The following is a 47,687-nucleotide window of genomic DNA, read 5'->3' as shown; positions in this document are numbered from 1 at the left end:
TGATCGAGGCGGCAGGCGCCGAACTGCGTTATCTGCCGCCCTACAGCCCTGACTTCAACCCGATCGAGATGGCCTTCTCAAAGCTCAAGGCTCTCTTGCGCAAGGCAGCCGAGCGAACCGTCGGCGGTCTCTGGAGCGCCATCGGCCGCATCATCGATCTCTTCGATCACGCCGAATGCCTGAATTACTTCACCGCCGCAGGGTATGATGCAATCTGATCGGAAAACGCTCTAACGCGAGCGTCGAAACTCGGAACCACTGCCGTCATCCTGGCCGCACCGAAGCGGAGCGCCCGAATCCATCATAGCGAACCGACAGCGCGCTACGATGGATCCCGGAGCTGCGCGGCTTCGCCGCTTGTCCAGGATGACGCAGGGCTTCCCGTCACTGCCCCCAGCGCTGCCGCCAGGCGTTCGCCGCCAGCGCCCCGACGCTGTCGATCAGCAGGGTCGGCACGCCGGTGCGGCGGCCGAGTTCGGAAACCGCACTTGAAATCGCACCGAGTTCCAGCGGCCGGCCGGCTTCCATATCCTGCAGCATCGAGGTTTTCACGCCGATCATGGTCGGCGGGATGGCGAGCCGGGCTTCAAGGTCGGGCAGATCATTGACGCCGAGCACTGACGCGACGGCGACGCATTCGGCCATGATCGACTTCGCGATCGCCCGCACCGCAGGATCGTCTACGATGCCGTCGACCGTCGCCCCGGTCAGGGCCGACAGCGGATTGAAGCAGGCGTTGCCGAGCAGCTTGTTCCAGACCTCGCGGCGAATGTCGCCGGGCGCTTCGGCGTCGACGCCGCCGGCCTTGAGATAATGCACGACGGCCGTCAGCCGCGCGCTGGACGCAGTTTTCGGCTCGCCAAGGATCAGCCGCTTGCGGCCGTTCCAGGCGATGACGTTGGGCGCGGGCCGGTTGGCGCCGATATAGACCACGCAGCCCAGAACCTGCCCGGCGGGAACGGCGGCGTCGATGACGCCCTCGCCATCGACCGACGCAAGCCGCCGGTCGCCGAAGCGCGCGTCGAGCCCATCGAGATACCACCATGGAATGCCGTTCAGCATCGGCACGACGATGGTCCGCGGGCCGATCAGCGGCCGCACGAGATCGAGCCCGCCGGCCCAGTCATGCGCCTTGTAGCCGACGAGCACGAGATCCTGCACGCCGGCCGAAGTCGCGTCCGAGGTTGCCTCGACAGCGAGCGTCTTGCTGCCCTGCGGCGATTGCAGTGTCAGGCCCTCGCTTGCGAGCAAAGCGGCGGTGGCCGGGCGCGCGACGATCAGGGGGCGCTGTCCCGCTTGCGTCATCTGCCAGGCGACGACGCCGCCGATAGCTCCTGCCCCAACGATGGCAACCCGCATCACTTGCAACCTCTCCGCCTGCTGGCCCGATCGACCGCCCTGCAAAGCGGCGGCCACGATGACCCAAGGCGTTTTGCAGATGGCGGCCCGCGGCGCAACGCATGCCGAACGCAATGAATTTCCACTGTCCGATCCCGGACAGCCGGCGGATCGCTCAACCGCGAAACGCGCCGCCACCATCGACGTCGAGGACGGTGCCGCTGACATAGCCGCAGGCCGGCGAGGCCAGGAAAGCGGCGGCGCTGGCGATCTCGTCGGGCTCGATCAGCCGGTCGAGCGGCAGGTTCTTCAGCATCTCCTCCCAGCGCTCCTCGTCGCCCAGCGAGGTGGCCGCGCGCTTCTTGCTGAGCGAGATGATGCGGTCGGTACGGGTCTGCGCCGGGTTGACGCCGAAGACGCGCACGCCCCAGTCGACCGATTTGCCGCCGACCGCCGAGGTGAAAGCCATCAGCGCCGCATTGCCGGTGCCGCCGCAGACATAGTCGTAGCGCGGGCTGCGGCCGGCGCCGCCGATGATGTTGACGATGATGCCGGCTTTTCGCTCCTTCATCCGTGCGAGATAGAGCTTGGTCAGGTGGATATAGCCCATCACCTTGAGCGCCCAGGCCTGCTCCCAGGTCTCCATGGAGAGGTCGAGCAGCCCGCCTCCGGGAATAGCGCCGGCATTGTTCACGAGGATGTCGATGTCGGGGAAGGCGTCGGCGACGCGCTCGCGCTCCGCCCCTTGCGAGAGATCGGCAGCGCAGGTCGCGACGCGGTTGGCCTGACCCAGCGCACTGGCCGTGGCGGCCAGCCGCGCGGCGTCACGCGCCACCAGCACGACCGAGCAGCCCTCGGCCAGGAAGATGCGGGCGCAGGCCTCGCCGATGCCCTTGGAGCCGCCGGTGATCAGCACGCGGCGGCCGGTGAGTTTCAGGTCCATGTCAGCGGGTTCCTTGCTTGGTGAATTTGAGCGCCGTCATTCCGGGCGGAGCGAAGCGGAGACCCGGAATCCATCGTAGGGCACCGTCAGTGTCTTACGATGGATTCCGGATCGGCGCGGCTTCGCCGCTGGTCCGGAATGACGGCGCGGATGGGTGATATGGCGATCAAGCCCGCAGCGGCTCGGCCGCCATGTACCAGTCGCAGATCTCGCTGCCGGTGACGAAGACGACCTCGCTGGAGGCCTGCAGCATCTCGACCATCTGGACGAGTTCGTGGAAACGGTGCGGCACCGAGATCAGATGCGGATGCATGCCTATCGCCAGCACGCGCGGGTTCTCATGCGCCTCCTCCTCGAACAGCCTGAGCGTATGGGCGAGACGTTTGGCCATTTCGCCGGTGGCATGGCGCTCGACGGCGTAGATGATCGAGTCGTTGATTTCGAGGTTATAGGGCATCGCGACCATCGGCCCGTGCCGCGTCGCCATCCAGCTCGGCAGATCGTCGACACACCAGTCGCAGACATAGTCGATGCCGTTCTTGCGCAGCAGATCGGGCGTATCGACAGTCTCGCGCAGGCCAGGCGAAAGCCAGCCGCGTGGATGGTGGCCGGTGAAGCGCTGGATGCGTTCGAGGGCGCCCAGGATCAGGGCCTCCTCGCCGCCCTCGGCATGGTTCATCGCCTTCTGGTGGATGCCGTGGCCGATGAACTCCCAGCCCGCCTCCAGCATCGCCTCGGCCGCGGCCGGATAGGCCTCGATCACGCCGGCGTTGAAGCTGGTCGAGGCCGGCAGGCGGCGCTCGTGGAAAAGCTTGAGGATGCGCGGCAGGCCGGCGCGCATGCCGTAATCGGCCCAGGAGAAATTCGGCACGTCAGGCACGGTCTCGCGGCCATGCGGCGGCGTGATGATGGTGCGCGGCATCGGCTGGTCGAACTGCCAGTGTTCGACGTTGACGACGAGGTGGACGAAGATGCGCTTGCCTTTCAGCGGCGGCAGCTGCGGCCTCTGCGAGGCGAGGCGGTAGGGGATGCGCGGATTGGCCATGCGGTCCTCGTCCTCAGTGATGGCTGCCGCGCATCTGCGCCATGATCAGCGCCTTGAAGCGCGTGAAGTCGGAGGTCGTCAGATCGTCCAGCGAGCGCGGGCGCGGCAGGGTGATGGGGATATCGCGGGTGATGCGGCCCGGCCGCGCGGTCATCACGCAGACCCGGTCGGCGAGCAGGATCGCCTCGTCGATGTCGTGGGTCACGAACAGCACGGTGGTCTTCAGCCGCTGCCAGACCTCGAGCAGCAATTGCTGCATCGAAAGCCGCGTCTGCGCATCGAGCGCCCCGAAGGGCTCGTCCATCAGGAGCGCGCGCGGCTCCATCACCAGCACGCGGGCGATGCCGACGCGCTGGCGCATACCGCCCGAAAGCTGCACCGGCAGGGCATCGTGGAAATTCTCCAGACCGACGATCTTGAGGATCTCGCGCGCCTTGGCCTCATAGAGCGCCTTGGGCTCGCCCTGCACCTTCGGCCCGAAGACGACGTTCTCCCAGACGCTGAGCCAGGGCAGAAGCGCCGCCTCCTGAAAAACCACGCCGCGATCGGGACCGGGCCTGCTGATCGTCTTGCCGTCGAAGGTCAGCACGCCGTCGCTCAGCGGCTCGAAACCCGCAAGCAGGTTGAGCAGGGTCGACTTGCCGCATCCCGACGGGCCGAGCAGGGCGACGAACTCTCCCTCACCAATGCTGAAATCGACCTTGTCGAGCGCCAGAACCCCGGCCGGGCCGCCATAGCTCTTCGAGACCGCGTTGAAGGAGATCGTGCCCATCGTCGCGCTCAACCGTTGAAGTTCTGGAGGCGGCGCCATTTCAGCACCCAGAGTTCGAGCCGGACGATCAGCCAGTCTGAGAGGAAGCCGACGAGGCCGATCGAGACCATGTCGGCGATGACGATGTCCATGCGTCCCACGTAATAGGCGTCCCACAGGACGTAACCGAGGCCGGATTTCACCGCGACCATCTCGGAGACGATCACCGCCGTCCAGCCGATGCCGAGTCCGATGCGAAGCCCTGTGAAGATCGAAGGCAGCGCCGCCGGCAGGACGATGCGGCGCAGAATGTCGAACCGTCCCGCGCCCATCATCTGCGCCGCGCGAATCCAGTTCTTCTCGACGTCGCGGGCGCCCTGCGTGGTGTTGATCACGATCGGATAGAAAGCCCCGATGGTGATCAGGAAAATCGCGCCGAAATCGGCGATGCCGAAGATCGCGATCGAGATCGGCAGCCAGGCGGTGATCGGCACCGGCCTGAGCCACTGGATCGTCGGATCGACCACGGCCTGAGCCAGCTTCGACCAGCCGATCAGGATGCCCAGCGGCACGCCGACGACGATGGCGAGCGCAAAGCCCTTGGCGACGCGCTGCGCGGAGAACAGAACGCTTTCGGCCCAGGTGCCGATATAGGGCGAGAGGCTGAAGCCGGTCGGCGTGCCAAAGGCCCAGATCTTCCACGCCGCCCAGACCCGATCCGGCGTCGGCAGCGCCCCACCCGCGATCGAGCCGTTCCTCCCGGCGAGCTGCCAGAGGATGACGAGGGCGAGCGGCAGCAGGATCGCGGCGGCGTAGCTGCGCAGGCGCGCGGAGACGTAGCGCGCGGTGCCGCCGGCTGCGGGCCGTGCGATGGCGGTCGATGCCGGAGCGCTGGTCGTGACAGTCATAATCTCCGATCCAGATCAATCGCTGCCCGAAAGGCAAGCCGCAACCTAACCCCCTCTCCCCTTGCGGGAGAGGGCTGGGGTGAGGGGTCGGGCTGCGCTGCCCGCGCATCCACCGTCGCCAACGCAAAGGCTGGAAGGCGTAGCGCGACCCCTCATCCGTCTCGTCTTCGCCGAGCCACCTTCTCCCGCAAGGGGAGAAGGGAGGAACTAGCTCTTCGCTGCCGTCTCCAGGAAGCTCGCGTCCCAATAGGCTTCGATCTCGCCGGAGACATCCTTGGGAATGACGCCGAGCTCGTTGAAAGCCTTTGCCTGCGCCTTGATCTGGGCCGGCGTGATCACCGGGCCGAGCTTGATGACCTTGGCGATCTCCAGCGAGACATCGGCCTCCAGCCCCGTCAGCTTGGCGATCGCGGTGCCGAAGGCCGCAGGGGAGGCTTCGAGCTCCTTCATCTTCTTGACATAGGCCGTGACGACGCGCTGCACCGCCTCGCGCTTGCCCGTGGCGGCCGCCTTCGAGGCGGCGAGCATGCCGAGTTCCGCCCCGACCGATTTCGAGGTCGAGTAGTCGAGGTTCTTGGCGAAGTAACCATAGCCTTTCATCACGGGAATCGACTCGAAGGGCTCCCAGGTGACGATCGCGTCGACCTCGCCCTTTTCCAGCGCCTGATTGAAGTTGGCGCCGCCGCCCTGGATGTTGATGGCGCTGAAGGCGTTGTAGGGGATGCCTTTCTCGATCAGCGTCGCGGCATACTGGAACCAGACCGCCGAGCCCGGCGCGATCGCGATCTTCTTGCCCTTGATATCGTCCCAGCTCTCGAACTTCGTGCCCTTGCGGGCGATGACGTATTTCGGCGAGGCGCCCACGCCCATGATGCCGACCATGCCGGTCGAGCCGTTGGCGAGCGCGATCGCAAGATCGGCGGGGCCGACCGAAGCCACGTCGAGCGAACCGGCGAGCAGCGCGGTCCTGGCATCGGCGTAACGGGCGAACTCGACCAGCTTGATCTCGACGCCCTGCTTCTTGAGGTCCTCCTCGATCAGCGTGATCGGCGCGAGATGACCGACCTTCTGGTAGCCGACGGTGAGCTGCACCGGCGGGCTGAGTGGAGCCTGCGCAAAAGCGGGCGCGGCCGCGGCGATGGTGAGGGCGGCGAGGCCCGACGAAACGAGGCCGCCGCAGAATGTCCGACGCTTCATATTCACTCCTCCATGATGGCGGGTGAAACCCGCATGCAAAAGATCGACCTATTCCCCGGTAAAGGCGGGTTCCCGCTTCTCCCTGAAGGCTCTCTGGCCCTCCTTGTAGTCGGTGCTCGAAAAGCAGGCCGCGACTGCCGCGTCCGCGGCTAGCGTGCTGCGCGTCGCCTCGGGCTGCGCCAGCGCGATCAGCGCCTGCTTGACCGCGCGCAGCGTCAGCGGCGCGTTGGTCGCGATGCGGCGGAGATAATCCGCCGTCTCGTTTTCGAAACTGTCCTCGCTCCAGAGCGCGTTGACGACGCCCATGCGCAACGCCTCCTCGCCAGCGAGGATGCGGGCGCTCAGCAGCAGGTCGGCCGTAGCGCTCAGGCCAAGCCGCGCCACCAGCGCCTCGACGCCCGAAAAGGCATAGCCCAGCCCCAGCCGCGCAGCCGGCACGCGGAACCGCGAATCGGCGCGCGCCAGTCGCAGATCGCAGGACATCGCCAGACCGAAGCCGCCGCCGAAGCAGATGCCCCGGATCACGGCGACGCTCGGCTTGGACGCCGTCGCCAGCGCTTTGCAGCCATCGAGATAGGCGTCGTCATAGATACGCGTCGCAGCATCGCCGTCGCGGATGTCGCCGAATTGCGAGATGTCCGCACCTGCGCAGAAGGCGCGCGATCCCTCGCCCGTGACCACGATGGCGCGGATTTGCGGGTCGGCCTCGGCGCGGGCGACATGGCCCGGCAGGCTCGCCCACATCCCGTAGGTCATGGCGTTCATCTTCCCGGGCTGGTCGACGACCAGCCTGGCGATGCCGTCTTCCGTTTCGTATCGAACGCTTGCCGTTGGAGAGCTTGCCATCATCCGCCTCAGATCACGTTTTGCGCCCGCAGGCGCGCGATGTCGGCGGCAGAATAGCCGGTTTCCTCCAGGATGGCGTCGGAATGCTCGCCCTTGTCCGGCAGGGCGGTGGTCAGCGCCGCCGGCGTCCGCGACAGCGTCACGGGCTGGCCGACCAGGCTGATCTCGCCGCGCCGGCGGTGCTCGACTTGCTGCGCGACGCCGAGATGGCGGACCTGCGGATCGGCGAAAACCTCGTCCATGCGGTAGATCGGCCCGGCGGGCACGCCTTCGGCGTCGAGCCGCGCGAGCCAATCGGCCGAATTCGCCGAGGCGAAGATCTGGGCGAGCAGTCCCATCAGGGCCGGACGATTGCGCAGGCGGTCGGCATTGGTCGCGTAGTCGGCATGATCGGCGAGATCGGCGCGGCCGATCGCCGTGCACAGCTTGCGCCACTGGCCCTCGCCGCCGACGCCGATATTGATGTAGCCGTCGACTGTGGCCACGACGCCCATCGGCGTCGAATAGGGGTGGTCGTTGCCAGCCTGCCCGGGGTTGACGCCATCGACCAGAAAGCGCGCCGCCTGAAAATCGCAGAGCGCGATCTGCGCCTCCAGCAGCGAGGTGTGGACCCACTGCCCTTCGCCGGAGCGCTCGCGCTCGGCCAGCGCCACCATGATACCGGTCGCGGCATAGAGACCAGCGGTGGAATCGGCGACCGCGACGCCGGCCCGCACCGGCCCCTGGCCGGGCAGGCCGGTGACCCACATCAAGCCGCCCATGCCCTGCGCGATCTGGTCGAAACCGGCGCGGTCGCGATAGGGACCGTCCTGGCCGAAGCCCGAGATCGAAGCCAAGATGATGCGCGGATTGACCTCGCGCAAATCATCATAGGCGATGCCGAGCCGTTCCTTCACATCGGGACGGTAGTTCTCGACCACGACGTCGGCGGTCTCGACCATGCGCATGAACACGGCCAGCCCCTGCGGCGTCTTCAGGTTAAGCGTCAGCGAACGCTTGTTGCGATGCAGGTTCTGCATATCGTAGCCGTCACGCGCGCCCGACATGCCCTCATTGGGATCGACGCCATCGGGCGGCTCGATCTTGATGACGTCGGCGCCGAAATCGGCGAGCACGCGGCAACAGGTCGGCCCGGCGCGAACCCGCGTCAGATCGAGGACGCGCAGATGCGAGAGCGCGCTCATCGGGCGGCCTCCATGATCGCGGGCAGGCCGGCCGGCGCGCGGCCATGCCAGTCGGTGATCGCCTGAAGTTCGACTGCCAGCGCCAGCAGATCGAGGTCGCTGCCGGGCGGGCCGACGAGTTGCGCCGCGACTGGCATGCCGTTGCCGTCGAAGCCACAGGGCAGCGCGACGGTCGGCAGGCGCAGCCCGTTGACGAAACGCGTATAGGCCGAGAGGCGATAGAGCGTGCGCCCGGAAAACGACGGCGAGCCGGGCTCACAGGCCGCGACCTCGGGCGTCGTGCCCGGCATCACCGGCAGCAGGATCGCATCGTGACGATCAAAGAGTTCGGGCAAAAGCGTGTCGGCGACATCGGCCAGCTCTAGCCGCGCCTCGTCGGCGCGCTCCCTGCCGATCGTCAGCCCCTTGCGAAGGCGCGCCTCCAGCATGGCGTCGAGCCCGCCGCGCTCAAGCCGCCAGCCATGCTCGGCCGAGGTTTCGGCCTGGAGCAGGTCGAGCACAGCCGCGTCGCAGGCGGCCAGCAGCGGCGCGAGCGGCTCCGGTGCGACGTCGAGACCACGCCTGGTCAGCGCCTGCGCCAGTGACGTGCAGGCGCTGGCGATGTCGTTCTCCGCCGGCGCCGCGAGATCGCCGGCGAATGCGATGCGCCGAACGGACATGTTGCGCCCAGCCGGCATGAAGACGGCGGCGATGCGTTCCAGCGTCCGTGCGTCGCGTGCGAGGAAGCCGAGCACGTCGAGAGACGGGGCGAGCGCCATCGCGCCGTCGCTCGGCACGACGCCCGGCGTCGGCTTCCAGGCGGTGACGCCGCAGCAATGGGCGGGAATGCGCAGGGAGCCGGCGGTGTCCGACCCAATCGCGAAATCGACGAGGCCAGCGGCGACCGCTACAGCAGAGCCCGATGACGAGCCTCCGCAAATGCGCAGCGGGTTCCACGGATTGAGCGGGCGCTGGCGGCCGGGATTGCCGCCCGAGGGCTCGCAGGCCAGCGCGGTCATCTCGGCAAAGCCAAGGCAGCACGCGCCCGCTCCATCAAGCCGCGACAGGATGGTGGCGGTACGCGTCGGCGCGTTCGCGGGCGTGTCGGCCAGGCCGCAGCCCGGCGCAAGGCCTTGGCGATCGAGCATGTCCTTGGCGAGGTAGGTCAGGCCCGAAAGCGCGGCTTTGCGGGCCTCAGGCTCACGCGCGACTTTCCCGAGAGCGACGATGCAGCGCAGGGCCCGGCCCTGCCGCGCCAGCACGGCCGTCGTATCACCTCCATCGCGAGCAAGATCGGCAAGCATTGGCAGGGAGCATCCTCCTGCCGACGAGACTGACTCAGTCCTGCCTTTTGCGGAATGAGAAATGCAGCAAGGCTGATTTCTCCAGAATGGAAATCAGAGCTGGATGCTGGCGCGATTTTGCAACGCCGCCAGCAACCGCGCCGTCGGCGGATCGATGTCGTCCAGCGCCGGGACGCAGATATCGATGTCGCGGCGGGCCCAGTCCTCGTCGAGCCTGATCAGCCGCAGTCCAAGCGCCTCGGCCAAAGGCCGCAGCGCCGCCTCCGGCAGAATGCCGATGCCGAGCCCCTGCCCGACCATCTGGCACATCACCTCGAAGGAACGGACCTGCACGCGCAGGCGCAGCACGGCAGCCTGCTCGCGCGCTTTCTCGACCAGCAGCCGATGCACAGCCGTGCCGATATCGAGCGCGACGAATTCCTCGTCGAGAATCTCGTGGAAGCGCACCGTCTCGCGCGCAAACAGGCGATGCTCGGGGAAGACCGCGAGCGCCAGCCGGTCCTGTGCGTAGGGCACCGTGACGAGGCCGGGCGTCGCGATGCCGCGCACGATCACGCCGAGATCGGCCTGGCCGCGCGTCAGCGCCTCCATCGTCTCGGAGCTCGGCCGCTCCTCGAGATCGACCTTGATCCGCGGATTGTCGCGCATGAAGGCGGCAAGATCCTGCGCCAGCCGCTGCACCAGCGCCGAACTCGACGCGAAGACGCGGACGCGGCCCCGCACACCCGAGGCATGCTCGCCCATGTTCGAGACGAGCTGATCGGCAAGCCGCAACACCGACTGGGCATAGCGCAGCGTGGTGATGCCGGCATGGGTCGGCTCGACGCCATGGGGCAGGCGCGTCATCAGGCTCGCCCCGACCTCGTCCTCGAGCAGGCGCAGCCGCCGGCTCGCAGCCGAGATCGCGATGTTCATCCGCTGCGCCGCCTTGCTGAGGCTGCGCAGCTCGCACAGCGCGACGAAAAGCCGGAGCGACTGGAGATCGTGATGGAGCAAGGTCCGTGGAGCCTTAAACCGGGACGGAGACGGATGATCGCGCGGCTTGCAGCTCAGCCCGGCACCCGCCCCTTAACCGCATTGGCGAGCGCGCCATAGGTGATGCGTCCCTCGGCATCGGCGGGCAAGCGCCTGGCGAGCCCGGCCTTGAGCTTTTCGACATCCTCGGGGGTCAACGTGTCAATCGCGTCCTTGAGTGTCGACGCCAACGTCAGCGTCGACCACAAATCCTCGAAATCGGCGAAAGTCCGCCGCACGGCGATCGTGCGGGTCTCGACGGCCTCCAGCCCGGCCTGCGTCCACAACGCCTGCAGGGCACCGAGCGGCGACGCGTCGGCTCGTGGCGGGCGCATCGGCGGAATGCCATAGGCCTGCAATTCGGCGATCATCGGCTCGAGCGGAAAGCCGCCGCCCATGATGTCCCAGGCATAGGCGCTGACCACGCCGCCGGGGCGCACGACGCGGACCATCTCGGCGACGCCGACCTCGGGCTCCGGCACGAAGAAGATCACCAGCGCCATCACGGCTGCATCGAAGCGATCGTCGGCGAAGGGCAGCGCCATTGCGTCGCCTTCGTTGAAAACGGCGAGCCTCGCCGCCGGGCGGTCGCGCGCAAAGGCGATCTGGCCGGGCGAGGGATCGACGCCCTCGACCTCGGCGGGCGCGCAACGATCGACCAGGAGCTGCGTGAACGCGCCGTTGCCGCAGCCGACATCGACCCAGCGCAGGCCCGGCGCCGGCGCGAGCCAGTCTATGAACTCTTGTCCGGCGAGCTGGCTCCAGACGCCCATCATCCGTTCATAGGACGCGCCGTTGCTGAAGCGGATCGGTGCCTGCGCCATCGCCGTGATCTCCGTCGCGCCCGGGCAGCGCGTGCGGCATCCTGCGGAACCCGGCCGGCTTCTGCAACGTTCCTGCCTGCATCGCAGGTAAACTCTGGAGGAGGCCGGTCATGCCGCGCGGCGACAAATCCGCCTATACCGACAAGCAGAAGCGCAAGGCGCAGCACATCGCCGAAGGCTATGAGGCGCAAGGCCGCTCCGATGACGAAGCCGAGGCGATCGCCTGGGCGACCGTCAACAAGGAGAGCGGCGGCGGCAATCTCTCAGGCTCGGGCCGAGGCGTGCCCGACACCAAGGTCTCGTCGAAACGCGGTGGCGCTATTGGCGGCAAGGCCTCGGCCGCGCGCCCGGCGTCGGAGCGTTCGGCATCGGCAAAGAAGGCAGCGGCGACGCGCCGGAAGAACGCGTCCTGAGAGGATACTTCCCGCCATCCTGGGCTTCGCGCGGCGAAGTCCCGGGATCCATCATGGGGCATTGCGGAGCTTTGCGACGGATCCCGGATCCGCGCCGCTAGGCAGCTTGTCCAGGATGACGACGCGGGTGGGACGTCCGGCTCACCCGCCGATGTTGAAGGCCGCCAGCGCCGCCATGTTGACGATGTCGCTGTCCTTGGCGCCGAGCGGCACGATCTGGACCGGCTTGTCGAGGCCGACGATCAGCGGGCCGATCACGGTCGAGCCGCCAAGCTCCTGCAGCATCTTGGTCGAGATCGAGGCCGAGTGGAACGCCGGCATGACCAGCACATTGGCCGGGCCGGTGAGGCGGCAGAACGGATACTGGCTCATCAGGTCGCGGTTGAGCGCGACATCGGCCGCCATCTCGCCGTCATACTCGAAATCGACGCGCTGGCCGTCGAGCAGCTTGACCGCCTCCCGCACCTTCTCCGAACGCTCGCCGGCCGGATGGCCGAAGGTCGAGAAGGCCAGCATCGCGACCTTGGGTTCGTAGCCGAGCCGGCGCGCGACGCCGGCGGCCTCGATCGCGATCTCGGAGAGCTGCTGCGCGGTCGGCATCTCGGTGATCGCGGTGTCGGCGACGAGCACGGTGCGCTCGCGCGAGAGCACGATCGAGACGCCGATCAGGCGGTGGCCCGGGCGGTCGTCGATGACGCGGCGAACCTCCTCCAGCGCGATCGAATAGTTGCGGGTGACGCCGGTGACGAGCGCGTCGGCGTCGCCGAGCGCGACCATGGCCGCGGCGAAATGGTTGCGGTCCTGGTTGATCAGCCGCTGGCAGTCGCGGAACAGGTAGCCGTGGCGCTGCAGGCGCTCGTAGAGATATTGGGCATACGCCGAATTGCGGTGCGACAGCCGCGCATTGGCGACGATGATGCCCTTGGCGGCGAGATCGACGCCGAGACCGGCGGCGGTCTCATTGATCCGCTCCTCGCGCCCGACCAGGATGGCGTGGCCGAGGCCCTGGTTGACGAAGGAGGCGGCGGCGCGGATGACCTGCTCCTCCTCACCCTCGGCGAAGACGACGCGCTTGGGGTAGCGCCGGACGCGCTCGAAGATGCGATTCAGCGTGCCCGCGATGGGGTCGCGCCGCGCCGAAAGCTGCGCCTTGTAGGCCGCGGTGTCGACGATCGGCTTGCCGGCGACGCCGGTCTCCATCGCAGCCTTGGCGACCGCCATCGGCACGACATGGATCAGCCGCGGATCGAACGGCACCGGGATGATGTACTCCTTGCCGTAGCGCGGGCGCGAGCCCTGATAGGCGGCGGCCACCTCATCGGGCACGTCCTCGCGGGCAAGCGACGCCAGCGCCTCGGCAGCCGCGATCTTCATCTCCATGTTGATCGTCTTGGCGCGGACATCGAGCGCACCGCGGAAGATGAAGGGGAAGCCCAGGACGTTGTTGACCTGGTTGGGATAGTCGGAGCGGCCCGTCGCCATGATGGCGTCGTCGCGAACGGCGGCGACCTCCTCCGGCGTGATCTCCGGATCGGGATTGGCCATGGCGAAGATGATCGGGTTTGCCGCCATGGAGGCGACCATCTCGGGCGTCACGGCGCCCTTCTGCGACAGGCCGAAGAAGGCGTCGCAGCCATCCATCGCCTGGGCCAGCGTGCGCCGGTCGGTCACGGCGGCATGGCCGGACTTCCACTGGTTCATGCCCTCGGTGCGCCCCTGATAGATCACGCCCTTGGTGTCGCAGAGGATGACGTTGTCGGGCTTGAAGCCCATCGCCTTGAGCAGCTCGGTGCAGGCGATCGCGGCCGCGCCCGCGCCGTTGATGACGAGCTTGGTCGACTTGATGTCGCGGCCGGTAAGGTCGAGCGCGTTGATCAGGCCGGCAGCCGCGATGATCGCAGTGCCGTGCTGGTCGTCATGGAAGACGGGGATGTCCATCAATTCGCGCAGGCGCTGCTCGATGATGAAGCATTCCGGCGCCTTGATGTCCTCGAGGTTGATGCCGCCGAAGGACGGCCCCAGATAGCGCACCGCGTCGATGAACTTGTCGGCGTCCTCGGTGTCGATTTCGAGATCGATCGAATCGACGTCGGCGAAGCGCTTGAACAGGACCGACTTGCCCTCCATCACCGGCTTGGAGGCAAGCGCGCCGAGATTGCCGAGGCCTAGAATCGCGGTGCCGTTGGTGATCACCGCGACGAGATTCGAGCGCGTGGTGTAGTCATAGGCCTTGGACGGATCGGCTGCGATCGCCAGCACCGGCACGGCGACGCCGGGCGAATAGGCCAGCGACAGATCGCGCTGCGTCGCCATCGGCTTGGTCGGGACGATCTCCAGCTTGCCCGGCCGCCCCTGTGAATGGAACAGAAGCGCTTCCTGATCGGTGAAAGTGGGGCGAGCGTGTTTGATCGGCGGACGGTCGTTCATGAACGTATTCTTTTTTGTGAGCGTTTCCTTGGGGAGGCGGACCATAGGCAAGCGCTTGGCCGCCCACAAGGCGCGGGCGGCGATCAGGGCTCATGACTGCAAGGCGAAAATCGCGCGGCGCGGCCGGCGCGCAAACGATCAGAGGCGGCCGCGCACGCTGCGGACGAAATCCCCGACATAGCGATCGAGCGCGACGGTCTGCTCCCCGACGCGGCGCGCGGCCTCGACAACGCGCACCGCGGCCTCGCCGGTGACGCGAGCCTCCTTGCCGACAGTGCCTACGCTGGCGGTAACCGCGCTCGTGCTGCCGGCTACCGCCTGAGCGTCGCTGGCGATGCTGGAGGCGATGTCGGCCTGGCGGCTGACGACATCGGCGAGAATGCCCGAGGTCTGCTCGATCGTCGTCATCGTGCCCTCGATATGCGCGACGGCGTCCGACGCGGTAGCGGCGGCGCCGCGAATGTCCTGCAGCGTCGCGGCGATGTCGCGCGTCGCCTTCTGGGTCTGTTCGGCGAGGTTCTTGACCTCGCCGGCGACGACCGCGAAGCCGCGCCCGGCGACGCCGGCGCGCGCCGCCTCGATCGTCGCGTTCAGCGCCAGCAGATTGGTGCGCGCGGCGATGTCCTCGATGAAATCGAGCACGGCCGAGACCTTGTCGGCGGCCTCGGCCAGTCCGGCAACGTCCTGGCGCGTCGAGCGGACATAGCTTGCGGCCTCGCGGGCGGTCTGGTCGGCATGGGCGGTCTGGCGCGTCAGCTCGCGGATCGAGGCCTCGATCTCCTCGGCCGCGACGGCGACGCTGCCGACGCGCTGCGATGCGCCTTCGGCCTCGCGAGTGACCTCGACGGCGCGCTGGGCCGTCTTGCCGGCGCTGCCGGCCATTTCGCCCGCTGCTTCATGCATGCCGCGGACTGAATGGGCGACATCCTGCAGCGCCTTGCCGACCGTGACCTCGAGCTGATCGGCGAGATCCGCGAGCGCCGCCTTGCGGCCGCTTTCCAGTTCGAGCCGCCGGTCGGTCAATGTCCGCTCGGCCGTGACGTCGGTGAGGATGCCGTCCCAGCAGATCGTGCCGTCCGGCAGCCGCCGTCCCGCCGCATCGGTCCGCAGCCAGACCACCGAACCGTCGTCCTTGCGATGACGAGCCTCGAACCGCCAGGGTTTGAGCGTGGCGTCCAGCGTCGTCCGGGCGTTGGCCTTTTCCAGCACCGCGCGATCTTCCGCGACCATCCAGCGCAGCCAGCTCCGCGGCTCGCGCTCGACCTGCTCACGGGTGACGTCGAGCAGCTTCTCGATGCCGGAGCTGGCGAATTTATAGGTCACCTCGCCGTCGGGCTTGATGAACTTCTGATAGAGCACGCCGGGCGTGTTGGCCGTGAAGGCCTCCAGCCGATGCAGGGTCTCGACGCGATCGGCATCCGTGCAGAGCACGAAGGCGGTGATCGACGTGCCGACGAAGTTGAGCGTCATCATCGCCAAGACCGGATCGCTCCAGCCATGGAACGGCCGCCCCGCGCCCGGCAGGGTGAGTATCGTGCATAGAATGGCCAGTATTCCGACAGCACCCGCCAACCAGACATCGCCGATGCCGATCGCACGTTTGCGCCACCGGAAATAGGCGTAGAGCAGCAGACCGCCCGCGGTGCAGAACATGATGGCGATGATGCCGGTCGTGGCGGACGGGCCGCCCAGGTAGAATCGCAGCAGCACGATCGGCACGGCAGCGCCGACCGCGCCGATCGGCCCCGCGAAGACGCATGCGACGATCACCGCGATATAGCGTGCATCGACCGGGATGCCCGGCGGCACGATCACCGGCTGGAGCATGCTGAGGATGCCCGCGACGGCGAAGAGGGCCGCGATGGCGAGGCTGCGCCGGATGTGGCCGGAGTTCATCAACGGCAGAATCAGGGTCAGGCCCAAAGCAGCAAGCAGCACGAACGACAGGCAGCCGATCAGATTCAGAACGAGTGTCATGCGGCGGCTTTGTCCCCAAGGTGAATGCAATCCTACTTTCAATTGTTGAAAGTCTCCCTAACGCGTGGCGCGACCCGTCAATTTTGCTAGCGTCGCGCGCAATGCGACCAACCCCCCTCCACAGTTCCGACATGCCAGCCGATCCGGCGCCTCCGGCCGAGGTGCACCGCGTCACGCCGATGATGGCGCAGTACGTCGAGATCAAGGCCGCCAATCCCGATTGCCTGCTGTTCTACCGGATGGGCGATTTCTACGAACTGTTCTTCACCGACGCCGAGATCGCCTCGCGCACGCTCGGCATCGTCCTGACCAAGCGCGGGAAGCACCAGGGCGAGGACATCGCGATGTGCGGCGTCCCGGTCGAGCGCGCCGACGACTATCTGCAAAGGCTGATCGCGGCCGGTCATCGCGTCGCCGTCTGCGAGCAGATCGAGGATCCCGCCGAGGCCAGGAAGCGCGGCCCCAAATCGGTGGTGCGCCGCGACGTCGTCCGGCTGGTGACGCCTGGCACCATCACAGAGGAACGCCTGCTCGAACCCGGCCGCGCCAGTCTTCTGGTCGCGGTCGCCAGGCGCAAGCTCAGCGATGCCGGCGCGCTCTATGGCCTGGCGGCGATCGATATCTCGACTGGCCGTTTCAGCGTGATGGAGACGCCCCAGGACCGGCTTGCGATCGAATTCGCCCGGCTCGAACCGCGCGAGATCGTCTGCCCGGACGCGATCTATGACGACCCGGAGTTGAAGGGCTTCTGGCGCGAGGTCTCGGTCCCGGTGACGCCGCTGGCGCGCGAGGGACTGGACGCGGCTTCGGCGGAACGCCGGCTGAAGGAGTTCTTCGGCGTCGCCACGCTCGACGCTTTCGGGGCCTTCTCACGGGCTGAGGTCGCGGCAGCTGGCGCGGCGCTCGCCTATGTCGAACGGACCCAGTTCGGCGCGCGCCCACCCTTGTCTGCCCCGGTGCGCGATGCCGGCGGCGCGACCATGCTGATCGATGCGGCGACGCGGACCAATCTCGAACTGACGCGGACCTTGTCGGGCGAACGGACGGGCAGCCTGCTCGCCGCGATCGACAGGACGGTGACGCCGGGCGGCGCGCGCCTTCTAACTGAGCGGCTGGCTGGCCCGCTGACCGATCCGGTCGCGATCGGCCATCGCCATGACGCGGTCGCCGCGCTGGTAGCAGACAGCGCTCTGCGCGAGGATCTGCAGCGGGCGCTGGAACGCGTCCCGGACGTGGCGCGCGCGCTGGCGCGGCTCTCGCTCGACCGCGGCGGGCCGCGCGATCTCGCCGCGCTCGGCTCCGGCCTCGGCGCGGCGCGCGATATCGCAAGGCTGCTGGCAAGCCGCGACCTGCCGCGGGATCTGGAGGCCGCAACGGGCGCACTGACGCGCACGGACCCCGCCCTGCCCGCCCGACTCGACGAGACGCTGGCCGACGAATTGCCGCTCAACCGCCGCGACGGCCGCTTTGTGCGCGAGGGACACGACCCCGCGCTCGACGAATTGCGGCTGCTGCAGGTCGATTCGCGCAAGGTCATCGCTCAGCTTCAGGCCCGCTACGCCGCGCAGACCAATTGCCGGACGCTGCGGATCAAGCACAATTCGATGCTCGGCTACTTCGTCGAGGTGCCCCAAATCGTCGGCGAGGATTTTCTGAAGGAGCCCTGGCGCGCGATTTTCGTTCATCGCCAGACGATGTCGGATGCGATGCGCTTCTCCTCGGTGGAGCTCGGCGAACTCGAGGCCAAGATCGCTTCGGCCGCCGACCGGGCGCTGAAGCTGGAGCTCTCGGTATTCGCCGCGCTGACCGAGGCGGTACTCGCGGACGCCGAGCCGATCAAGGCCGCGGGATTGGCGCTGGCCGAGATCGACGTGGTCGCGGGCCTGGCCGAACTCGCCGCGCGCGAAGGCTGGAGCCGGCCGGTCATTGACGACAGCGCAGCCTTTTCGATCGAACGGGGCCGTCACCCGGTGGTCGAGGCCGCGCTGAAACGCGACGGAAAGCCCTTCGTCGCCAACGATACGGACCTGTTGCCACCGGCAACGGCTGCGACGGGCGGGCGCATCTGCCTGATCACCGGCCCCAACATGGCCGGCAAATCGACCTTTCTGCGCCAGAACGCGCTGATCGCGGTGCTCGCGCAGATGGGCGCGTTCGTGCCGGCGGCCAGCGCCCATATCGGCATCGTCGACCGGCTGTTCTCGCGCGTCGGCGCCGCCGACGATCTGGCGCGTGGGCGCTCGACCTTCATGGTCGAGATGGTCGAGACCGCCGCGATCCTCAATCAGGCCGGCCCGCGCGCGCTCGTCATTCTCGACGAGATCGGGCGTGGCACCGCGACCTTCGACGGGCTCTCCATCGCCTGGGCCGCAATCGAGCACCTGCACGAGGTCAATCGCTGCCGGGCGCTGTTTGCCACGCACTACCACGAGTTGACCGCGCTCGGGGACCGACTCGACCGCGTCGCCAACGCGACCGTGCGCGTGACCGAATGGAATGGCGAGGTGATCTTCCTGCACGAGGTCGTGGCCGGCGCGGCCGACCGCTCCTACGGCATCCAGGTGGCCAAGCTCGCCGGCCTGCCTCCCGCCGTGGTCGAGCGGGCGCGCGCGATCCTGGGCGAACTGGAGAAGACCGAGCGCGAAAAGCCGGTCGCCTCGCTGGTCGACGATTTGCCGCTGTTTGCAGCGCCTGTCAGACGAGCGGCTCCCGTCGCGCCTGTCGCAGCAACCGATCCGCTTCGCGAGGCCCTGACCGGGCTCGACCTCGACGAGATGACCCCGCGCGAGGCGCTGGAGGCGCTGTATCGGCTAAAGGGGCTGGGGTGAGGCTATCCCAACCGCTTGATGCTCGTGATCTCGCCGAAGCTTTTCGCGCGGATGCGGTCGCGCGCGGTGCGCAGCGGCTCGCTCATCACGGTCATCGAATAAGCGGTCGCATGCAGCAGCGTATCCGTGTCGGACAGGATGCCGACATGGCCCTTCCAGAAGACGAGATCGCCGCGCCGCAGGCCGTCGAGGCCTTCCCCGATCATGACAGGTGTGCCGAGCGCGGCTTCCAGCATGTCGGAATCACGCGGCGAGGCAATGCCCGCCGCCGCCAGCGACAACTGCGTCAGGCCGGAGCAGTCGAGCCCGAGGCTGGTCTTGCCGCCCCAGAGATAGGGCACGTGCAGGAAGCGCTCGGCGACAGCGACGAAGTCCGGCTCGTGCGACGAGAGCGGCGCGAGATGCGCCGCGAAGACATGGCCGCCATCGGCGAGGACCAGGAACTCACCCGCTTCCGCCACGACCGCGACGCCCGCTCCCAGCGAGAGGTAGCTCAGCGGCGCGAGCTTCATCGAAGGCCCAGGAAAGACGAAGGTCCGCAGGCTGGCGACGCGGTGGGTCGGGGTCGGCGCCTCCGCGCGCAACGCGACGTCGGGGAGATAGCCGACATAGCCGTCCGCCTTGAGCTGGACCCAGGCCCAACCCTCGAACCGCTCGTAGACATCGACGGCCTCGCCGCAGAGCGCCTCGGTGTCGAGCGGCCCGTCGGGCCTCGGCTCGCGGCGCAACGGCGCGGAGGGCGCGACGACCCACGCCCGTTCGGACCCGACGAAGCTGCGGGCCTCAACCTGTCCGCGCAGATGCTCGGCGGCGAGATCGGGGCGGGCGGGGGTGATGCGTCGGTCGAGAATCGCTGTCATGGCGGCAATCTATTGGAGAGCGCCTGAGCTTTGTACCCTCGTGGGATCGGCGCCGGCTGATACGGAGGCAGCCTATCGCGGCGCTTCACACTGCTCGGCTACCAAACGCTTGTAGAAACTCAGTTCACTGTCAAGTTGCGGACGGGCCGACGCTTTAGTGGCTTGAGGCGGACCACAAGCGTAGGCAATGGGCGTGGCCTCTGTCAGCACCGATACTCGCTTTCGATAGACCGCGCATTTGAGAGCCTGATCGGCACCCGTAAGTTTCTGCATCTCGTCGTCCGAGGCCGCCAAAGCCGATCGTGTCTCGACGATTCCTGTCGTGCAGGCAGCGTTTTTCGATGTCCATGTCCACAGCAAAGCCATGGCGACGATACCGAGCGCTGCAGCGATCATCCAGTCGCGCATCACAAGCTCCTGAAAGGAGAAGCGCCGATTGCTCATCCCCCGCCCAGTTCCTTTGCCCGTTCGGTCACGAGGTCGGCGAGTTTTTCGACCGCGAGCGCGCCGGCGACCGTGCGCTGGATGATGACGTTGCGGCGGTCGAACTCGTCGCGCTTGCGCGAGACCAGCCCGGCCTTGCCCATGGTGTCCAATGCGCGCGTGATCACCGGCTTGGTGACGCCAAGCTGGGCTGCCAGGCCGCGCACGGTATGGGGCGGCAATTCGAGATAGATCGTCAGCAGGATCGCGGTCTGGCGCGCCGAGAGATCGGCTTGGCCGTCGCGGACGAGATCGAGATGGACCTGCCGCCAGAGCCTCAGCGCCTGAGAGGGCTTGATCTCCAGAGGCATGGCGGCGCGGGTTCCCGATCGTTACGGGTCCGTATCATTATCGCAGGCGCGAAAGGGCGCAATCGCATTCGCGAAAAAGGCTTAACCTGCGGGATAAAGCTGCTTCACGAGCGCATAGGTCAGCCGCGCCGCCTGGCATTCGCCGCCCTCGGGCCGGCCGGGCTTGTTCGAGGGGTTCCAGCCATAGATGTCGAAATGGGCGTAGGATGCGGTCTTCTCGACGAAGCGGTTGAGGAACAGCGCCGCCGTCACCGAACCGGCCATGGCGCCGCCCGAGACGTGGTTGACGTCGGCGATCTTTGAATCGAGCAGCCCGTCATAAGGCGGCCAGAGCGGCATCCGCCAGACCGGATCGTTGACGGCCATGCCGATGCGGGCGATCTCGGCCGCCAGACCCTCGTCATGGCTGTAGAAGGGCGGGAGTTCGGCCCCGAGCGCGGTGCGGGCGGCGCCGGTCAGGGTGGCGTAGTCGATCAGGAGTTCGGGCGTCTCCTCGTCGGCCAGAGCCAGCGCGTCGGCGAGAATCAGACGGCCCTCTGCGTCGGTGTTGCCGATCTCGACGGAAAGACCTTTCCGGCTCGCCAGCACATCGCCCGGACGGAAGGCGCAGCCCGAGACGGCGTTCTCTACCGCGGGAACAAGCAGGCGCAGCCGTACCGGCAATTTCGCCAGCATGATCATGCGCGCGGCCGCGATGGCGGCGGCGGCTCCGCCCATGTCCTTCTTCATCAGCAGCATGCCGGCGGACGGCTTGAGATCGAGCCCGCCGGTGTCGAAGGCGACGCCCTTGCCGACCAGCGTGACCTTGGGATGGGCGGGATCGCCCCAGACCAGATCGACCAGCCGGGGCGGGCGGGAGGATGCCCGGCCGACGGCGTGGATCATCGGGAAGTTCCAGGCGAGCAGGTCGTCGCCAACGATGCTGGTGGCCCGCGCTCCGCATTCGCTGGCGAGCCTGAGGATCGCAGTCTCGATCTCGGCGGGTCCCATGTCGTTGGCCGGCGTGTTGACGAGATCGCGCGCCAGCGCGACCGACTCCGCGATATTGCAAAGCTCCTCGCCATCGACACCCTCGGGCAGGACGAGACGCGCGACGGCGGCTCCGGGCCTGCGATAGCGATCGAAGCGATAGCCCTGCAGCAGCCAGCCGAGCGCCGCGAGGCTTGGATCGTCGATTTCGCCCGAGAGTGCGTAGTCTCCCTCCGGCAGCAGGGCGGCGAGCCGGCCGGGCGCGAACGGGTCGCGCCGGCGGGCCTCGGGCCCGTCGACGCCGAGCAGGACGGCGGCGATCGCGCCCGCTGTGTCGGGCAGGACGAGATGCTGGCCGGGCCTGCCGGCGAACCCCTGCGCCTGCGCGAAACGAAGGCCTTCCGGCGCGAGCGTACGCTGAAGCGCTGGCCAGCCCGTTTTCGAGACGACATGGACGGGAATGGCGGCGGTGGAGACGGCGACGAGAAGGCTTTGCACGGAGGGAGGCACCAATCGGAAGCAGGCTGAAGGGCGGTCGCGCGGCGGCCGGTTAACAATCCATTAGGGTTAACGCTTTATCACCGGAGCGACCAGATTGACCAATGTCGCAAGGCTCCTCGGCCGATGTCCGCACGCCTCAAAGCCGCCAGCGCCCGCATCCGCAACACCACCCGCTCCAGCCTGCTGGCCGCCATCTGCCTTGCAGCGCTGGCGACGGCTGGCTGCCAGAGCCGCGGCGGCATCGGCGACATCACCGGCTCGATCGGCCGCGGCAGCGAAGCGCAGCCGCGCAGCAAAAGCGAATGGCAGGCCGAGAGCGAGCGCTGGGGCAAGCGCTACGACGCCAACCCCAAGGAGCGCGACGCGGCCTTCTATTATGCACGCGCGCTGCGGGCGCTCGATCAGAACGCGCAAGCCGTCGCCGTCCTGCAGACCGCCGTGCTGACGCATTCCGAGGATCTGGAGATGCTGGGCGCCTATGGCCGCTCGCTCGCGGATAATGGCCGCCTCAAGGAGGCCGACGAGGTGCTCTCGCGGGCACATTCGCCGGAGCGGCCGGACTGGCGCATCCTCTCGGCGCAGGGCACCGTCGCCGACCAGCTCGGCGAACACGCCCGGGCGCAGCAGCTCTACCAGACGGCGCTGAAGCTCGCTCCGGGCGAGCCGACCGTGATGTCCAATCTCGGCCTGTCGCTGGCGCTGGCCAAGCGCCTGCCCGAGGCCGAGCGCGTGCTCAGCGAAGCGGCGGCCTCGAGCCGCAGCGACGTCCGCGTCCGCCAGAACCTCGTCCTCGTGCTCGGCCTCCAGGGCCGCTTCGGCGAAGCCGAGACACTGGCGCGGCAGGACCAGAGCCCGGCGGAAGCCGCAGCCACCATCGCCTATCTCAAGCGCAGCGTCAGCCAGCAGAACAGCTGGGACATACTGAAAGGCAAGGGCAAGACCACCGCGCGCAAGCCCGAGACGGCTGCCCCCGAAGCGCCCACGGGCTGACGGCGAGGGCCCGAGCGCCCTTCTCCGTTTTTTATCGCCTCCGGGATCGACGCTCGCATGCGCGAGCTCATGTCATTCGAGGCGCTGGCGCTCTCCACCGAATTCCGGATCGCCGCCTGGCGGCATTTCAGAAGCGACGACGCAAGCCCCGCCAGCGGCGGTCGCGCCTGCCCGCGCTCACTGCGCCTTGAAGACCTGGATCATCGCCGGCGTCATGATGATGACGAACAGCACCGGCAGGAAGAACAGGATCATCGGCACGGTCAGCTGCGGCGGCAGGGCAGCGGCCTTCTTCTCGGCCTCCATCATGCGCTGGTCGCGGCTTTCCTGGGACAGGGTCCGCAGTGCGGTGCCCAGCGGCGTGCCGTAGCGCTCGGCCTGGATCAGCGCGGTCGAGACGGATTTCACGGCCTCCAGCCCGGTGCGCTGGGCGAGGTTCTCATAAGCCTGCCGGCGTTCCGCGAGATAGGAGAGTTCGGCCGTGCACAGCCCCAATTCCTCGGCGAGCGGGATCGACTGGGTCGAGATCTCGGTCCCGACCTTGCGGAAGGCATGCTCCATCGACATGCCGGATTCGACGCAGATCAGCAGCAGGTCGAGCGCATCCGGAAAGGCCTGCTTCATCGAGGCCTGGCGCTTCGAGATCTGGTTCGAGAGGAAGATCTCGGGCGCCTTGATGCCGATATAGGCGCCGCCGATCGCGATCGCGACCTTGATCGAGAAGGGCTGGCCGAAATCATTGATGGCGAAGACGTAGAACGCCGCGAACAGGAACAGCACCGCCGGCGCGACGAGACGGAAGAACAGGAAGCCGATCTCCGCCTGGGGACCGCGATAGCCGGCCATCGAGAGCTGCTTCTTGGCGGTCTCGGTGCCGAGCCAGTCGCCGAGCTTGAGCTGGTCGACGATGCGACGCATGAACTGCTTGGGTTCCTGGCGCAGCGTGACCTTGTCCTGCCTGCGCGTCAGCCGCTCGCGTTCGCGGGCGCGAATCTTCTCACGCTCCGAGGCGACGCCCTTCATGCGCTTGTGGAGCTGGTCGCCCTCGGTCAGCGGGATGGCTATGGTCAGCACCGTGGCGGCCGCGGCGACCGCCACGAGCATCATCAGCAGGAACTGCGTGTCGGCGAGTTTGTCCGCGATCAGGGCAATCATGCCGATGCCTCAGATGTTGAAGTTGATCATCTTGCGCATCACCAGGATGCCCATCAGCATCCAGATGCCGCTGATGACGAGAGCCACCTTGCCGGTCTGGGTGATCCAGAGCAGCTCGATGTATTTGGGGCTGGTCAGATAGACCAGGATTGCGACGATCGGCGGCAGCGAGCCGATGATGCCGGCCGAAGCCTTGGCTTCCATCGAAACGGCGCGGATCTTGTCGCGCATCTTCCTGCGCTCGCGGATGACCTTGGACAGGTTGCCGAGTGTCTCCGACAGGTTGCCGCCGGTCTTCTGCTGGATCGCCAGCACGATGCCGAAGAAATTGGTCTCCGCGCAGGGCATGCGCTCATAAAGCTTGGTGACCGCATCGGTCAGCGGCAAGCCGAGCTGCTGGCTTTCGATGATCAACTTGAACTCGCCCGCGACCGGTTCGGCCGCCTCATGGGCGACGATGCGCAGGCAGTCGTTCAGCGGCAGGCCGGCCCTGATGCCGCGCACGATGACGTCGACCGCATTGGGGAACTCGACGCCGAATTTTTTGAGCCGCTTGGCCTTGCAGCGCTTCAGGTACCAGGCTGGCAGGCCAAACCCGCCGACGAACAACCCCGCCAGCGCAACGAAGAGATTGCCGCTGGCGAGCAGGAGGCCGAAGCCGGTGACGACGGCCATGACGGCGCTGACGATGTAGTATTTCTTCTTGGTCCAGGACAGCCCGGCCTGGAGCAGCCTCATCTCGAGCGTGATCTTGTTGCGGGCGCTTTCGCGGCTTTCGATGTCCTTGAGGCTTTGGGCGATCTGGCCGCGCTTGGCGCGCGCCTGCGCCTCCCGATCGATCCCGCGCGAGGCGACCGGGCTGGCGAATTCCTTGCGGCGCTTCTCGGCTCGCGCCTGCCCGCTCAGCATCGGATAGAACAGCGCATAAACGACGCCGCCCGAAGCGAGCGTCGCAAGCACGATAACGGCGATGAGGCTCATGTTCATGGGCTCCCGCTCCGCTCAGTCCGCGCGATCAGGCCGCATCGGCCTCGCCCTGCTGCTCGAGCTGGTCGAGCGCCGCGGCGAGCCGCTGCTCCTCGCCGTAGTAGCGGGCGCGATCCCAGAAGCGCGGACGGCCGATGCCGGTCGATTTGTGCTTGCCGATCAGCTTGCCGGCCGCATCCTCGCCGAGGATTTCATAGGTCATCAGATCCTGGGTGATGATGACGTCGCCTTCCATGCCCATCACCTCGGTGATGTGGGTGATGCGGCGGGAGCCGTCGCGCAGGCGCTGGGCCTGGATGATGACGTCGATCGAGGAGCAGATCATCTCGCGCAGCGTCTTCGAGGGCAAGGTGAAGCCGCCCATGGTGATCATCGATTCGATACGGCTCAGGCATTCGCGCGGCGTGTTGGCGTGGAGCGTGCCCATCGAACCGTCATGGCCCGTATTCATGGCCTGGAGCAGGTCGAAGGCCTCGGGTCCGCGCACCTCGCCGACGATGATGCGTTCTGGCCGCATGCGCAGGCAGTTCTTGACGAGGTCACGCATCGTGATCGCGCCGGTGCCCTCGATATTGGGCGGGCGGGTTTCGAGGCGCACGACATGGGGCTGCTGCAATTGCAGCTCGGCTGCGTCCTCGCAGGTGATCACGCGCTCGTCGAGCTCGATATAGTTGGTCAGGCAGTTCAGCAGCGTCGTCTTGCCCGAGCCGGTGCCGCCGGAAATGACGATATTGCAGCGGACCTTGCCGATGATCTTCAGGATTTCCGCGCCCGGCGGCGAGATCGCGCCGAAGCGCATCAGTTGGTCGAGCGTCAGCTTGTCCTTCTTGAACTTGCGGATGGTGAGCGCGGGACCGTCGATCGCCAGAGGCGGCGCGATGACGTTGACGCGCGAACCGTCGGCGAGGCGCGCGTCGCAGATCGGCGAGCTTTCGTCGACGCGGCGGCCGACCTGGCTGACGATGCGCTGGCAGATGTTCATCAACTGGGCGTTGTCGCGGAAGCGGATATTGGTCAGCGTGATCTTGCCGGCGACTTCGATGAAGGTGCGCGAGGCGCCGTTGACCATGATGTCGGCAATGTCGTCGCGCGCCAGCAACGGCTCGAGCGGGCCGTAGCCGAGGACGTCGTTGCAGATGTCGTCGAGCAGTTCTTCCTGCTCGGCGATCGAGAGCACGACGTTCTTCAGCGAGATGATCTCGTTGATGATGTCGCGGATTTCCTCGCGCGCGGATTCACCGTCGAGCTTGGCGAGCTGGGAGAGATCGATGGCCTCGATGAGAGCGCCGAAGATCATGCTCTTCATCTGGTAGTATTCGTCGGAGCGCGGAGTCTCGACCGGCGCAGGTGGTGGCGGCGCAGCGCGACGCGGCTCGGCAGCCGGCGCAAGGGCGACCGGCTTCGGCGCCGATGCGGCGAGCTGGGCGCTGACTGCAGGAGCCGTGCTTGCCCCGATGGATCGCTTTCCGAACATATCAGCCCTCTCTGGCGATCACGGGCGCGGCGACGCGCGCGCCGAGTTGCCGAGCTGTCCCGGCAAGGGCCGGGTAGGGGCGCATCGGGTCGCTACGTATCTGGTCGCGCATCATCGCTCAGGCCTTGCGACGCTTGAGCCTGGCGACCAGCGGCTCGAACAGGCTGCGCTTGCCGCGCTTGGCCTCACCGCGGCCGGTGACCGCGCTGGCGATCTGGACGAAGGCCTCGTTGACCTTGCCGCTGGCCTGGACCTCCGCGATCATCTGGCCGTTGTTGGCGGCCGTGCCGAAAAGCTGTGCGTCGAAGGGAATCGAGGTCAGCACGTCGACATTAAGCGCCTTGGCGAACTCGGCCGCGTCGATCTCGGGCCGCTTGGGCAGGCCGACCTGGTTCAGCACCAGTCTGGCCCCGGAATCGTTGGGCCGGCTCGTCCGCGTCAGGTCGATCAGGTTCTTGGCGTTGCGCAGCGAGGCAAGCTCGGGCGCGGCCACGACCACAACCTCGTCGGCGCTCATCAAAGCGCGCTTGACCCAGGCCGTCCAGACATGGGGCACGTCGAGCACCACGCACGGAACGCTGGCGCGCAGCAGGTCGAAAAGCTGGTCGAACGCATCTTCCGAGAGATCGCAGGTGCGCTCCAGCATCGCCGGCGCGGCAAGCAAGGCGAGGTTGTCGCTGCAGCGCGACAGCAGCCGGTCGAGCATGTTGGCATCGAGGCGCTCAGGCGCGAAGACGGCCTCGGCTACGCCCTGCGGCGGATCCTGGTTGAAATCGAGGCCGGCCGTGCCGAAGGCGATATCGAGATCGACGATGACGGTCGAGGCGTCGAGATTGCGCGCGATCGCCCATGCGACGTTGTGGGCGACGGTCGAGGCCCCGACTCCGCCCTTGGCGCCCATCACGGCGATGACGCGGCCGAGATTGCGGGCCTCGACCGAGATATAGAGTTCCGACAGCGTCCGCAGCACGTCGAGCGTACCGAGCGGGGCGATCAGATATTCGCTGACGCCGCGACGGATCAGATCGCGATAGAGCTGCACGTCGTTGACGTGGCCGATCACGACGACCTTGGTGCCGGCGTCGCAGCTCTCCGACAACTTGTCGAGATGGCCAACCAGAACCGACGGATCGGACACCGTCTCGAGCACGATGACGTTGGGCGTCGGGGCCGAGCGGAAGGCTTCGACCGCCGCCGCAGGACCGCCCATCTGGATGCGCGCATGGGCCTTGTCCATGCGCCGGTCGGAAATCGCGGCCTGCATCGTCGCGGCGACGCCGGGCGTCTCGCAGAATGCCTGCAGGGTGATGCGCGGCAGCGGCGCGATGACGATCTCGTTGGCGATGCCGTCGGCAGCGTCGAGGTTCTGCTCGGCGTCCATCATCGCCCCCCGACCGTCGAATTGATCTGCGGCGTCTGCTGGCGGTATTCGGTCGAGGGATCCTTGCCCTCGCGCAGCTTGGCGATCGCGCCCATGCGCTTGACGATGTCGGCGCGGCCCTCGCTGCGGGCGCGGACGAGATCGATCGGATCGGCAACCTGCGCGGCGAGCGTCGCCTGGGCGGCGCAACCGAAATTCCAGTAGGGCGCGTTGGATGCATCCGTCTTGAAGCTCGATGCCCCCGTGTCTTCCGGCCACTGGCCACAGGAGTGCGGCAAGCCGGCCTGGAGCGAGGCGAAGGACAGCCGGATCGGCGAGGCGAGGCCGGGATCGGAAACCTGATAGGTCCGGATCGACAGGGCAGCGCCGGAGACGCCGCCGCGCGCCAGTGCGGCGCGCACTGCGTTCAGCGTGTCATGAGAGGCGATCTCGCGACGGGCGCCGGTCGGCACTTCGGCGACGAGCCCGCCGCGCCCGGTGCGGCGATATTCTCCGGCGAAATCGACGACATCCTCGTGCTGACGCGGGTCGAGGCCACTGCCGGCGCGTCCGATGAAGACATCAAGCGAGCGCGGCGCGTCGCGCAGCACGATCGGGTGGCGCTCGCGGACGTCGGCCGGCGCAAGCGAGCCGGTCTCGTCACCTTTCCGGGCGCACGCGCCAAGCGCGAGGCCCGCCACGATGACCGCGGCCAGGCCATGCAGCCGGCGCGGGTTGAGTGTCTGTGATCGAGCCATCATCGGTCCCGTCATCCCTTTCACGCGTCTCGACGCCTTCAGTCGGCAATGAAGCCGACACGGCCCTTGTAGGCCTGCGGCACGGGTCCGCTGTTCGTCCCGTAGATCTTGTTCAACCGACCCAGCAGCAACGCCTGCGCGTCATGCGCCTCGACGAAGCCGTCATCGGGACGCTGGACCTGGTTGGGTTCCATCGGCTTGGCGATGTAGGGCGTCGCGGTGATCAGGAGCTCGGTCTCCTCGCGCTGGTAGTCGCGCGAGCGGAAGAGCACGCCGATGACCGGAAGGTTCATCAGGCCGGGGAAGCCGTTGATCGACTGCTTCGAGACGCGCTGGATCAAGCCGGCGGTCGCCAGCGTGCCGCCCGAGGGCAATTCGACGGTCGTGTCGGACTTGCGGACGCGGAAGGCCGGCGCATTCAAATTGTCGGTCAGGCGGATCTGGTTTTCGAAGTCGAGCTCCGTCACCTCCGTCGYGATCCGCATGCTGATCTTGTTGTCGGACAGGACGATGGGCGTGAAGTTGAGCGCAACGCCGATCGGCTTGTAGATAAGCTGCACCGTACATTGCGGGCGGCCGGACAAGATGTCGGTCTGGCAGTTGACGCCCTGCGGGGTCGGCACTTCGCCGCCGGCGGTGAACTTGGCGCTCTCGCCGGAGATGGCTGTGACCATCGGCTCGGCGAGCACGCGCGCCAGGCCGGCGCGTTCGAGCGCGCGCAACGTGAAATTGGTGGAGTTGCCGATGCCGGCGCCGACCGCCGTCGCAGCCAGAGACTGCGGCTGCAGCGGGAAAGGGTTGTCCAGCGAAGGCGTGACCGAGAAGTTGCCGAGTTTCCACTCGCCGGTCGAATTGATGCCGAGCTGCTTGATCGCCTTGCGCGAGACCTCGGAGACCACGACCTTGACCATGACCTGGTCGCGGCCGCGGATCGTCAGCGAATTGATCACCGCGCCCTTGCTCGACGAGAAGAAGCCGCCGGTGGTGCCGACGAAGGCGTTTGCGATGTCGACGGCCTGCGTCGCCTCGGACGCGTTGGCGACGTTGCCGATCAGCAGGATCGAATTGCCAGCCGGCTTGATGTCGATCTGGGCCTTGGGCAGCGCCGTTTTCAGGGTCTGGCGCAGGACGTTGAGATCGCGCCCAACCTCGATCTCGAGCGCCGAAATCTGCTTGCCCTCGGCGTCGATGACGAACATCGAGGTCGCACCGTCGGCGATTCCGATGATGAAGATCTTGCGCGCCGAGCGGACGACCGCGTTGGCGACCTTCGGATTGGCGACGAAGACCTCCTTGGCGTCGCGCGGAAGTTCGATCACCAGCGAGCGGCCGATCGAAAGATCGAGCTTGCGGGCGATGGCGTGTTCGCTGGCGCCGACATTCAGAACCGGAGCCGGGCCGGTCGACTGTGCGACCGCCGGAACGGCGAGAAGGAGCGCAAGCGCGGCCGAGAGGAGAGTGCGTTCAACGGTCATGGTTTCACGCTCTTCAATGTGATGCCGTATTTGACGAGGGTCATGGCGCCTTCTGCGGTGGCGGTGCGCCCCACCTCGCCGGCATCCTTGAGGCTGCGCAGAGCAAGCGACAGGGAACCCGCCTTCTGCGACTGGATCAGCGTTTCGACCTGGCCGGGCTCGACTTCGAGCGTCGCGGTCTCGCCGACGACGACCTTCTCGCCATTGCGCTCCTGGATGTTCTGGCCGATGGCGAGAACGCGGAGATTGCGAAGGATCGTCTCGCTCAGATAGGCCTCGCCCTTAACTTCGGCGTTTTCGCCCTTGATGGTGGCGACGACGTCGACGCGGTCGTTGGGGAGGATGAAACCGCCGGCCGTGTTGGCGCCGCGGCTGTCGGTGGTGATGGCGATGGCGCGCTTGCCCGATGGCAGCACGGCCGAGAGGAAGCCGGTGCCGTCGGTGCGGATCAGCTTCTCGCGACGAATCGGCTCGGAGCCGAGCAGCGGGAAGCGGGCGAGCTGGCCGACCAGTTCGGTCTCGGCCTCGGGAGCCTCGTCCTTGCGGACGACGCCGGCAGGAACGCTGGCCAGTGGCCAGTCGAGCCAGCGCAGGTCACCAGCCGTAAGCGTATTGCCGATCGGAATGTCGGCCGCGGCCACGAGAACGGGCACGGTCGGCGCCGCCTCGATGCGGGCAACCGGAGCAGGCGCCTCGGTCGGGCGCTGCATGAGAAGCGCCGCGCCGACGCCGGCGACCAGCGCAACCACGAGAATGATGATGCGGGCGGGACTCATTGCGACTGACCCTCAGCCAAAGCAGGATGGCTTTCGACGAGGATCGTGCGGCTGGAATCGTCAACTTATGGTTAACCGGGAGTATCTTTTTGCAGCTATCTCGCCGCCGCCGGCAAGAATATCAGACCGCCAGCGCAATCGCGGCGCGCCAGATCGCGGTTTCCGGCAGCACGAACAGTGCCGAAAAGGCCAAAGCGATCCCGTAAGGGACGCCTTCATTGGGCGAATGCAGCCGCCGAGCCCAGGACCAGCCGGCGGTCACCGCAGGCAGCGGCGAGCGGCGATAATAGACGATCGCGAGCGTGAGCACGCCGCCGCCCATCGCCGCGAAGGCGAGATAGGGCATGAGCTGCTCGAAGCCGAACCAGAGCGCGGTGGCCGCGGCGAGCTTGGCGTCGCCGCCGCCCATCCAGCCGGCCGCGAAGAAGCCGAAACAGACCGTCAGAACCAGCATGCCGGCCGCGAGATGCCAGCCGATCTCGCTCCAGCTCAGGCCGAGCAGGGCCGCGCAGAGCGCGAAGGTGGCGGCGAGAAGAAGGCAGAGGCGGTTCGATATCGTCATCGAGACCAGGTCGCTCGCCGCAGCATAGGCCATCGTGGCGGGAAAGACGACGAGCATCGCGATGAGCGAGAGCGACATGGGCGCGGTTGACATGGGCGCGGTTCCCGAACCGAAGACAAGGCCGGCGATGATGCTCGGTCAAACGCCTGACCAAAGCCTTACCGACCGGATGCTGGACAACCAGATCGAAAGTACAAAACGCCCCGGGGTCACCGGGGCGTTTCGAGGAACTGTCCGGCGCGAAGCCGGAACCTGTTCCGTTCAGCTCACTTGAGCGAGCCGGCGATCGCCGTGAACGTCGAGGTCAGCTTCGTGCCGACCGAGGTCATCGCCGTGATGGCGGCGACGGCGACGAGCGAAGCGATCAGGCCGTATTCGATGGCGGTCGCGCCGGATTCATTCTTGACGAAGCGAGCGAAGATGTTGGTCATGGGAGACTCCTTTTGCACCACGGTTTGACTGCTGCCTTTGCTCTGAGCGGCTTCGGTCAGCGACAAATGCACATTACCCCGCGCCCCTTGCCGATCAGTTAAACGAAAAGAAGAATTCGACCGATTCCGCAAACATCGTTCCGATGGTTAACGCTGGATTTATGAGATCAAACAGTGCTTATCTTGCGGATAACGCCAATAATATGATCGTCTACTGACATTATCTGACCGACGCCGCGATGATCATCTGGCGAATATCAACACCGCTCCTGTGAATAATCGCTCGTAGCGGTCGAGATGTCCCTGCGGCAGTGAGGCCGGGAGGCTGGAAAAGCCCTCGGACAGGCCCGATTAGGGATTGATTCATCATTTTGCGCTTTGCTGGCCCTACTGGAAATCTTGGGGCGTCGGCCATGTCCACTTTCGAGCGATCATCGCGGCGTCGCAAAGCCCTGTGCCGGGCGATCGCATTTAGCGCCGCGATGGCGATTTCCGGCCTTTCGGTCACCAGTGTGGCGCGCGCGGCCCAATCCGCACCAACACCTGCCGCCCCAACACCTGCCGCCCCGAAGCCCACCACACCTGCAACCGTCTCCGCCCCGCAGACCGGCGCGCTCGAAACGGTCGCCGTTCTGGTCGACCACGCCAAGGTCGTGCGGCTGCCCGAGAAGGCGCAGACCGTGATCGTCGGCAATCCTTCAATCGCCGACGTCTCGGTCCAGCGCAACGGCGTGATGGTCGTCACCGGCAAAAGCTTCGGCATCACCAACCTGATCGCTCTCGATGCCAGCGGCGCGCTACTGGCGGAATCGCTCGTGCGCGTGGGCGCGGCTTCCGATTCGGTACTGACGGTGCAGCGCGGCCTGGAGCGCGAGACCTATTCCTGCAGCCCGGTCTGCCAGCCCGCCACACGGCTGGGCGACGCGCAGCGCTATTTCGTCGAGACGACCGGGCAGGTCGGCACCCGCAACACGCAGGCGACCGGCGGACTGACGCGCTGACGCAGCCCAGACGGCACCGGCGCGGCATCAGGGTAAATCGCTGACTAACAGCGCTGGCTGCGGCGCTTCGACAGCCATAACGGATCGGAAATTCTTTTCCCGTAATCATGTTGCACGCCGGGGCCGATGCTGGCCTCGCGGCGACGGACATCACGAACGGACGAGACGTCCCGACACCGATGCGCCGCCGCTCCCGCAGGACGCCAGCCGGACGCATGACAGCATGACGGGTCATTCGAATGAGAGGCCAGCGGGCGAGAACGCCGGCGGCACGGGGCGCAAGCCCCGCAGGTTCGACCGCCTGCTGCTGCGCTTCAAGCGCTCGCAGGACGGCGTGGCGATCGTCGAGTTCGCGCTGATCGCGACACCGTTCTTCATGCTGCTCGCGGCGATCCTCGAAACCGCCCTGATGTTCTGGACAAGCCAGACGCTCGAGGAAGCCGTGGCTCAGGCCTCGCGATCCCTGCTCACCGGTCAGTCGCAGTCACTTTACAAGGGCAGCGCCACCGCCAACGCAGCCGCGTTCCGCGATGCGATCTGCGGCAGAGCGCCGGCGCTGATCGATTGCTCCAAGCTGACCATCGACGTGCGCAGCTATTCCTCGTTCTCGTCGGCCCAGACCGGCACGGCCGGCAGCAATCCGACCGGCGGCGGAACCCTGAACACCAGTGGATGGGGATACACCCAGCCGCAGCCGGGCCAGATCGTCGTTGTGCGCGCCGTGCAGGAATATTCGCTGCTGTTCACGCAATGGAGTTCCGCCTTGGCCAATATCGGCCCGGGCAAGCGCGGCATCGTCGGCTCGACCACGTTCCGGACCGAACCCTACACCGTTTCCTGAAGCTGAGGCCGGCCCACATGAAGCGCGCCTTCTCATTTCGTCGCAACCGGGCCGCGCTGCGCGGCCTCGTGCGGCGCCTCGCCCGCAACCGACGCGGTGTCGCCGCGGTCGAGTTCGCCTTCCTGCTGCCCGTGATGCTCACGGTCTATTTCGGCATCGTCGAGGTGGCGCAGGGCGTCATGGTCGACCGCAAGCTGACCGAACTGAATCGCGCCGTGGGCGATCTCACGGCCCAGAGCACCGTGATCTCGAACACGGAGATGAGCAACATCTTCGACGCCGCGACGACGATCATGGCCCCGTTCACCGGGGTCGCGCCGCGCATGGCCGTCAGCAGCATCGTGATCGACGCGCTCGGCGTCGCCAAGATATGCTGGAGCGCCCAGCGCAACTCGACGGCGCCTGCGCGCGGCAGCACCGTGACGCTGCCCACCAGCATGAACATCCCCAGCACTTCGCTGATCATGGCGGTCTCGAGCTATGATTTCACGCCGACGATCGGCTATCTCATCACCGGCTCGATCAAGGTGGGCGATAGCCCGATCTATCTTCGACCCCGCATCGGCAAGGCCGGCGGCACGAACAGCATCGAGCAGGTCGAACGCTCCGGCGTCGCCATGTGCCCTCTGTTCAACTGAACGCCTCGCCTACGGCGCGTTATCCGCTCAAGGCGGCGACGTCAGGCTGAAGCTGGCTTTCCAGAGCATCGGCCGAGCACACCACCTGGTGCGAGAACACCGTTGGGCGGCTGTCAGCCGCGCAGCACCATGCGACCGGTCTGGACCTCGTAGCCCTGCAGCTTGCCGAGGAAGGACGTGCCCAGCAGGCTCATCGAGAGCGCGCCTTCCGGCAGCACGACGGCATCGACGTTGCGGACGAGGATATCGCCGAGACGGACCTCGCGGAGGTTCACGCGCGCTCCTTTGACCACCCCGTTGGCCGTGTTCAGACCCATCTTGTAGTCGCCGGGACGGAGGCTGATGCCGAGCGCGCGCGCATCTGCAGCTGTCAACGCGACCATGCTTGCGCCCGTGTCGACGAGCATGGTGATGCGGAAATTGTCGATCATCGGATGCACGAGGTAGTGCCCGCGATAGTCCGCCGCCACGGTCATTGTCGGGCGGCCGGGGGGCTTTGCCACGACGGGGCGCGCTGGCGCGCTGATGACGGTGGCGCTGGGCGCGGCATCCGACCCCGTCACCATCTCGCTATAAGACAGCGCGGAATAGACGACCGTCGCGGCCGTGCCGAGCGCCCACATGATCGGCCTCTGCGCCATCGACAAGCGTCCCCGTCAGCAAAATCGTCTGGGAACGATGCCTCACAGTCCCTGCGGAAGGATGAAAGCCGTCACTTGGATTGACGACGTCGCCCGGCAAGCCGGGATCCGGCAAGCAACAGGCTTAACGGCAAGTTGCCCCCGCCGCCGATACCAGGTCAGGCAAACAGAAGCACGTCTACAGAAACGACGTCCCGACCAGCGCTTCGATTTCATTCCGGCGCGGGATGCTCGGCTGCGCACCGGCGCTGGTGCAAGCGAGCGAACCTGCGGCCAGACCGCGCTGCAAGGCGCCCGACAGACCGTAGCCGGCCGCCAGCGCCGCAGCGAATGCGCCCGTGAAACTGTCGCCGGCGGCGACCGTGTCAACGACATCGACAATGGGGGCGTCGAGACGGCGGCGGACGCCGCCCTGCCAACCGACGACGCCGGCCGCGCCGAGCGTGACGATACAGGCCGTGCCCCGCTCGGCGTCGACACGGGCGGCAACGGCGTCGGGCTCGCGTTCGGACCAGCCCAAAGCCCGCGCCAGCACCAGCGCCTCGTGCTCGTTGACGACCAGATAATCGACCAGGTCCAGCAGGGCTGGATCGGGGCTGCCGGCCGGGGCGAGGTTGAGGACCACTCGGCCGCCGGCCCGCCGCATCAGCCTGGCCGCGGCGATGCATTCCACTTCGGGCACCTCGCGTTGCAGCAGCAGGATGTCGCCCTCGGCAAGCGCCATCGTCGCCACCCCATCGGCGCGCGCCTGCGCATTCGCACCGGCGGCGACGACGATCTGGTTGGAACCCTCGGCATCGACCGCGATGAAGGCCGCTCCCGTGGGGGCTTCGACGCGCACGACCCCCGTGAGGTCGACGCCGTCGGCGGCGAGCAGCGACAGGGCGATCTCGGCAAACCCGTCGCGACCGACCGCGCCGACGAGCGCGACATCGGCCCCCGCCCGACGCGCGGCAAGCGCCTGATTGGCGCCCTTGCCGCCGGGATGCAGCTGATAGCCCGGGCCGATCACGGTTTCGCCGGCGCCGGGCAGGCGCTCGACCTGCGTGACCAGATCGACGTTGAGCGAGCCGAAGACGACGATCATGCGCTCACGCCGGCAGCAAGGCGACGCACGCCCGCGATGAAGGCGGCCTCCGGCGTCGTCACTGTCGCGGCACGCCCCGCTGCCGCCAGCGCCGCGCCATAGCTCTGCGCCAGCACGCCGTCGGCGACGAGATGGACCTTGTCGGGTACGCCAAACAGCGCCTGCGCGCCGGCGATCTCGTGCCCCACTAGCAGTGCCGACAGATAGGGACCGACCATGCCACCCGATGCACGCCCGGCCAGCACCTCCGAACGCGCCGCAAAGGCGGCGTTGAGCACACCGCCCGGTCTCGTGACCGCCGCAAGCCCTGCTTTCGTGCCCCTTGCGGCATCGTCGCCATCGGGGGGCGTGGCCAATCGCGACAGGATCGAATGCTCGCGCAGCAGGCCGTAGATTTCACCGGTCATGAAGCTCGCGAAGCTTTTGATGCGCCCACTTTCGACGAGCGCCCATTTGGAATGCGTACCGGGCAGGCAGACGTGACCATCTTCGAGACCGAGCCCGACGATCAGGGTTTCCTCGCCGCGCATCACGTCGAAGGCCCCCCCGTCGCAGGACAGGCCTGGCAGGATCGTGGCCTGCGCGCCGCCGCTCAGCCTCACCTGCATGCCGGCTGCCGCGATCTCCTCCGGCGAGGCCGGGCAGGTCACGTAGGGCGCCTCGACCCAGCCATTGCGGCTGCCGACCATGCCGGCGAGCACGATCGCGGCGTCGGGATGGGCGCGGCGAAAATCACCGGCCAGCGCATCGAAGGCGGCGGGATAGCCGCCCGCCGGAACCGACTGGATGCCCTGATCGGCGCTGCGGCGGTCGACCACCGCGCCGTCGCCGTCGATCAGGAAGGCGCGGGCGCGGGTGGTGCCCCAGTCGAGCGCGATCAGGGGTTTGGGCATAGGCTGGGCTCCGGCTGTTGCCCGCCTCGTCACTCTCGGGCGAAGCGAAGCGCAGGCCTGAGAATCTCCTGCAAGAGATGCCCGGGTCAAGCCCGGGCATGATGCCTTGGCTCAGCCGTCGAAGAACACGGTCTCGCCTTCGCCCTGCAGGCGAATGTCGAAGCGGAAGACGCCGGCCGCGTCGCGCTTTGCAATCAGCGTGTCGCGGCGCTCGGCCGGCACCAGCGCCAGAACCGGATCGGTCGCGTTGGCGGCCTCGTCGGAGAAGTAGATCCGCGTCATCAACCGCACCAGCACGCCGCGGCCGAAGACGGAGACGCCGAGATGCGGCGCCTGCGTCGCGCCTGCCGGTCCCGGCAGCGCGCCGGGCCTGACCGTCTCGAAGAAGAACACGCCCTCGGTGCTGGTCTCGGCCCGGCCAAAGCCGGTGAAGCCGGCATTGCCCTCGCTGTGGAAACGCCCCTGCGGATCGGCCTGCCAGATCTCGATCATGGCGTCGCTGACTACAGCGCCGTCGCCGTCATAGACGCAGCCCTCGATGCGGATGCGCTCGCCGGCGACGCCTTCGGGGGCCATGATCTCGCTGAACGGCTCGACTCCGCCATAGGCGCGTGGAGTCAGGGCATAGGCGAAGAAAGGGCCGATGGTCTGCGACGGGGTCAGGCCAAAATGACCGCCGGCGACCTTGTCAGTGCTCATGGGGCTCCTCCGTCGGCGTCGCGTGGCGGCCGCGCAGCACGATGTCGAACTGATAGCCCAGCGCCCAGGACGGCTGCGTCGTCTCGATGTCGAAGCGCGACACCAGCCGGTCGCGGACCTTCTCGTCGGTGATCGACTGGAAGATCGGGTCGTATTTGAACAGCGGATCGCCGGGAAAATACATCTGCGTAATCACGCGCGACAGGAAACTATGGCCAAACAGCGAGAAATGGATGTGGGCCGGCCGCCAGGCGTTGTGATGATTGCCCCACGGATAGGCGCCAGGCTTGACCGTGACGAAGCGATAGCGCCCGTCGGCATCGGTCATGGCGCGCCCGGCACCGGTGAAATTCGGGTCGAGCGGGGCTGGATGCTGGTCGCGGACATGGACATAGCGGCCACCTGCATTGGCCTGCCAGATTTCGACCAGGGTATGGGGCACCGGGCGGCCGTCCTCGTCGAGCACGCGGCCGGTGACGATGATGCGCTCGCCGAGCGGTTCGCCCTCGTGCTGCAGGGTCAGGTCGGCGTCCTTTTCGGCGATCGAGGCATGGCCGAAGACCGGCCCTGTCGTTTCCGACAGGGTGTGCGGCAGCAGCACCAGCGGCTGCGACGGAGCGCGTTTGATCGTGGAGCGGTATTGCGGCGACAGGTTGGGCGGATGCGCCTTCAGGCCTTCGCGCGGATAGATCAGGCTCATGCCGCCACTCCGTGAGCTTGCTTCGTGCGGATGTGCAGTTCGCGCAGCACCGAGAGTTCCTGCGCGGATGCCGCCGGAGTCTCCGCCAGTTCGGCGGCAAAACGCAAGGGCCAGCCGCAACCGGCCTCGACCTGCGCGCGCGTGACGCCTGGATGAAGCGAGACGACGGTCAGCTCCGAGGTTTCCGGATCGGGCTCCATCACGCAGAGATCGGTCATGATCCTGGTCGGCCCCAGCGTCTTGAGGCCGAGCGCCTCGCGGTCGCCCTTGCCCTTGCCATGGCCGAAGGAGGTGATGAAGGGCAGTTTGTCGACGAAGGCGCGCGAGCCCATCGCCATGGTGATGAAGATCTGGCGGCAATGGATCGCGATCTCGGGCGCGCCGCCGCCGCCGGGCAGGCGGACCTTTGGCTGATCGTAGGGGCCGACGACCGTCGTATTGAGATTGGCGAAACGGTCGATCTGCGCGCCACCGAGAAAGCCGATGGTGATGCGCCCGCCCTGCAGCCAATAGCGGAACATCTCCGGCACCGAGACGGTGGTCAAAGCGGTGTCGCAGAGTTCGCCATCGCCGATCGAGAGCGGCAGCACGGTCGGCCGCGTCGACAGCGTGCCGGATTCGTAGATCAGCGTGATCTTCGGCGCATGGGTAAGCCGAGCGAGATTGCAGGCGGCCGAAGGCGCGCCGATGCCGACGAAGCAGACATCGTCGTTGGTCAGCAGTCGTGCGGCCGCGATGGTCATCATTTCGGTGGGGGTGGCGGTCATCGTCATGTCCTCACGCCGCCTCATGCCTGGCCCGGGCATGCTGCGCGAAATCGCCCGGCCCCTTCTCCAGCACGTTCATCTTCATCCACGCCAGAAACGTGTCGCGCTCGCGGGCGATCTTGTCCCAGGCGATGTAGAAGTCGTTGGCGCGCTTGTAATAGCCCTGCGCGTAGGACGGGTAGGCGCCACCCGGCACATGAGCGATCGCGGTGACCGTCCAGGCCGGCAGGATCACGGCGTTGGCGTTGCGCGGGCCGAAATCATCGACGACTTCCTCGACCGTCACGAGCGAACGCTGCGCCGCCAGAACGGCCTCCTTCTGCACGCCGACGATGCCTTCCAGCATGACGTTGCCCTCGCGATCGGCTTTGAGGGCGTGAATGATCGCAGCATCCGGGCGGATCGCCGGCACCGTCGCCAACACCTCGCCGGTATAGGGGCAGCTCACCGATCTGATCTTCGGATTGACCCTGGGCAAGTCGACGCCCTTGTAGCCGCGGAAGACGGCGAAGGGCAGGTTCGCCGCGCCCGCCTCATAGGCATTGGCCATGGCGGCGTGGCTGTGCTCCTCGATCTCGAGCCTGTGCGGCCAGCCGTTCTCGACCGCGTCGCGAAAACGATGCAGCGAGCCGACGCCTGGATTGCCGCCCCAGGAGAACACCAGCTTCTCGGCGCAGCCCATGCCGATCATCTGATCGTAGACCAGATCGGGCGTCATACGGATCAGCGTCAGGCGCTTTTTGGCCTGACGGATCGCCTCGTGGCCGGCCGCATGGGGGATGAGGTGAGTGAACCCCTCCATCGCGACCGAACAGCCGTCGCGCAGGACAGCCTCGATTCCCTCGCTGAGAGAGACGAATTCCGCCACCTTGACATCTCCTCAATATGTGCGTTAATCGCACAATGTTCTGATTTTCGCACTTTATGATGCGGGAGAGATGTGGTCAAGCATGGCGGCCGAGCCCCCCGACCGCGATCATATGGCGGCTCTGGAAAAGGGGCTGGCGGTGATCGAGTGCTTCGACACCGAGCATGACCGGCTGACGATCGCCGATGTCGCCCGCGCGACCGACCTGTCGCGCGCGGCCGCGCGGCGCTGTCTCCTGACGCTGACCAAGATCGGCTATGCCGAATTCGACGGAAAGTTCTTCCGGCTGACGCCGCGCGTGCTCAGGCTCGGCTACGCCTGGCTTTCCTCGACGGCGTTGCCGCAACTGATCCAGCCCTTTCTCGAACGGCTCTCGGAGGAAACGCATGAATCCTCCTCCGCCAGCCTGCTCGACGGGCACGAGATCGTCTATATCGCCCGCTCGGCGCAGCGCCGGATCATGTCGGTCGGCCTCTCCGTCGGCTCGCGGCTGCCCGCCTTCTGCTCATCGATGGGCCGCGTGCTGCTGGCGGCGCGCAGTCCCGACGAGGCGCGGGCGCTGATCCTCGCCGGCAAGCCGCGCGCCCGGACGCCCCGGACCGTGACCGAGCCGGCGGCGCTGATGACGATCCTGGCGCAGGTCAGGGCACAGGGCCATTGCATCGTCGATCAGGAACTCGAACTCGGGCTGGTCTCGTTGGCGATGCCTTTGCTGAATGCGCGCGGCGAGGTCGTCGCGGCATTCAATCTCTCGGGGCAGGTCCAGCGCACCTCGGCCGCCGAGATGGCGGCGCAGTTCCTGCCGCGCATGCGGGCGATGCAGGGGATGCTGCAACCACTGGTCAAATGAAGACAGGGCATCCGATGATCGAACTCGAAGCCGGCCCGCTCAGCGCGCGCATCGTCCCCGAGATGGGCGGCATCGTCGCGGCGCTGGACTGGCGCGCACCCGACGGCCGGTTGCACAAACTGCTGCATTCGCCCGATGGCGCGGTGCCGACCACCGCCCATTCCAACATGTTCGGAACCTGGGCGATGGCGCCCTTCGCCAACCGCGCCTTCGATTGCCTGGTAGATGATGGCGAGAATGCCTTTCGCGTGCCCGACAATGACGGGCGCGGCAACAACATCCACGGGTTCGGCAGACAATCGGCCTGGGATGTCCTGCGGAAGACCCAAGGCCATACCGTGCTGGAACACCGCCGGAGCGAGGGGGTGGACCCTTATCGCTACCGCGCGACGCAGGTCATACTGCTCGACGAGGCCGGTATGACCATCGAAATCGCCATCACCAATGAGGCGCGGGCGGCACTACCCTATGGTCTGGGGCATCATCCGTGGTTTCCCTGCGCGCCCGACACTAGACTTGGTATGGCCGCGCAGGGCGCGCTTATCTTCGGCGAGGCCTTTCGCGCGACGGGTTCGCGGCGCTTCGACGATGGCGGACCCTATGCCGGAAAGCCGGTCTTCGCGACCGGCCACGAGACCGCCTGGAGCTTTCTGGGCTGGGACGGCATGGCGCGGATCGAGACGCCCTCGACCGGGCTTTGCATCACCCTGACTGCGAGCGAGAATTTCAGTTTCCCGGTGGTCTGGGCGCCGGCCGACGCCGATTTCCTCTGCGTCGAGCCGCAGAGCCACGCCATCGGCTCGCCGAGCGAGGCAGCGGCGCGGACAGTGTCGCCGCTGACACGGCTCCAGCCGGGCGAGACGCTGTCGGGCTGGCTCAGGATCGCGCCGGAAGCGCTCTGAGCCGCGGTCTCAGCGATAGCGCCAGCGCGGGCCGGTCTCGTAATAGCGCTGCAGATTGTAGGGCTGGTAGCCATAGGCGCTTGCCGGCAGCGCGGGGCGCAGCAGGATCTGCTCGCGCGCCTCGCCCCAATTCGGCGACCGGCGCTGCTGGGCAATCGCGGCGCGCTCCCTCGCCTTCGCCTTGGCGATCTTCGACTTGGTGCCGCCCGACGCCTTGGCGAAGCGCGAAAGGCTCTCATCGGCCGCGCCGTTCAACGCGATCTTGGTCTGGCCGGCGCCATGCCTCTTCACCAGCGCGAAGAACTTCGCGGCATTGGCCGTGTGCAGGCGGATGCAGCCATGCGACGCGGGGCGACCGAGCGCGCCGACCGCAGAGGTGCCGTGGATGGCGTAGCCGCCGCGGAAGAACACGGCATAGGGCATCGCGCCGCCATATTTGCGGGAATACCAGTTCTTTTCGAGCCGGGTCGGGCGATAGACGCCGTTGGGCGAGCGAAAACCCTTGCGGCCAGACGAGATCGCCCAGTCATAGGCTTCGCCATCGGTTGTGGTGACCTGCATGCGCTGGGCGGCGATATCGACACGCACGGAGATCGCGGCCTTGGCCGAGGCGAGGCCGGCAAGCGACAGGAACAACACGGCCAGCATGCCGAGAACGCGACGCATCACGCAAACACTCCGAAAAGACGCAAACCCAAGGATCATTCGGCGTTGTCGAGCGCTGATGCACCGCCGCCATGGATTGAAGCAAAGCCCGGCCGGTCACCCCTATAAAGCGCAAAGCCAAAATGTGGTTTCCACGATCGCGCGAGTGTCGCCGCGTTTCACAGCATCGGCAGGGAGCGCGGCTTTGGCCCGCGCGGAAAGGCCGCGTCGATGCGCGCGATCTCGACTTCGCTCAGCCGAAGCGCCAGCGCGCCGGCATTATCCTCGACATGGGCGGGTCTCGCCGCCTTGGGGATCGCGAAAACGAACGGGCGACGCGTCAGGAAGGCGAGCGCGACCTGCCGGGCGCTGGCGTGATGGGCGGTAGCGACGTCAGAGAGAACCTTGCCGCCCGCGCTGGAGGCCGGCGGAAAATCGTCCTGCCCGAACGGGCTGTAGGCCGTGACGGCAACGCGGTTGCGCTCACACCAGGGCATCACTTCATGTTCGATCGCCCGCTCGCGCAGATGATACAGCACCTGATTGCAGGCGATTGCGCCGGGGCCCGCGACGGCCAGCGCCTCGTCGAGGTCGTCTACGTCGAAATTGCTGACGCCCCAGGACAGGATCTTGCCCTCGGCCTTCAGCGCCTCGAAGGCGGCGAAGGTCTCATCAAGCGCATATGAACCGCGCCAGTGCAGCAGGTAGCAGTCGAGCCGGTCGGTCCCAAGCCGCCGGAGCGAGCGCTCGCAGGCAGCCCGCGTGCCGGCCTTCGAGGCGTTGTGAGGCAGCACCTTCGAGACCAGGAAAACCTCGTCGCGGCGACCCGCGATCGCCTCGGCAATAATCTCCTCCGAGCGGCCCGAGCCGTACATCTCGGCGGTATCAACATGGGTCAGGCCGAGATCGAGCCCGCGTCGCAGCGCGGCGACGGCCTCGCGCCTGTCGGACAACTCGATGTTCCAGGTGCCCTGCCCGATGGTGGGGATGTCGGGGCCGGTCGATCCGAAGCGCCGGGTCATGGGTTGCTCCTTCTTCTCGGCTTCGGGCCGAAGGCCGGCCGTCACACCGGCAGCGTGCCGTTGGCCGACAGCACCTCGCCCGCCAGATAGAGCGAGCCGCAGATCAGAATGCGCGGCGGGGCCGACCAGCTTCGCGACGCGATTTCGCGCAGGGCCTGTTCGACCGAGCCCGCCACCTCCGCATGGAGACCGACCTCGCGCGCAAGGCTCGCGACCTCCTCGGCCGGGCGCGCCACCAGCGCGTTCTGGATCGGCACCGCAAAGAGCGCCTGGGCCAATCCCTTGAAATGCGCCAGCGTCGCGCGCGCGTCCTTGGTCGAGAGCAGGCCGGCGACCATCACCAGCGGAGCCGGGTTCTTGTCGGCGAGATCGGCCATCGCCTGCGCCAGTACGCGGCCGCCATCGGGGTTGTGGCCGCCATCAAGCCAGAGTTCGGCGCGCGGCGGCACCAGCTCCACGAGTTTTCCGCGCGCCAACCTCTGCAGTCGCGCCGGCCATTCCGCGCCGAGCATGCCCTGCTCGAAAGCCCTTGCCGGCAGGCCGCCATAGCCGGCCGCGCGCAAGGCGGCGATGGCCGTGCCGGCATTGACGTGCTGATGCCGGCCGGCGAGCCGCGGCAGGGGCAGATCGAGCAGGCCGTCGCCATCCTCGTAGACCAGCCGGCCGCCATCCTCGTGGACGTTGAAATCCTGCGCGCCGATCAGGATCTTCGACGCGCCGACGCGTTCGGCCGCCGCCTCCAGAACCGCCGTCGGCTCGGGCTCCTGCGGCGCGATCACGGCCGGTGCGCCGCGCTTGAAGATGCCGGCCTTCTCGCCGGCGATCTTCATCACGGTGTCGCCGAGATATTCGGCATGGTCGAGCGAGACCGGGGTTACGACGGCGCAGGCGGGATGGGCGATGACGTTGGTGGTGTCGAGCCTGCCGCCGAGCCCGGTCTCCAGCAGCACGACATCGGCGGGATGATCGAGGAAAAGCAGGAAGGCAGCCGCCGTGGTGATCTCGTAGAAGGTGATCGGCTCCCCGGCATTGGCCCGTTCGCAGCGCTGGAGCGCCTCGACCAGCACGGCCTCGTCGACGAAACGGCCGCCGCCGGGCGCGCCCAGCCGGATGCGCTCGTGGAAACGCACCAGATGCGGCGAGGTGTAGACGTGGACGCGCAGACCAGCCGCTTCCAGGATCGCCCGCATGAAGGCGATGGTCGAGCCCTTGCCGTTGGTGCCGGCGACATGGATCACCGGCGGCAGGCGCTTGTGCGGATCGCCCAGCCGCTCCAGCAGCTTCAGGCTGCGGCCGAGCGAAAGGTCGATGAGTTTGGGATGCAGCGCGAGAAAGCGCGCCAGCAGCGTGTCGGACGACCCCATGATGCGTTCAGGCCCCCGCCCTGCGCAGCCCGCGTCAGACTGCTTCCGCCACCGGCATCGGCAGCGGCCTGGGCGCGCCGTCGGGCGCCGGCTGCTTCATCAGCAATCGTCCAAGCCGGGCGAGGGTCGCAGGCAAATCATGGCGATGCACGACCATGTCGACCATGCCGTGCTCCTTGAGATATTCGGCGCGCTGGAAGCCATCAGGCAGCTTTTCGCGGATGGTCTGCTCGATCACGCGCGGGCCGGCAAAGCCGATCAGTGCGCCGGGTTCGGCGATGTGGATGTCGCCCAGCATGGCATAGGAGGCGGTGACGCCGCCCGTGGTCGGGTTCGTCAGCACGACGAAATAGGGCAGGCCCGCCGCGCGCAGCATGCGAACCGCGACCGTGGTGCGCGGCAGTTGCATCAGCGAGAGGATACCCTCCTGCATGCGCGCCCCGCCCGATGCCGCGAAGACGACATAGGGCGTCTTCTTCTCAAGCGCGGTCTCGGCGCCCCTGATGAAGGCCTCGCCGGCGGCCATGCCGAGCGAACCGCCCATGAAATGGAAATCCTGCACGGCCAGCGTCATCGGCAGGCCCTGAACGCGGCCATAACCCACCTTGAAGGCGTCGACCGCCGAGGTCTTGGTGCGGGCGTCCTTGAGCCGGTCGATATAGCGCTTCTCGTCGCGGAACTTCAGCGGATCGACCGCGACATCGGGCAAGGCGACGTCGAGCCACTTGCCCTCGTCGAAGGTCAGGCGCAGCCGATCAGGCGCGGTCATGCGCATATGGTGATCGGAACCGGGAATGACGAAGCCGTTGGCCTCGACATCCTTGTGGAAGACCATTTGCCCGGAATCGGGGCATTTGATCCAGAGGTTCTCCGGGCTCTCGCGCTTGAACAGCGTTTTGATCCGCGGCCGGACGACTTCGGAAATCCAGTTCATGGATCAGATCCTCGAAATGTTCGGGCAGGCGAGGCAGTTCAAGCCGCAGCCTTCGCCACCATGCGAACACCGGCGGCAAGTTCAGCAACCAGCGAGGTGACAGCCGAAACCGTCTTTTCCGTGGCCTTGCCGTCCGCATCGAGCGAAAGCCGCACGCGCTCCACCAGCGCGGAGCCGACGACGACGCCGTCCGCCCCCTTGGCGATGGCGATCGCGTCGGCCGCCGTCTTGACGCCGAAACCGACGGCGACGGGCAGATCGGTGTGGCCCTTGATCCGGGCCACGGCCTCGCCGACCGCGTCGTAACTGGCGATCGTGCTGCCGGTGACGCCGGTCACCGCGACATAATAGACAAAGCCAGAGGTGTTCTGCAGCACTTTCGGCAAGCGCTTGTCGTCCGTCGTCGGCGTGGCGAGACGGATGAAGTTCACGCCCGCCGCCAGCGCCGGCAGGCAGAGCTCGGCGTCTTCCTCGGGAGGAAGATCGACGACGATCAGGCCGTCGATGCCGGCCTTCTTCGCATCCGTCAGGAAGCGCTCGACGCCATAGACATAGATCGGGTTGTAATAGCCCATGAGCACGATCGGCGTGTCGTGGCCGGTCTTGCGGAAAGCCTCGACCATGGCGAGCGTCTTCTTCAGCGTCTGGCCGCCCTTGAGCGCGCGCTGGCCGGCGAGCTGGACCGGAATGCCGTCGGCCATGGGATCGGTAAAGGGCACGCCGAGCTCGATGATGTCGGCCCCAGCTCCGGGAAGCGCCGCGAGGATCGCGCTCGACGTTTCAATGTCGGGATCGCCGGCGGTGACGAAGGTCACGAGCGCGGCACGGCCCTCAGTGGCGCAGGCGGCGAAGCGGTTCTGGATGCGGGTCGGGTCTGTCGTCATGAAGCTGCGGTTAGCATGGCGGGGGCGGGGTTGGCGAGAGGGCGGACGCTCTCAGCCGATCGCCGCGCCGCGCTCGGCCAGCAGCAGGCGCAGAACCGAGCGATGGCAGCGGGCTTCGTCCTCGCAATAGCAGCCGACCGAGAGATTGGCCTTGTGCGACAGCACGGCGATAAGATCGAGCGTGCGGCCCGCCGCAGGCTGCGCCATCTCGGCTTTGAAGACACGGACGAAGCCGGCCCATTCCTTGTCCGTTTGCGCAGCCTGCGCCGTCGCGACGAGGTCTGCGCTCGGCGAAAGTTCGGGATACCAGACGTCGAACCAGTCATCGGCGGCAAAGCGCTCCTTGCGCACGCCGCGCGGCGGACGACGCACCGTACCGATGCGCGTGCCTTCGTTGGGGTGGCGGGGCGTGCCGAGGCGGACGATGCGAAGGGTCATGGGAGCCGCTTCACTCCACCCTTTCGGGAACCGTGCGTCTCTCTAGCCGAATTGCGCATGTCAGATCAAAAACGCACGCGAGAGTTGTCATGATCTGGAGCATAACAGCGACAAAAGCAGCGCGGCACATCCGTCGATTGCTGAAAGTGGTTGAACAAGGCCGGCGCTTTTTCGTGACGCGCTACGGAAAGCCGTACATCAGAATAGAGCCCATCTAGAGCATCGGACGGTTAATCATACGCATATCCTGCGTGTTTGAAGAAGTTTCGGCATTCGGCTGGCGAGAAGAGTTCGCAGATGTTTCCGACGGCCCTCCAGAGGGCGTCGAAGGTTCGTGCCTGGGCGGCTCGCAGGTGCGCCTTGAGCTTGGCGAAGGCCATCTCGATCGGGTTGAGATCGGGGCTATAGGGCGGCAGGAAGAGAGGGCGGCAGGAAGAGGAACC

At 67.0% G+C, this 47,687-nt stretch carries 49 protein-coding genes; 9 read left to right on the top strand and 40 right to left on the bottom strand.

Going from position 1 to position 47,687, the window contains the following annotated elements; translation table 11 throughout:
• Positions 1–218: transposase (locus AC1DZY_RS24365; RefSeq protein WP_476821655.1), on the top strand; the 218-nt coding region annotated here is incomplete at its 5' end.
• Between the two features lie 166 nt (positions 219–384).
• On the opposite strand, the gene AC1DZY_RS24360 is transcribed toward AC1DZY_RS24365, so the two are convergent.
• The 11 genes from AC1DZY_RS24360 to AC1DZY_RS24310 all read right to left on the bottom strand — a co-directional run bounded on the left by AC1DZY_RS24360 (position 385) and on the right by AC1DZY_RS24310 (position 11,333).
• The gene (locus tag AC1DZY_RS24360; protein ID WP_476822742.1) at positions 385–1,359 is read right to left on the bottom strand and encodes a ketopantoate reductase family protein; all 975 of its coding nucleotides are present in this window, start codon (positions 1,357–1,359) and stop codon (positions 385–387) included.
• Between the two features lie 154 nt (positions 1,360–1,513).
• On the bottom strand, positions 1,514–2,281 hold the full coding sequence (locus AC1DZY_RS24355; RefSeq protein WP_476822741.1) for a short-chain dehydrogenase/reductase: 768 nt from the start codon (positions 2,279–2,281) through the stop codon (positions 1,514–1,516).
• A 166-nt stretch (positions 2,282–2,447) separates the two neighbouring features.
• Positions 2,448–3,326 (bottom strand): polysaccharide deacetylase family protein, encoded by an 879-nt coding sequence (locus tag AC1DZY_RS24350; protein ID WP_476822740.1) that lies wholly within the window; start codon positions 3,324–3,326, stop codon positions 2,448–2,450.
• Between the two features lie 13 nt (positions 3,327–3,339).
• Positions 3,340–4,098, bottom strand: a complete 759-nt coding sequence (locus tag AC1DZY_RS24345; RefSeq protein WP_476822739.1) for an ABC transporter ATP-binding protein — start codon at positions 4,096–4,098, stop codon at positions 3,340–3,342.
• An 8-nt stretch (positions 4,099–4,106) separates the two neighbouring features.
• Positions 4,107–4,985: an ABC transporter permease gene (locus AC1DZY_RS24340; protein ID WP_476822738.1), complete on the bottom strand. Its 879-nt coding sequence runs from the start codon at positions 4,983–4,985 to the stop codon at positions 4,107–4,109.
• Between the two features lie 207 nt (positions 4,986–5,192).
• Positions 5,193–6,182, bottom strand: coding sequence for an ABC transporter substrate-binding protein (locus tag AC1DZY_RS24335; RefSeq protein WP_476822737.1), 990 nt, complete (start codon positions 6,180–6,182; stop codon positions 5,193–5,195).
• A gap of 48 nt (positions 6,183–6,230) precedes the next feature.
• Positions 6,231–7,028 (bottom strand): enoyl-CoA hydratase, encoded by a 798-nt coding sequence (locus AC1DZY_RS24330; RefSeq protein ID WP_476822736.1) that lies wholly within the window; start codon positions 7,026–7,028, stop codon positions 6,231–6,233.
• Between the two features lie 8 nt (positions 7,029–7,036).
• Positions 7,037–8,212: a CaiB/BaiF CoA transferase family protein gene (locus AC1DZY_RS24325; RefSeq protein ID WP_476822735.1), complete on the bottom strand. Its 1,176-nt coding sequence runs from the start codon at positions 8,210–8,212 to the stop codon at positions 7,037–7,039.
• A complete protein-coding gene (locus AC1DZY_RS24320) occupies positions 8,209–9,495 on the bottom strand; it encodes an amidase (RefSeq protein WP_476822734.1) in 1,287 nt (428 codons plus the stop codon). Before AC1DZY_RS24320 ends, AC1DZY_RS24325 begins: the two co-directional genes overlap by 4 nt.
• Before the next feature lie 93 nt (positions 9,496–9,588).
• Entirely contained in the window at positions 9,589–10,491 is a 903-nt protein-coding gene (locus AC1DZY_RS24315) for a LysR family transcriptional regulator (protein ID WP_476822733.1), read from the bottom strand.
• A 53-nt stretch (positions 10,492–10,544) separates the two neighbouring features.
• A complete protein-coding gene (locus AC1DZY_RS24310; protein WP_476822732.1) occupies positions 10,545–11,333 on the bottom strand; it encodes a class I SAM-dependent methyltransferase in 789 nt (262 codons plus the stop codon).
• Positions 11,334–11,443: 110 nt separating this feature from the next.
• Here AC1DZY_RS24310 and AC1DZY_RS24305 point away from each other — a divergent pair, with 110 nt between their 5' ends.
• On the top strand, positions 11,444–11,746 hold the full coding sequence (locus AC1DZY_RS24305) for a plasmid stabilization protein (RefSeq protein WP_476822731.1): 303 nt from the start codon (positions 11,444–11,446) through the stop codon (positions 11,744–11,746).
• 141 nt (positions 11,747–11,887) lie between these two features.
• On the opposite strand, the gene AC1DZY_RS24300 is transcribed toward AC1DZY_RS24305, so the two are convergent.
• Together AC1DZY_RS24300 and AC1DZY_RS24295 are read right to left on the bottom strand one after the other, a co-directional pair.
• Positions 11,888–14,173, bottom strand: coding sequence for an NADP-dependent malic enzyme (locus AC1DZY_RS24300; RefSeq protein ID WP_476822730.1), 2,286 nt, complete (start codon positions 14,171–14,173; stop codon positions 11,888–11,890).
• A gap of 138 nt (positions 14,174–14,311) precedes the next feature.
• Entirely contained in the window at positions 14,312–16,150 is a 1,839-nt protein-coding gene (locus tag AC1DZY_RS24295; protein WP_476822729.1) for a methyl-accepting chemotaxis protein, read from the bottom strand.
• 101 nt (positions 16,151–16,251) lie between these two features.
• On the opposite strand from AC1DZY_RS24295, the gene mutS reads away from it, so the two are divergent.
• Positions 16,252–18,978, top strand: coding sequence for a DNA mismatch repair protein MutS (gene mutS / locus AC1DZY_RS24290; protein ID WP_476822728.1), 2,727 nt, complete (start codon positions 16,252–16,254; stop codon positions 18,976–18,978).
• 2 nt (positions 18,979–18,980) lie between these two features.
• On the opposite strand, the gene AC1DZY_RS24285 is transcribed toward mutS, so the two are convergent.
• The 4 genes from AC1DZY_RS24285 to AC1DZY_RS24270 form a co-directional block, all read right to left on the bottom strand.
• Entirely contained in the window at positions 18,981–19,838 is an 858-nt protein-coding gene (locus AC1DZY_RS24285; protein WP_476822727.1) for a C40 family peptidase, read from the bottom strand.
• Between the two features lie 72 nt (positions 19,839–19,910).
• Positions 19,911–20,282, bottom strand: coding sequence for a hypothetical protein (locus AC1DZY_RS24280; RefSeq protein ID WP_476822726.1), 372 nt, complete (start codon positions 20,280–20,282; stop codon positions 19,911–19,913).
• Positions 20,279–20,632: a MarR family transcriptional regulator gene (locus AC1DZY_RS24275; protein ID WP_476822725.1), complete on the bottom strand. Its 354-nt coding sequence runs from the start codon at positions 20,630–20,632 to the stop codon at positions 20,279–20,281. The genes AC1DZY_RS24280 and AC1DZY_RS24275 overlap by 4 nt, the downstream gene beginning before the upstream one ends.
• A gap of 81 nt (positions 20,633–20,713) precedes the next feature.
• Positions 20,714–22,099, bottom strand: a complete 1,386-nt coding sequence (locus AC1DZY_RS24270; RefSeq protein WP_476822724.1) for a leucyl aminopeptidase family protein — start codon at positions 22,097–22,099, stop codon at positions 20,714–20,716.
• Positions 22,100–22,225: 126 nt separating this feature from the next.
• On the opposite strand from AC1DZY_RS24270, the gene AC1DZY_RS24265 reads away from it, so the two are divergent.
• Positions 22,226–23,092, top strand: coding sequence for a tetratricopeptide repeat protein (locus AC1DZY_RS24265; protein ID WP_476822723.1), 867 nt, complete (start codon positions 22,226–22,228; stop codon positions 23,090–23,092).
• A gap of 177 nt (positions 23,093–23,269) precedes the next feature.
• Here the strand turns inward: AC1DZY_RS24265 and AC1DZY_RS24260 are convergent, their stop codons facing one another.
• The 9 genes from AC1DZY_RS24260 to AC1DZY_RS24220 form a co-directional block, all read right to left on the bottom strand.
• A complete protein-coding gene (locus tag AC1DZY_RS24260) occupies positions 23,270–24,247 on the bottom strand; it encodes a type II secretion system F family protein (protein WP_476822722.1) in 978 nt (325 codons plus the stop codon).
• A gap of 9 nt (positions 24,248–24,256) precedes the next feature.
• Entirely contained in the window at positions 24,257–25,234 is a 978-nt protein-coding gene (locus AC1DZY_RS24255; RefSeq protein WP_476822721.1) for a type II secretion system F family protein, read from the bottom strand.
• Positions 25,235–25,262: 28 nt separating this feature from the next.
• A complete protein-coding gene (locus AC1DZY_RS24250) occupies positions 25,263–26,708 on the bottom strand; it encodes a CpaF family protein (protein ID WP_476822720.1) in 1,446 nt (481 codons plus the stop codon).
• A gap of 118 nt (positions 26,709–26,826) precedes the next feature.
• On the bottom strand, positions 26,827–28,089 hold the full coding sequence (locus AC1DZY_RS24245) for a CpaE/TadZ family protein (RefSeq protein WP_476822743.1): 1,263 nt from the start codon (positions 28,087–28,089) through the stop codon (positions 26,827–26,829).
• Positions 28,089–28,829, bottom strand: coding sequence for a CpaD family pilus assembly protein (locus AC1DZY_RS24240; protein WP_476822719.1), 741 nt, complete (start codon positions 28,827–28,829; stop codon positions 28,089–28,091). Before AC1DZY_RS24240 ends, AC1DZY_RS24245 begins: the two co-directional genes overlap by 1 nt.
• A 35-nt stretch (positions 28,830–28,864) precedes the next feature.
• Positions 28,865–30,301, bottom strand: a complete 1,437-nt coding sequence (locus AC1DZY_RS24235; protein ID WP_476822718.1) for a type II and III secretion system protein family protein — start codon at positions 30,299–30,301, stop codon at positions 28,865–28,867.
• Positions 30,298–31,077, bottom strand: coding sequence for a Flp pilus assembly protein CpaB (gene cpaB / locus AC1DZY_RS24230; protein ID WP_476822717.1), 780 nt, complete (start codon positions 31,075–31,077; stop codon positions 30,298–30,300). The genes AC1DZY_RS24235 and cpaB overlap by 4 nt, the downstream gene beginning before the upstream one ends.
• Before the next feature lie 121 nt (positions 31,078–31,198).
• Entirely contained in the window at positions 31,199–31,732 is a 534-nt protein-coding gene (locus AC1DZY_RS24225; RefSeq protein WP_476822716.1) for an A24 family peptidase, read from the bottom strand.
• A 173-nt stretch (positions 31,733–31,905) separates the two neighbouring features.
• A complete protein-coding gene (locus AC1DZY_RS24220; protein WP_476822715.1) occupies positions 31,906–32,070 on the bottom strand; it encodes a Flp family type IVb pilin in 165 nt (54 codons plus the stop codon).
• A 413-nt stretch (positions 32,071–32,483) separates the two neighbouring features.
• Here AC1DZY_RS24220 and AC1DZY_RS24215 point away from each other — a divergent pair, with 413 nt between their 5' ends.
• The 3 genes from AC1DZY_RS24215 (at position 32,484) to AC1DZY_RS24205 (ending at position 34,550) form a co-directional block, all read left to right on the top strand.
• Complete coding sequence (locus tag AC1DZY_RS24215) at positions 32,484–33,071, top strand: pilus assembly protein N-terminal domain-containing protein (protein WP_476822714.1); 588 nt, start codon at positions 32,484–32,486, stop codon at positions 33,069–33,071.
• A 223-nt stretch (positions 33,072–33,294) separates the two neighbouring features.
• Positions 33,295–33,912: a TadE/TadG family type IV pilus assembly protein gene (locus tag AC1DZY_RS24210; protein WP_476822713.1), complete on the top strand. Its 618-nt coding sequence runs from the start codon at positions 33,295–33,297 to the stop codon at positions 33,910–33,912.
• Positions 33,913–33,929: 17 nt separating this feature from the next.
• The gene (locus AC1DZY_RS24205; protein ID WP_476822712.1) at positions 33,930–34,550 is read left to right on the top strand and encodes a TadE/TadG family type IV pilus assembly protein; all 621 of its coding nucleotides are present in this window, start codon (positions 33,930–33,932) and stop codon (positions 34,548–34,550) included.
• 113 nt (positions 34,551–34,663) lie between these two features.
• Here AC1DZY_RS24205 and AC1DZY_RS24200 read toward each other — a convergent pair whose 3' ends face one another.
• The 7 genes from AC1DZY_RS24200 to AC1DZY_RS24170 form a co-directional block, all read right to left on the bottom strand.
• Positions 34,664–35,191, bottom strand: coding sequence for a retropepsin-like aspartic protease family protein (locus AC1DZY_RS24200; RefSeq protein WP_476822711.1), 528 nt, complete (start codon positions 35,189–35,191; stop codon positions 34,664–34,666).
• A 178-nt stretch (positions 35,192–35,369) separates the two neighbouring features.
• Positions 35,370–36,278 (bottom strand): ribokinase, encoded by a 909-nt coding sequence (locus AC1DZY_RS24195; protein WP_476822710.1) that lies wholly within the window; start codon positions 36,276–36,278, stop codon positions 35,370–35,372.
• Positions 36,275–37,171: a 2-dehydro-3-deoxygalactonokinase gene (locus tag AC1DZY_RS24190; protein ID WP_476822709.1), complete on the bottom strand. Its 897-nt coding sequence runs from the start codon at positions 37,169–37,171 to the stop codon at positions 36,275–36,277. Before AC1DZY_RS24190 ends, AC1DZY_RS24195 begins: the two co-directional genes overlap by 4 nt.
• 111 nt (positions 37,172–37,282) lie before the next feature.
• Positions 37,283–37,870 (bottom strand): protocatechuate 3,4-dioxygenase subunit alpha, encoded by a 588-nt coding sequence (gene pcaG / locus AC1DZY_RS24185; RefSeq protein ID WP_476822708.1) that lies wholly within the window; start codon positions 37,868–37,870, stop codon positions 37,283–37,285.
• Positions 37,860–38,570: a protocatechuate 3,4-dioxygenase subunit beta gene (gene pcaH, locus AC1DZY_RS24180; RefSeq protein WP_476822707.1), complete on the bottom strand. Its 711-nt coding sequence runs from the start codon at positions 38,568–38,570 to the stop codon at positions 37,860–37,862. Before pcaH ends, pcaG begins: the two co-directional genes overlap by 11 nt.
• Positions 38,567–39,343, bottom strand: coding sequence for a CoA-transferase subunit beta (locus AC1DZY_RS24175; RefSeq protein WP_476822706.1), 777 nt, complete (start codon positions 39,341–39,343; stop codon positions 38,567–38,569). The genes pcaH and AC1DZY_RS24175 overlap by 4 nt, the downstream gene beginning before the upstream one ends.
• A gap of 4 nt (positions 39,344–39,347) precedes the next feature.
• Positions 39,348–40,205, bottom strand: coding sequence for a CoA transferase subunit A (locus AC1DZY_RS24170; RefSeq protein WP_476822705.1), 858 nt, complete (start codon positions 40,203–40,205; stop codon positions 39,348–39,350).
• Between the two features lie 82 nt (positions 40,206–40,287).
• On the opposite strand from AC1DZY_RS24170, the gene AC1DZY_RS24165 reads away from it, so the two are divergent.
• Both AC1DZY_RS24165 and AC1DZY_RS24160 read left to right on the top strand, forming a co-directional pair.
• The gene (locus AC1DZY_RS24165; RefSeq protein WP_476822704.1) at positions 40,288–41,055 is read left to right on the top strand and encodes an IclR family transcriptional regulator domain-containing protein; all 768 of its coding nucleotides are present in this window, start codon (positions 40,288–40,290) and stop codon (positions 41,053–41,055) included.
• Between the two features lie 14 nt (positions 41,056–41,069).
• Complete coding sequence (locus tag AC1DZY_RS24160) at positions 41,070–41,957, top strand: aldose epimerase family protein (protein ID WP_476822703.1); 888 nt, start codon at positions 41,070–41,072, stop codon at positions 41,955–41,957.
• 9 nt (positions 41,958–41,966) lie between these two features.
• Here AC1DZY_RS24160 and AC1DZY_RS24155 read toward each other — a convergent pair whose 3' ends face one another.
• From AC1DZY_RS24155 to AC1DZY_RS24125, 7 genes are all read right to left on the bottom strand, one after another.
• Positions 41,967–42,623 (bottom strand): L,D-transpeptidase, encoded by a 657-nt coding sequence (locus AC1DZY_RS24155; RefSeq protein WP_476822702.1) that lies wholly within the window; start codon positions 42,621–42,623, stop codon positions 41,967–41,969.
• Positions 42,624–42,781: 158 nt separating this feature from the next.
• Entirely contained in the window at positions 42,782–43,624 is an 843-nt protein-coding gene (locus AC1DZY_RS24150) for an aldo/keto reductase (RefSeq protein WP_476822701.1), read from the bottom strand.
• Between the two features lie 41 nt (positions 43,625–43,665).
• Positions 43,666–44,988 (bottom strand): bifunctional folylpolyglutamate synthase/dihydrofolate synthase, encoded by a 1,323-nt coding sequence (locus tag AC1DZY_RS24145; protein ID WP_476822700.1) that lies wholly within the window; start codon positions 44,986–44,988, stop codon positions 43,666–43,668.
• Positions 44,989–45,022: 34 nt separating this feature from the next.
• On the bottom strand, positions 45,023–45,922 hold the full coding sequence (gene accD, locus AC1DZY_RS24140; RefSeq protein WP_476822699.1) for an acetyl-CoA carboxylase, carboxyltransferase subunit beta: 900 nt from the start codon (positions 45,920–45,922) through the stop codon (positions 45,023–45,025).
• Between the two features lie 38 nt (positions 45,923–45,960).
• Complete coding sequence (trpA, locus tag AC1DZY_RS24135; protein ID WP_476822698.1) at positions 45,961–46,806, bottom strand: tryptophan synthase subunit alpha; 846 nt, start codon at positions 46,804–46,806, stop codon at positions 45,961–45,963.
• 51 nt (positions 46,807–46,857) lie between these two features.
• The gene (locus tag AC1DZY_RS24130; protein WP_476822697.1) at positions 46,858–47,244 is read right to left on the bottom strand and encodes a DUF488 domain-containing protein; all 387 of its coding nucleotides are present in this window, start codon (positions 47,242–47,244) and stop codon (positions 46,858–46,860) included.
• Between the two features lie 230 nt (positions 47,245–47,474).
• Positions 47,475–47,687 (bottom strand): transposase (locus AC1DZY_RS24125; protein WP_476822696.1); only part of this gene is annotated, 213 nt, incomplete at its 5' end.

It is taken from the genome of Allobosea sp. P2_A10, from assembly GCF_056405115.1.
The sequence above is the reverse complement of the archived record's forward strand: the minus strand, read 5'-3'. Positions and strand labels throughout refer to the sequence as shown.

Coding starts and splice junctions, on each gene's coding strand:
- AC1DZY_RS24165 (WP_476822704.1), top strand. CDS start 40,288: ATGGCGGCCGAGCCCCCCGACCGCGATCATATGGCGGCTCTGGAAAAG.
- accD (WP_476822699.1), bottom strand. CDS start 45,922: ATGAACTGGATTTCCGAAGTCGTCCGGCCGCGGATCAAAACGCTGTTC.
- AC1DZY_RS24245 (WP_476822743.1), bottom strand. CDS start 28,089: ATGGACGCCGAGCAGAACCTCGACGCTGCCGACGGCATCGCCAACGAG.
- AC1DZY_RS24285 (WP_476822727.1), bottom strand. CDS start 19,838: ATGACAGCGATTCTCGACCGACGCATCACCCCCGCCCGCCCCGATCTC.
- AC1DZY_RS24210 (WP_476822713.1), top strand. CDS start 33,295: ATGACGGGTCATTCGAATGAGAGGCCAGCGGGCGAGAACGCCGGCGGC.
- trpA (WP_476822698.1), bottom strand. CDS start 46,806: ATGACGACAGACCCGACCCGCATCCAGAACCGCTTCGCCGCCTGCGCC.
- AC1DZY_RS24240 (WP_476822719.1), bottom strand. CDS start 28,829: ATGATGGCTCGATCACAGACACTCAACCCGCGCCGGCTGCATGGCCTG.
- AC1DZY_RS24340 (WP_476822738.1), bottom strand. CDS start 4,985: ATGACTGTCACGACCAGCGCTCCGGCATCGACCGCCATCGCACGGCCC.
- AC1DZY_RS24160 (WP_476822703.1), top strand. CDS start 41,070: ATGATCGAACTCGAAGCCGGCCCGCTCAGCGCGCGCATCGTCCCCGAG.
- AC1DZY_RS24355 (WP_476822741.1), bottom strand. CDS start 2,281: ATGGACCTGAAACTCACCGGCCGCCGCGTGCTGATCACCGGCGGCTCC.
- AC1DZY_RS24280 (WP_476822726.1), bottom strand. CDS start 20,282: ATGAGCAATCGGCGCTTCTCCTTTCAGGAGCTTGTGATGCGCGACTGG.
- AC1DZY_RS24255 (WP_476822721.1), bottom strand. CDS start 25,234: ATGAACATGAGCCTCATCGCCGTTATCGTGCTTGCGACGCTCGCTTCG.
- AC1DZY_RS24195 (WP_476822710.1), bottom strand. CDS start 36,278: ATGATCGTCGTCTTCGGCTCGCTCAACGTCGATCTGGTCACGCAGGTC.
- AC1DZY_RS24190 (WP_476822709.1), bottom strand. CDS start 37,171: ATGCCCAAACCCCTGATCGCGCTCGACTGGGGCACCACCCGCGCCCGC.
- AC1DZY_RS24320 (WP_476822734.1), bottom strand. CDS start 9,495: ATGCTTGCCGATCTTGCTCGCGATGGAGGTGATACGACGGCCGTGCTG.
- AC1DZY_RS24275 (WP_476822725.1), bottom strand. CDS start 20,632: ATGCCTCTGGAGATCAAGCCCTCTCAGGCGCTGAGGCTCTGGCGGCAG.
- AC1DZY_RS24145 (WP_476822700.1), bottom strand. CDS start 44,988: ATGGGGTCGTCCGACACGCTGCTGGCGCGCTTTCTCGCGCTGCATCCC.
- AC1DZY_RS24225 (WP_476822716.1), bottom strand. CDS start 31,732: ATGTCAACCGCGCCCATGTCGCTCTCGCTCATCGCGATGCTCGTCGTC.
- mutS (WP_476822728.1), top strand. CDS start 16,252: ATGCGACCAACCCCCCTCCACAGTTCCGACATGCCAGCCGATCCGGCG.
- AC1DZY_RS24350 (WP_476822740.1), bottom strand. CDS start 3,326: ATGGCCAATCCGCGCATCCCCTACCGCCTCGCCTCGCAGAGGCCGCAG.
- AC1DZY_RS24220 (WP_476822715.1), bottom strand. CDS start 32,070: ATGACCAACATCTTCGCTCGCTTCGTCAAGAATGAATCCGGCGCGACC.
- pcaG (WP_476822708.1), bottom strand. CDS start 37,870: ATGAGCACTGACAAGGTCGCCGGCGGTCATTTTGGCCTGACCCCGTCG.
- AC1DZY_RS24175 (WP_476822706.1), bottom strand. CDS start 39,343: ATGACGATGACCGCCACCCCCACCGAAATGATGACCATCGCGGCCGCA.
- cpaB (WP_476822717.1), bottom strand. CDS start 31,077: ATGAGTCCCGCCCGCATCATCATTCTCGTGGTTGCGCTGGTCGCCGGC.
- AC1DZY_RS24250 (WP_476822720.1), bottom strand. CDS start 26,708: ATGTTCGGAAAGCGATCCATCGGGGCAAGCACGGCTCCTGCAGTCAGC.
- AC1DZY_RS24300 (WP_476822730.1), bottom strand. CDS start 14,173: ATGAACGACCGTCCGCCGATCAAACACGCTCGCCCCACTTTCACCGAT.
- AC1DZY_RS24215 (WP_476822714.1), top strand. CDS start 32,484: ATGTCCACTTTCGAGCGATCATCGCGGCGTCGCAAAGCCCTGTGCCGG.
- AC1DZY_RS24295 (WP_476822729.1), bottom strand. CDS start 16,150: ATGACACTCGTTCTGAATCTGATCGGCTGCCTGTCGTTCGTGCTGCTT.
- AC1DZY_RS24360 (WP_476822742.1), bottom strand. CDS start 1,359: ATGCGGGTTGCCATCGTTGGGGCAGGAGCTATCGGCGGCGTCGTCGCC.
- AC1DZY_RS24330 (WP_476822736.1), bottom strand. CDS start 7,028: ATGGCAAGCTCTCCAACGGCAAGCGTTCGATACGAAACGGAAGACGGC.
- AC1DZY_RS24130 (WP_476822697.1), bottom strand. CDS start 47,244: ATGACCCTTCGCATCGTCCGCCTCGGCACGCCCCGCCACCCCAACGAA.
- AC1DZY_RS24150 (WP_476822701.1), bottom strand. CDS start 43,624: ATGACCCGGCGCTTCGGATCGACCGGCCCCGACATCCCCACCATCGGG.
- AC1DZY_RS24265 (WP_476822723.1), top strand. CDS start 22,226: ATGTCCGCACGCCTCAAAGCCGCCAGCGCCCGCATCCGCAACACCACC.
- AC1DZY_RS24335 (WP_476822737.1), bottom strand. CDS start 6,182: ATGAAGCGTCGGACATTCTGCGGCGGCCTCGTTTCGTCGGGCCTCGCC.
- AC1DZY_RS24325 (WP_476822735.1), bottom strand. CDS start 8,212: ATGAGCGCGCTCTCGCATCTGCGCGTCCTCGATCTGACGCGGGTTCGC.
- AC1DZY_RS24205 (WP_476822712.1), top strand. CDS start 33,930: ATGAAGCGCGCCTTCTCATTTCGTCGCAACCGGGCCGCGCTGCGCGGC.
- pcaH (WP_476822707.1), bottom strand. CDS start 38,570: ATGAGCCTGATCTATCCGCGCGAAGGCCTGAAGGCGCATCCGCCCAAC.
- AC1DZY_RS24200 (WP_476822711.1), bottom strand. CDS start 35,191: ATGGCGCAGAGGCCGATCATGTGGGCGCTCGGCACGGCCGCGACGGTC.
- AC1DZY_RS24155 (WP_476822702.1), bottom strand. CDS start 42,623: ATGCGTCGCGTTCTCGGCATGCTGGCCGTGTTGTTCCTGTCGCTTGCC.
- AC1DZY_RS24260 (WP_476822722.1), bottom strand. CDS start 24,247: ATGATTGCCCTGATCGCGGACAAACTCGCCGACACGCAGTTCCTGCTG.
- AC1DZY_RS24310 (WP_476822732.1), bottom strand. CDS start 11,333: ATGGCGCAGGCACCGATCCGCTTCAGCAACGGCGCGTCCTATGAACGG.
- AC1DZY_RS24345 (WP_476822739.1), bottom strand. CDS start 4,098: ATGGGCACGATCTCCTTCAACGCGGTCTCGAAGAGCTATGGCGGCCCG.
- AC1DZY_RS24305 (WP_476822731.1), top strand. CDS start 11,444: ATGCCGCGCGGCGACAAATCCGCCTATACCGACAAGCAGAAGCGCAAG.